The sequence below is a fragment of the Limobrevibacterium gyesilva genome, assembly GCF_025989185.1.
In the GTDB taxonomy this organism is placed as follows: domain Bacteria; phylum Pseudomonadota; class Alphaproteobacteria; order Acetobacterales; family Acetobacteraceae; genus Limobrevibacterium; species Limobrevibacterium gyesilva.
Window position 1 is genome coordinate 1 of record NZ_JAPDNT010000025.1, and the last position, 57,671, is coordinate 57,671.

At 70.0% G+C, this 57,671-nt stretch carries 49 protein-coding genes, 1 CRISPR repeat array and 1 riboswitch (1 of these 51 running past the window's edge); of the genes, 30 read left to right on the forward strand and 19 right to left on the reverse strand.

The genetic code is table 11. The features are described from left to right. The 4 genes from OL599_RS19875 to OL599_RS19890 all read right to left on the reverse strand — a co-directional run. On the reverse strand, positions 1–1,036 hold a 1,036-nt coding region (locus OL599_RS19875), incomplete at its 3' end, for a tetratricopeptide repeat protein (protein ID WP_264715664.1). 7 nt (positions 1,037–1,043) lie between these two features. Further along, positions 1,044–2,873 (reverse strand): tetratricopeptide repeat protein, encoded by a 1,830-nt coding sequence (locus OL599_RS19880; protein WP_264715665.1) that lies wholly within the window; start codon positions 2,871–2,873, stop codon positions 1,044–1,046. A 73-nt stretch (positions 2,874–2,946) separates the two neighbouring features. Next, a complete protein-coding gene (locus OL599_RS19885) occupies positions 2,947–4,389 on the reverse strand; it encodes an HlyD family type I secretion periplasmic adaptor subunit (RefSeq protein ID WP_264715666.1) in 1,443 nt (480 codons plus the stop codon). Positions 4,390–4,406: 17 nt separating this feature from the next. Beyond that, positions 4,407–6,554 carry a peptidase domain-containing ABC transporter gene (locus OL599_RS19890; RefSeq protein WP_264715719.1) on the reverse strand — a complete coding sequence of 716 codons (2,148 nt, stop codon included), beginning with the start codon at positions 6,552–6,554 and terminating at the stop codon, positions 4,407–4,409. A gap of 499 nt (positions 6,555–7,053) precedes the next feature. On the opposite strand from OL599_RS19890, the gene OL599_RS19895 reads away from it, so the two are divergent. Then, complete coding sequence (locus tag OL599_RS19895; RefSeq protein ID WP_264715667.1) at positions 7,054–8,259, forward strand: amidase; 1,206 nt, start codon at positions 7,054–7,056, stop codon at positions 8,257–8,259. Positions 8,260–8,274: 15 nt separating this feature from the next. Continuing rightward, positions 8,275–8,793: a GNAT family N-acetyltransferase gene (locus OL599_RS19900; protein WP_264715668.1), complete on the forward strand. Its 519-nt coding sequence runs from the start codon at positions 8,275–8,277 to the stop codon at positions 8,791–8,793. On the opposite strand, the gene OL599_RS19905 is transcribed toward OL599_RS19900, so the two are convergent. After that, complete coding sequence (locus OL599_RS19905) at positions 8,790–9,131, reverse strand: hypothetical protein (protein ID WP_264715669.1); 342 nt, start codon at positions 9,129–9,131, stop codon at positions 8,790–8,792. The genes OL599_RS19900 and OL599_RS19905 overlap by 4 nt on opposite strands. Positions 9,132–9,170: 39 nt before the next feature. On the opposite strand from OL599_RS19905, the gene OL599_RS19910 reads away from it, so the two are divergent. From OL599_RS19910 to OL599_RS19950, 9 genes are all read left to right on the forward strand, one after another. Next, complete coding sequence (locus OL599_RS19910) at positions 9,171–10,142, forward strand: ArsR/SmtB family transcription factor (protein ID WP_264715670.1); 972 nt, start codon at positions 9,171–9,173, stop codon at positions 10,140–10,142. Continuing rightward, positions 10,139–13,624 carry a methionine synthase gene (metH, locus tag OL599_RS19915; protein ID WP_264715671.1) on the forward strand — a complete coding sequence of 1,162 codons (3,486 nt, stop codon included), beginning with the start codon at positions 10,139–10,141 and terminating at the stop codon, positions 13,622–13,624. The genes OL599_RS19910 and metH overlap by 4 nt, the downstream gene beginning before the upstream one ends. A 95-nt stretch (positions 13,625–13,719) precedes the next feature. Continuing rightward, positions 13,720–14,655, forward strand: a complete 936-nt coding sequence (locus tag OL599_RS19920; protein WP_264715672.1) for a retroviral-like aspartic protease family protein — start codon at positions 13,720–13,722, stop codon at positions 14,653–14,655. Between the two features lie 119 nt (positions 14,656–14,774). Beyond that, positions 14,775–15,662 carry a cation diffusion facilitator family transporter gene (locus OL599_RS19925; RefSeq protein ID WP_264715673.1) on the forward strand — a complete coding sequence of 296 codons (888 nt, stop codon included), beginning with the start codon at positions 14,775–14,777 and terminating at the stop codon, positions 15,660–15,662. After that, complete coding sequence (locus OL599_RS19930) at positions 15,659–16,420, forward strand: ABC transporter substrate-binding protein (protein ID WP_264715674.1); 762 nt, start codon at positions 15,659–15,661, stop codon at positions 16,418–16,420. Before OL599_RS19925 ends, OL599_RS19930 begins: the two co-directional genes overlap by 4 nt. Beyond that, positions 16,417–17,352, forward strand: coding sequence for a FecCD family ABC transporter permease (locus OL599_RS19935; protein WP_264715675.1), 936 nt, complete (start codon positions 16,417–16,419; stop codon positions 17,350–17,352). The genes OL599_RS19930 and OL599_RS19935 overlap by 4 nt, the downstream gene beginning before the upstream one ends. Further along, positions 17,349–18,032 carry an ABC transporter ATP-binding protein gene (locus OL599_RS19940; RefSeq protein ID WP_264715676.1) on the forward strand — a complete coding sequence of 228 codons (684 nt, stop codon included), beginning with the start codon at positions 17,349–17,351 and terminating at the stop codon, positions 18,030–18,032. The genes OL599_RS19935 and OL599_RS19940 overlap by 4 nt, the downstream gene beginning before the upstream one ends. Continuing rightward, positions 18,029–18,724 (forward strand): energy transducer TonB, encoded by a 696-nt coding sequence (locus OL599_RS19945; protein ID WP_264715677.1) that lies wholly within the window; start codon positions 18,029–18,031, stop codon positions 18,722–18,724. The genes OL599_RS19940 and OL599_RS19945 overlap by 4 nt, the downstream gene beginning before the upstream one ends. 8 nt (positions 18,725–18,732) lie before the next feature. Further along, the gene (locus OL599_RS19950) at positions 18,733–19,293 is read left to right on the forward strand and encodes a cob(I)yrinic acid a,c-diamide adenosyltransferase (RefSeq protein ID WP_264715678.1); all 561 of its coding nucleotides are present in this window, start codon (positions 18,733–18,735) and stop codon (positions 19,291–19,293) included. Here OL599_RS19950 and OL599_RS19955 read toward each other — a convergent pair whose 3' ends face one another. From OL599_RS19955 to OL599_RS19965, 3 genes are all read right to left on the reverse strand, one after another. Then, a complete protein-coding gene (locus OL599_RS19955; RefSeq protein WP_283949841.1) occupies positions 19,294–21,264 on the reverse strand; it encodes a TonB-dependent receptor plug domain-containing protein in 1,971 nt (656 codons plus the stop codon). It abuts the gene before it with no gap. Between the two features lie 128 nt (positions 21,265–21,392). Beyond that, positions 21,393–21,621: riboswitch (cobalamin riboswitch) on the reverse strand. A gap of 36 nt (positions 21,622–21,657) precedes the next feature. Beyond that, positions 21,658–22,455: an enoyl-CoA hydratase gene (locus tag OL599_RS19960; protein ID WP_264715679.1), complete on the reverse strand. Its 798-nt coding sequence runs from the start codon at positions 22,453–22,455 to the stop codon at positions 21,658–21,660. Further along, complete coding sequence (locus OL599_RS19965) at positions 22,455–23,663, reverse strand: CaiB/BaiF CoA transferase family protein (protein ID WP_264715680.1); 1,209 nt, start codon at positions 23,661–23,663, stop codon at positions 22,455–22,457. Before OL599_RS19965 ends, OL599_RS19960 begins: the two co-directional genes overlap by 1 nt. Positions 23,664–23,743: 80 nt before the next feature. Between OL599_RS19965 and OL599_RS19970 the strand changes: the two genes are divergently transcribed. Beyond that, positions 23,744–24,376: a DUF1194 domain-containing protein gene (locus OL599_RS19970; protein ID WP_264715681.1), complete on the forward strand. Its 633-nt coding sequence runs from the start codon at positions 23,744–23,746 to the stop codon at positions 24,374–24,376. 22 nt (positions 24,377–24,398) lie between these two features. Here OL599_RS19970 and OL599_RS19975 read toward each other — a convergent pair whose 3' ends face one another. The 4 genes from OL599_RS19975 to OL599_RS19990 all read right to left on the reverse strand — a co-directional run bounded on the left by OL599_RS19975 (position 24,399) and on the right by OL599_RS19990 (position 29,327). Further along, the gene (locus OL599_RS19975) at positions 24,399–24,911 is read right to left on the reverse strand and encodes a GNAT family N-acetyltransferase (protein ID WP_264715722.1); all 513 of its coding nucleotides are present in this window, start codon (positions 24,909–24,911) and stop codon (positions 24,399–24,401) included. A 106-nt stretch (positions 24,912–25,017) separates the two neighbouring features. Further along, positions 25,018–26,976: an RNA polymerase sigma factor RpoD gene (rpoD, locus tag OL599_RS19980; RefSeq protein ID WP_264715682.1), complete on the reverse strand. Its 1,959-nt coding sequence runs from the start codon at positions 26,974–26,976 to the stop codon at positions 25,018–25,020. A gap of 86 nt (positions 26,977–27,062) precedes the next feature. After that, the gene (gene dnaG / locus OL599_RS19985) at positions 27,063–28,868 is read right to left on the reverse strand and encodes a DNA primase (protein ID WP_264715684.1); all 1,806 of its coding nucleotides are present in this window, start codon (positions 28,866–28,868) and stop codon (positions 27,063–27,065) included. Next, positions 28,869–29,327 (reverse strand): GatB/YqeY domain-containing protein, encoded by a 459-nt coding sequence (locus tag OL599_RS19990; protein ID WP_264715685.1) that lies wholly within the window; start codon positions 29,325–29,327, stop codon positions 28,869–28,871. It abuts the gene before it with no gap. A gap of 121 nt (positions 29,328–29,448) precedes the next feature. Here OL599_RS19990 and carA point away from each other — a divergent pair, with 121 nt between their 5' ends. The 15 genes from carA (at position 29,449) to OL599_RS20065 (ending at position 46,226) form a co-directional block, all read left to right on the forward strand. Next, a complete protein-coding gene (carA, locus tag OL599_RS19995; protein ID WP_264715686.1) occupies positions 29,449–30,885 on the forward strand; it encodes a glutamine-hydrolyzing carbamoyl-phosphate synthase small subunit in 1,437 nt (478 codons plus the stop codon). Beyond that, the gene (locus OL599_RS20000) at positions 30,860–31,144 is read left to right on the forward strand and encodes a hypothetical protein (protein ID WP_264715687.1); all 285 of its coding nucleotides are present in this window, start codon (positions 30,860–30,862) and stop codon (positions 31,142–31,144) included. Before carA ends, OL599_RS20000 begins: the two co-directional genes overlap by 26 nt. Before the next feature lies 1 nt (position 31,145). Then, positions 31,146–34,385: a carbamoyl-phosphate synthase large subunit gene (carB, locus tag OL599_RS20005; protein WP_264715688.1), complete on the forward strand. Its 3,240-nt coding sequence runs from the start codon at positions 31,146–31,148 to the stop codon at positions 34,383–34,385. A 147-nt stretch (positions 34,386–34,532) separates the two neighbouring features. Further along, positions 34,533–35,006: a transcription elongation factor GreA gene (gene greA, locus OL599_RS20010; RefSeq protein WP_264715723.1), complete on the forward strand. Its 474-nt coding sequence runs from the start codon at positions 34,533–34,535 to the stop codon at positions 35,004–35,006. A 5-nt stretch (positions 35,007–35,011) separates the two neighbouring features. Beyond that, the gene (locus OL599_RS20015) at positions 35,012–36,208 is read left to right on the forward strand and encodes a threonine ammonia-lyase (protein ID WP_264715724.1); all 1,197 of its coding nucleotides are present in this window, start codon (positions 35,012–35,014) and stop codon (positions 36,206–36,208) included. 47 nt (positions 36,209–36,255) lie between these two features. Further along, entirely contained in the window at positions 36,256–36,933 is a 678-nt protein-coding gene (locus OL599_RS20020) for a DUF1028 domain-containing protein (protein ID WP_264715689.1), read from the forward strand. 183 nt (positions 36,934–37,116) lie between these two features. Then, entirely contained in the window at positions 37,117–38,349 is a 1,233-nt protein-coding gene (locus tag OL599_RS20025) for an ABC transporter substrate-binding protein (RefSeq protein WP_264715690.1), read from the forward strand. 77 nt (positions 38,350–38,426) lie between these two features. After that, the gene (locus OL599_RS20030) at positions 38,427–39,302 is read left to right on the forward strand and encodes a branched-chain amino acid ABC transporter permease (protein WP_264715691.1); all 876 of its coding nucleotides are present in this window, start codon (positions 38,427–38,429) and stop codon (positions 39,300–39,302) included. Positions 39,303–39,307: 5 nt separating this feature from the next. After that, positions 39,308–40,225, forward strand: coding sequence for a branched-chain amino acid ABC transporter permease (locus OL599_RS20035; RefSeq protein WP_264715692.1), 918 nt, complete (start codon positions 39,308–39,310; stop codon positions 40,223–40,225). Further along, the gene (locus OL599_RS20040; RefSeq protein WP_264715694.1) at positions 40,222–41,685 is read left to right on the forward strand and encodes an ATP-binding cassette domain-containing protein; all 1,464 of its coding nucleotides are present in this window, start codon (positions 40,222–40,224) and stop codon (positions 41,683–41,685) included. The genes OL599_RS20035 and OL599_RS20040 overlap by 4 nt, the downstream gene beginning before the upstream one ends. Positions 41,686–41,964: 279 nt before the next feature. After that, positions 41,965–43,143, forward strand: coding sequence for an aminotransferase class V-fold PLP-dependent enzyme (locus tag OL599_RS20045; RefSeq protein WP_264715696.1), 1,179 nt, complete (start codon positions 41,965–41,967; stop codon positions 43,141–43,143). Between the two features lie 37 nt (positions 43,144–43,180). Next, positions 43,181–44,038 carry an amino acid ABC transporter substrate-binding protein gene (locus OL599_RS20050; protein WP_264715698.1) on the forward strand — a complete coding sequence of 286 codons (858 nt, stop codon included), beginning with the start codon at positions 43,181–43,183 and terminating at the stop codon, positions 44,036–44,038. A 17-nt stretch (positions 44,039–44,055) separates the two neighbouring features. Then, entirely contained in the window at positions 44,056–44,778 is a 723-nt protein-coding gene (locus OL599_RS20055; protein WP_264715699.1) for an amino acid ABC transporter permease, read from the forward strand. Continuing rightward, positions 44,775–45,431, forward strand: a complete 657-nt coding sequence (locus OL599_RS20060; RefSeq protein ID WP_264715700.1) for an amino acid ABC transporter permease — start codon at positions 44,775–44,777, stop codon at positions 45,429–45,431. The genes OL599_RS20055 and OL599_RS20060 overlap by 4 nt, the downstream gene beginning before the upstream one ends. Positions 45,432–45,497: 66 nt before the next feature. Further along, complete coding sequence (locus tag OL599_RS20065) at positions 45,498–46,226, forward strand: amino acid ABC transporter ATP-binding protein (protein ID WP_264715702.1); 729 nt, start codon at positions 45,498–45,500, stop codon at positions 46,224–46,226. A gap of 29 nt (positions 46,227–46,255) precedes the next feature. On the opposite strand, the gene OL599_RS20070 is transcribed toward OL599_RS20065, so the two are convergent. Further along, complete coding sequence (locus tag OL599_RS20070; RefSeq protein ID WP_264715704.1) at positions 46,256–46,513, reverse strand: hypothetical protein; 258 nt, start codon at positions 46,511–46,513, stop codon at positions 46,256–46,258. Between the two features lie 160 nt (positions 46,514–46,673). Between OL599_RS20070 and OL599_RS20075 the strand changes: the two genes are divergently transcribed. Together OL599_RS20075 and OL599_RS20080 are read left to right on the forward strand one after the other, a co-directional pair. After that, a complete protein-coding gene (locus OL599_RS20075; protein ID WP_264715705.1) occupies positions 46,674–47,564 on the forward strand; it encodes a TauD/TfdA dioxygenase family protein in 891 nt (296 codons plus the stop codon). 17 nt (positions 47,565–47,581) lie between these two features. Further along, positions 47,582–48,634 carry a cyclase family protein gene (locus tag OL599_RS20080; protein WP_264715706.1) on the forward strand — a complete coding sequence of 351 codons (1,053 nt, stop codon included), beginning with the start codon at positions 47,582–47,584 and terminating at the stop codon, positions 48,632–48,634. A gap of 32 nt (positions 48,635–48,666) precedes the next feature. Here OL599_RS20080 and OL599_RS20085 read toward each other — a convergent pair whose 3' ends face one another. Genes OL599_RS20085 through OL599_RS20095 form a run of 3 tightly spaced genes read right to left on the reverse strand, consistent with a single transcriptional unit; the run spans position 48,667 to position 53,711 of the window. Beyond that, positions 48,667–51,591, reverse strand: a complete 2,925-nt coding sequence (locus OL599_RS20085) for a caspase family protein (RefSeq protein WP_264715707.1) — start codon at positions 51,589–51,591, stop codon at positions 48,667–48,669. Between the two features lie 13 nt (positions 51,592–51,604). After that, a complete protein-coding gene (locus OL599_RS20090) occupies positions 51,605–52,612 on the reverse strand; it encodes an SH3 domain-containing protein (protein ID WP_264715708.1) in 1,008 nt (335 codons plus the stop codon). Between the two features lie 37 nt (positions 52,613–52,649). Continuing rightward, positions 52,650–53,711 carry a hypothetical protein gene (locus OL599_RS20095; RefSeq protein WP_264715709.1) on the reverse strand — a complete coding sequence of 354 codons (1,062 nt, stop codon included), beginning with the start codon at positions 53,709–53,711 and terminating at the stop codon, positions 52,650–52,652. 382 nt (positions 53,712–54,093) lie between these two features. On the opposite strand from OL599_RS20095, the gene OL599_RS20100 reads away from it, so the two are divergent. Continuing rightward, the gene (locus tag OL599_RS20100; RefSeq protein ID WP_264715710.1) at positions 54,094–54,402 is read left to right on the forward strand and encodes a hypothetical protein; all 309 of its coding nucleotides are present in this window, start codon (positions 54,094–54,096) and stop codon (positions 54,400–54,402) included. Between the two features lie 379 nt (positions 54,403–54,781). Further along, a CRISPR array of direct repeats spans positions 54,782–56,091; the repeat unit is 29 nt; unit sequence CGGTTCATCCCCGCAGGCGCGGGGAACAC. A gap of 60 nt (positions 56,092–56,151) precedes the next feature. Here the strand turns inward: OL599_RS20100 and cas2e are convergent. The 3 genes in view from cas2e to cas6e are tightly spaced (at most 16 nt apart) and all read right to left on the reverse strand, a layout consistent with a single transcriptional unit that may run on beyond the window. Further along, positions 56,152–56,481 (reverse strand): type I-E CRISPR-associated endoribonuclease Cas2e, encoded by a 330-nt coding sequence (gene cas2e / locus OL599_RS20105; RefSeq protein WP_264715726.1) that lies wholly within the window; start codon positions 56,479–56,481, stop codon positions 56,152–56,154. Positions 56,482–56,497: 16 nt separating this feature from the next. Further along, positions 56,498–57,460 (reverse strand): type I-E CRISPR-associated endonuclease Cas1e, encoded by a 963-nt coding sequence (gene cas1e / locus OL599_RS20110; protein WP_264715711.1) that lies wholly within the window; start codon positions 57,458–57,460, stop codon positions 56,498–56,500. Positions 57,461–57,470: 10 nt separating this feature from the next. Continuing rightward, positions 57,471–57,671: the end of a type I-E CRISPR-associated protein Cas6/Cse3/CasE gene (gene cas6e, locus OL599_RS20115; RefSeq protein ID WP_264715712.1), read on the reverse strand. Its footprint extends 483 nt past the window's final position; only the last 201 of its 684 coding nucleotides appear in the window; its start codon lies beyond the right edge, outside the window; its stop codon occupies positions 57,471–57,473.

The following is a 57,671-nucleotide window of genomic DNA, read 5'->3' on the forward strand; positions in this document are numbered from 1 at the left end:
CATCGGTCGGCGCGGCATCGCTGCCGCCGGCATGGCGGCGCCGGCCGGCGGCGGGGAACAGCGCGGCCACCGCACGCGCCGCATCCGCCGCGCGGCTCTGCTCGGCGCCGGGCGTGAGCGGGCTGCCCAGCAGATCGCGCCCGTCGCGGCCGGTGACCCGCACCGCCCCGGCAAGGCGCGCGAAGCGGGACGCCGGCACATGGAACCGGCGTGGCCGGGCCAACGGACCAGGGGCAAGCATCCGGGTATCGTCGGCGGTCAGGGTGAACAAGGCCTTTCCGGCGGCGGAGCGCACCGTCAGCACGGGATCGGCGTCGGGGTCGCCGGGATGCCACGCCCAGCCCTCCAGCCCGCCGTCGCGCACGGCCACAACGCCTTCGATGCGCCGGATCTGCGCCACCGCAAGCGGGCTGCCCAGCAATGCCCGGCCGCCCACCGTCACATCGGCCGCCGCCGCGGTGTCGGGCACGCGCGCCCCCGGCGCCAGCCGCATGCCGTCCACCGACAGTTTCGCCTTGGCGCCGTCCGGCACCATGGCAGCCACGTGTCCGTCGGCGCGCAGACCGCACCAGCCGGGCAGCCCGGCCTCGGCCGCGACCGCATCGGCCAGGGCCGCGATGCCGGCCTCATCCGGCAGCACGTGGCGGGACAGCGCCTGCGCCAGCGCGACGGCGGCCCCGGCAGGGTCGGCCAGCCCGCGCCGGACCACGGCCAGCGTCAGCCAGGCCTCGCGCAGGTCATGCCGCCCGACCACGTCGTCGAGCAGCGAGGCGGCTTCGGCGAAGGCGCCGAGGCGCAGCCGCACGGTCGCCAGCGCCAGTGCCACGGCGGCATCGCGCGGTCCGATCCGGTGCGCCCGCTCCAGCCAGCGCAATGCATCGTCCATGTCGCCGGCCGCCATGGCGGCCTGACCGCGGCGCCACGCATCCTGGGCCAGGTCCTGGAACCATTCCTGGCTGGTCTTCGGAGTGGCCGCCTGGTCCGGGACGGCATGGTTCGTGCCGGTGAGGGGTTCTGCGGCGCGCGACGGAGGCACCTGGTCGTCAGCCGGTGCCGGTTGCGGCCCGGACGGGCTTCTCCGCAGACGGCTCGGCCGAGGGGTCCGGGGGCGGCAGGGCGGCGAGATCCCCCTGCACGTCCGCGATGCCCTGCGCCTGGGCCCGCAGCAGCCAGGCGCGGGCCTCTTCGATGTCGCGGTCACCGGCGAGGCCACGGGCCAGATAGCGGCCGAGCATCATCTGGGCGTGGCCATGCCCGCGCTCGGCGGCGGCGCGGAACCAGCGTTGGGCCAGCGGACGGTCCCAGGGGATGTCGTGCCCGCCGCCATACATCGCGCCGAGGGCGAACATCGCCCCGACGTGGCCATGGTTCGCCGCCCGCTGGAACAGGGCCAGCGCCTCCGCATGGTCTTTCGGGCCGCCGCGGCCGCTCACCAGCAGTTCCGCGAGCCCGACGATGGCGTCCAGCATCCCCGCCGTGGCAGCGCGGCTGATCCAGGCGCGCCCTTCCTCCGCATTGGCCTCGACGCCGCGGCCCTCCATCAGCATGCGGCCATACCAGTATTGCGCGTTCACCACGCCTTCGGCGGCGCGGCGCAGCCAGTGGGCCGCCTGCCGGTCGTCGCGCTCCACGCCGACGCCCTGCGCCAGGCAGATGCCGTAGTTGTAGGCGCCGACCAGGTCGCCTGCCGTCGCCTCCTGCTCGAACCACTCGCGGGTGCGGGTGCTGTCCTCGGGCGTGGCGTCGCCGTGCAGCACCAGGGCGGCGAGGTCGAAGCGCGAATGGGTGTCGCCCGCCTCCGCCGAAACGCGGAACCAGTGGGCGGCTTCCGTGGGGTCGCGCGGCACGCCGGCCCCGGTCATGTGCATCAGGCCCAGCGAGCGCGCCGCCACCTTGTGGCCGGCCTCGGCGGCGCGGCGATACCACATCGCCGCTTCGGCGTGGTTGGGCGGCAGCGAACCGCCGCGGGAATACAGGTCGCCGACCAGCGCGGCCGCCTCGGGGTCGCCTTGCAGCGCCGCCCGGCGCAGCCAGGATTCGCCGTCCTGCGGGCTTTTCTCGACACCGCGCCCTTCCAGCAGCGCTAGGCCATAGCGCGCCTGCGCCGCCCGCAGGCCCTTCTCCGCGGCCTGCCGGTACAACTCGGTCGCCGCCGAAACGTCCGCCGCGACGCCATGGCCCTGCTCGGTCAGCACGCCCAGCAGGTACTGCGCCGTGGCGAGGCCCGCCGTCGCGGCGCGCACCATGTACTCCGCCGCGGCTTTCTGCTCTTCCGGCGTGCGGGCCTTGCGCAACAGCGCCAGCGCATAGCCCAGGCATCCTTGCGGGCAGTCGGCGGCGGCGGACTTGCGGTACAGCTCCTCCGCCTGGTCGAGGTCGCGCAGCGAGTCCGGGCCCGAGGTCAGGATATAGGCCAGCAGCGCCTGGCCGTCCGCCGAGCCGCCCTCTGCCGAACGCCGCGCCCATCCCACCGCGCGCTCGAAATCGGGTTTCGCCTGTTCGCCGGCGGTGAACAGGGCTGCGGCGGGGCGGCTGGCCGACAGCGCCGAGGCGTCCGCCTCGGACGTGCCGCCCGCCCCGGCGACGCCGTGCACATACAGCGCCGCCAGCATCGACTGCGCTTCGAGATAGCCGCGATTGGCCGCGCGCTCCAGCCAGCGCACGCCTTCCGCCGCACTTGGCGGCACGCCACCGCCTTCCAGATAGGCGCGGGCCACCAGGAACTCGGCCTGGGGGTTCCCGGTCCGGGCGACGGCGGCGAGCAGCGGGAACGCCTCGGCGCGGCGGCCTTCCTCGATCAGCCGCTGCGCGCGCCGCAATCTGGCACTCGGCGACGAGGCCCAGCCCGTCACCTTTTCGATCAGGCCTGCCATGGCGGTCAGGCCGGCCCGCTGCGGCGCGATGCCAGCGTGGCGGCGCGGCTGGACGGGCGGCAGGGTCGTCTGGTCATGGTTCGCGCATGCCTTCCATGGTCGGCGGGATGACGCGCGACATCAGGTACTGCAGGAACGTCCGCCTGCCGACCTTGATGTCGCCGGTGACAGGCATGCCGGGCGTCACGCGGAAGCCGGGCGGCAGGTCATGCAGCTTCATCTGGTCGATCGAGATCCGGGTCCGGTAGAAGGGCGTGCCGGCCTCCTGCTCGGGACGCGACTTGGTGACCTTGTCGCGCTCCGCCATGGGGTGGCTGAAGCTGTCGGGACTGACCACCCGGACGGTGCCCCGCGCCACGCCATAGGTGAAATAGGGGAAGGTTTCGAACTTGATGGTGACCGGGTCGCCCACCCGCACGAAACCGGAATCGCGCCCGTCCACCAGCGTCTCGATCTCCAGCGGCGAGTCGATCGGAACCAGGGTGATCAACTGGTCGCCCGACTGCATCACCGACCCGACGCTGACCGGCGCCACGTTCAGCACGATCGAGTCCCGGTCGGCGCGAAGCTGCACCAGTGCCCGGCGCAACCGCGCCTTGCTGAGGTTCTCGCGCGCCTCGGCCAGCTTGCGGCCCTGCTCGGTCAGCTGCTGCGAGGTGTCGCTGCGATATTGCTGCACGTAGCCGTCGCGCTCGGCGATCATCGCGTCGAGGTCGCGCTGGGACCCGGCCAGGCTCGCCCGGGCCGTCTCCAGCCCACGCCCGATCTCGACGCGGTTGTCGATCGCGGCCAGCGTATTGAGCTGGCTGCCCACCTGCAGCCGCTCCAGCTCCTTGCGCTTCTGCTCCACCGTCTTCGCCACGGCGAGGCGTTCGGAGTACGAGTCGATGTCGGACTGCGCCTGCACCACCTTCACGCGCAGCGAGTCGATCTTCTGGGCGTAGTTCTCCAGCCGGAACGCACGTTCGGCGTGGCGCTGGGTGAAGATCACCGCCTGCAGCTGGCTGGGCGGACTGCCGTCGGTCAGATAGGTCCGGCCGTCCTGCTCGGCCGACAGACGATCCACTTCCGCCTGCAGGCTGGCCACCGAGGATTCCAGCGCGCCGGCATCGGCGCCGGCGAAGGTCGGGTCGAGCCGCGCCAGCAGGTCGCCGGCATGGACGAGTTGCCCTTCCTTCACGTCGATGGAACGCACGATCGAGACTTCGAGCGGCTGCACCACCACGTTCGGGGCGCTGGAGATGACCTTGCCGGACGTCGTCACCACGCGGTCGATCGGGTAGGCCCAGGCCAGCCCCACCGCCACACAGACCATGGATGCGATGATCCAGGTCACGAAGCGCGAACGCAGCGGCACGGGGCGCGCCAGCAGGGCCGCCGTCGGGGATTCGAACTCCAGCAGAATCGGCGCGGCCGGGTCCGATGCGTCGGCGCCGGCGCCGGCAGTGGCGATGCCGTTGCCGGTGGTCCTGGCCGGGGCCTTGGCGGCCAGGCGAAGGGACGGGAGTTGGGCCATGGCTCAGTCTCCTCCCCTCAATCGCCTTGCGCCAGCACCGGCTTCGGGCCGGCAGGCTTGTGCGTGTCGAGGTGGCGGTTCTGCTGCAGCCAAAGCTGGCGATACACCTGGCAGCGTTCCAGCAGCTCGAGATGAGGGCCGATATCCATCACCTTGCCCTGGTCGAGCACCAGGATCTGGTCGCATTCGGTCAGCGAGGACAGGCGGTGCGACACGATCACCATGGTCCGCCCCTGGGCGATCCGCGCGATGTTCGCGTTCACCAGCGCCTCGCTCTCGGGATCGAGGGCGCTGGTCGCCTCGTCCAGGATCAGGATGCGCGGATCGTGGATCAGCGCGCGCGCGATCGCCAGCCGCTGCCGCTGCCCGCCCGACAGGTTCGGCGAGCCTTCCTCCACCACCGTCTCATAGCCTTGCGGCATCCGCTCGATGAACTCCTCGGCGCCGGCCAGCCGGGCCGCCCGCACCGCGTCGGTCAAGGTCAGGCCCGGACGACCGGCGATGATGTTCTCGCGGACGCTGCCGCGGAACAGGAAGTTGTCCTGCAGCACGACGCCGAAGCTGCGGCGCAGATGCGCGAGGTTGATCTCGCGCAGGTCCGCGCCGTCGATCTTGATCTGCCCCTCGTATTCGCGGTTGATGCCCTGCAGCAGGCGGGTGATCGTGGACTTGCCCGAGCCGCTGCGGCCCACCAGGCCGAGCATGGTGCCCGGCGGCACGTCGAACGAGACGCCGTCCAGCGCGCGCTGGCGCGAGCCGGGATAGCTGAACTCCACCTTGCGGAAGCTGACCCCGCCCTCGAAGCGCGGCCGCAGGCCGGCGCCGGGGCTGGTGGTCTCGGGCCGGTTGTTCAGCACGTTCGCGGCCAGGCTGACGGCGGCCCGCACTTCCTCGAGATCCTCGATCAGCCGGGCGATGCCGACCAGCGGCGAGCTGACGCGGCCGCTCAACATCATGAACGCGATCAGGGCGCCGGCGCCGACCATGCCTTCGGTGGTCAGCGCCATGTAGGCGCCGACCAGCAGCACGCCGCGCTGCAGGAACACCTCGAGCGGTGTGACCAGCGTCTGCGGCCAGTTGCTGATGTCGCCCAGTGCCTTGCGCCAGGCGGCGGCGTCCGCGGTGCGCCGGTCCCAGGCCTCGCGCTGCTGCGGCTCCAGCGCCAGGGACTTCACCGTGCGGATGCCGTGCACAGTCTCGACCAGCACCGTGCTCTTGGCGATCTCGGCGTTCATCCAATGTCTGTAGACGCGCCGGATCGGCCGCAGGTAGATGGCGATGATCAGCGCGATCAGCCCGGCGCAGCCAATGACCATCCAGGTCAGCGGCACGCTGATCCAGAACAGCACCGGCAGCAGCACGCACAGCGTCACCATGTCGAGCATCGTCGACAGCAGCTTGCCGGTGATGAAGTCGCGGATCTTGGTGATCTGGCCGAGCTGGTACATCACGGCGCCGGTCTGGGTGCGTTCGAAGTAATCGATCGGCAGGCCCAGCAGGCGCTTGAAGACGTGCAGGTTCAGCTTCGCGTCCAGGCGCGTCGCCACGATCAGGATCAGCTCGCGGCGGATATAGCCCAGATAGGTCTCGTAGATCGCGGCGGCGCCCAGCAGCATCGCCACCATCAGCAGCGTGTTGAGACTCTGATGGGTCACGACCTTGTCGATCACCACCATGACCAGCAACGGCGGCAGGATGGCCAGGATGCTGAGCACGAACGACCCGATGCCGATGTCGCGCAGCGTCTTCTTCTCGAGCCAGACCATCCGGGCCAGCCAGCCGAAGCTGAACGGCTCGGCGTCCATCGAGCCGCCACGCTCGGGCCGGACCAGGATCGCCTCGCCGGACCAGACCTGCGACAGGCGCAGCTCGTCCACCGCGACCCCGTCCTCGTCGGTGGTCGCCGCCGGGTTGCGGAGCCAGACGAAATTGCGCGCCGCGTCGGCCCGCACCATCAGCGCCGCGCTGCCGTCGTTCAACAGCAGCACGACCGTGCCCGAGGTCTGCAGCCGCATCAGGTGGCGCCAGCTCAGCCGGGTGCCACGGGCCCACAGCCCGGCATTTCGCACCCATTCCACCAGCGCCGCCGGCGCGGGCGTGGTGCCCGGGGCGATGCGCAGGTCGTCGCGGTCGAGATCCGTGCCGTGATACCGGGCGGCCGCCATCAGGGCCAGCAGCCGCACTTCCGTCGGGCTGATGCCGGCAGCCCTGCTGCCAGCGTGCCCGCCACCGGCCGCGCCGCGGTCTGTGCCATGATCCGCGGCGTGTTCGGAAGACTGTCCGCCACCTGGCCCGATTGGGTGCGATCCGGCCGCGGCGGCGGTGGCCTTGCTGTCGTCAGAATCCAAAACTGCTACCCCTCTTCGAGGACGCTCCGGCGGGTCGAAGCCTCGACAAACCGCCAAAGGGGACGGTCTGCCGGTCGTGGCCCGCCGTCCCGGCCTCTGCTGTCAGCCATGGGCATGCCTGCGCACCGCCCCGGCAAGCCGCTTATACAGACCACCCCACCCAGCCCCAAGCGACCATTCCGCGGTGCGATGTAGCATAAGCGTGCGGCGATAATGGTGAAAATCATGCTAGCAGCGCGCCGCCGGCCGGAATCCTCGCTCTTTCCAAGCCGGACGCCTGGCTTCACGTTGCCGTCAACTGCCATGGAGGACAGGGATGCAGCCACCTTCGGACCCGCTCGGCGAGGATCGCGTCGGCGCCTTCGTGCCCGGGCCGCGCGCGACAATGGCCGCCACCGGCACGGGTCCGCTGGATGGCCTGACGCTGGCCGTGAAGGACCTGTTCGACGTCGCCGGCGCGCTCACCACCTTCGGCAACCCCGATTGGGCGCGCACCCATCCGCCGGCCCCCGCCACCGCCCCGGTCGTCGCCGCGCTGCTGGAGGCCGGGGCCCGGCTGGTCGGCAAGACCAAGACGGTGGAGCTGGCCTATGGGCTGACCGGCGAGAACATCTGGCACGGCACGCCGCTCAACCCGCGCGCGCCCGACCGCTTCCCCGGCGGGTCGAGCTGCGGATCGGCGGCCGCGGTCGCGGCCGGGCTGGTGGACCTGGCGCTGGGCTCGGACACCGGCGGCTCGGTACGCATTCCCGCCAGCTATTGCGGGCTGTTCGGCATCCGCCCCAGCCATGGCGCGATCAGCCTCGCCGGCGCCTGCCCGCTGGCGCCCAGCCTGGACACTCCCGGCTGGTTCACGCGCAGCGCCGCCTTGCTGGCCACGGTGGGCGAGGTGGTGCTGCCGCCCGCCACCGGCGGCGTCGGCGGCCCGCTGTTGCGCGTCGGCGAGGCCTGGGTGAACGCCGCCCCGGCCGTGGCCGCGGCGCTGACGCCGGCGCTGGAGCGGCTGCAGGGCGAATTCGGGCCGGCGCTGCAGGTGCAACTGGCGCCGGAGGGCATACCCACGCTGCACGCCCATTTCCGTGCCGTGCAGGCGCAGGAGGCATGGGCCGCCCTGGGCGGCTGGATCGCCGCCACCGGCCCGCGATTCGGCCCCGGCGTCGCCGAGCGCTTCGCCGCCGCGCGCGACATCGCGCCGCAGACCGCCGCCGCCGGCCGTGCCTTCCGCCGCACGCTGCAGGCCCGCATCGGCCCGCTGCTGGCCGGCGGCGCCATGCTGGTCTATCCCACCAGCCCCTGCCCGGCCCCCCGGCGCGATGCCCAGGCCGGCGAGCAGGAGGCGGTTCGTCAGGCCACGCTGAGCGTCACCGCCATCGCCGGCCTTTGCGGCCTGCCGGAGGTCACGCTGCCGGTGGCGAGCGTCGACGGCGCGCCGGTCGGGCTGTCGCTGGTGGCCGGCCCCGGGCGTGATCGTGCCCTGCTGGCGGTCGCGCGCCACGTCGCCGGCCTGCTCGGGCTGGACTGAAACGAGGAGCGCCGCATGCACATCCACCCTGCCACCGAAGCCGACATCGCGGAGGTTCAGGCGATCTATGCCCACCACGTGCTGCACGGCACCGGCACCTTCGAGGAACGCCCGCCTTCGGTGGAGGAGATGGCCGCGCGGTTGCGCCGGATCAGCGGCCAGGGCTGGCCATGGCTGGTGGCGACCGACGCGACCGGCGTCATCGGCTACGGCTATGCCGCGCAATGGCGCGAGCGCTCCGCCTACCGCTTCACCGCCGAGGACAGTGTCTATGTCCGTGAGGACGTCCGCGGCCAGGGCGTTGGCAAGGTGCTGGTCGGCCGCCTGCTGACGGAAGCGGCCCGGCTCGGTTTCCGCCAGATGATCGCCGTGATCGGCGACTCCGAGAATGTCGGCTCGATCGGCGTGCACGCCAGCCTGGGCTTCCACCATGTCGGCACCCTGCGGGCCGTGGGGTTGAAATTCGGGCGCTGGCTGGATGTGGTAACCATGCAGCGTCCGCTGGGGGCGGGCGCCGGCAACGTGCCGGGCTAGTCTTTCTCCGCCAGACGGAACCGCCCGGCGGCCAGCGGGTCGTCGGCCAGCGCCGCGCGCACCGCGTCGGTATCGGCGGCCACCGCGACCACGCGGCGGAAGAACGGCACCTCGCCGCGGGCCCGCGCCAGGAACAAGGCCCCCAGGGCCGCCCCGGCCGCACTGCGCGGCAGGCAGCACAGGCAGCCCGCCACGTGCAGCGCGGTCGCGGCGAAGCGCGCCGCCGTGCGGCCCGCCGGCGCCGGCGCATCGCCTTCGATCAGCAGCGCATCCCCCGCCCCGGCATCGCCGACCGCGCCGAAGACCACGGGCACGCGTGCATCCACGGACCAGTTCATAGGCTGGACATAAGGATATCTTTATGCGATGACAATCCCGTGGAAAACCTTCTGACCGGGCTGCGCGCCAGTGCCGAGCCGACCCGACTGCGCATCCTCGCGCTGGCCGCGCGGGGCTCGTTCTGCGTCATGGAGTTCACCGAAATCCTCGGCCAGTCGCAACCGCGCCTGTCGCGGCATTTGCGCCTGCTCTGCGAGGCCGGGCTGCTCGACCGGGTGCGCGAGGGCGCCAATGTCTGGTTCACCCTGCCCGACGGCGGCTCGCCCGGCGGGTCGCTCGCCCGCGCCGTGGTGGAGCGGCTGCCGGAGGACGACCCGATGCTGGCCGCGGATCGCCGCCAGGCTGCGCGCGTGCTGGCCGAACGCGCCCGCATCGCCTCGGAGAGCTTCCGCCGCACCGGGGCCGACTGGGACGAGATGCGCGCGCTGGACCTGCCGGCCTCGGCGGTCGAACAGGCTTTGCTGGATCTGCTGCCGGCCGGCGAGATCGGCCGGCTGCTGGACATCGGCACCGGCACCGGGCGGCTCCTGGAGCTGCTGGCGCCGCGCGTGACCGCCGCGCTGGGCATCGACGCCAGCCGCGCCATGCTAGCCCTGGCCCGCGCCCGCCTGTCCCGCCCCGGCCTGCTGCATTGCGCCGTCCGGCTTGCCGACATGTACCGGCTGCCGCTGCCCGATGGCGGCTTCGACGCCGTGGTGCTGCAGATGGTGCTGCACTACGCCGAGGACCCGGCCGGCGCCCTGGCCGAGGCGGCCCGGGTGCTGCGGCCCGGCGGCGGGCGGCTTGTCGTGGTCGATCTCGCCCCGCATGGCCGCGCCGATTGCATCGACCGGCTGGCGCATCGCTGGCCCGGATTTTCCGATGAAGCCATGCACGACCTGTTCACCCGCGCCGGCCTGATTCCTGGCGGCGTTGTCGCCGTACCCGGCCCGATGGACATGCGGCTCTGGTCCGCCAGCCGCGCCGCCGAAGCCGTCCCTGCCGATCTGTTTCTGGAAGCCACACGATGACACGACCCCATCTGCTCGATGCCTTGCGCGACCAGGTCCTGCTCTGCGACGGCGGCATGGGCAGCCGGGTGCAGGCGCTGACCCTCGATGTCGAGGCGGATTACTGGGGCCGCGAGAACTGCACGGAAGTGCTGAACCTGTCGCGTCCCGACCTCGTGCGCGACATCCATCGCGGCTATTTCGCGGCCGGCGCCGACATGGTGGAAACCAACAGCTTCGGCGGCTCGCCGGTGACGCTGGGCGAGTTCAACCTGCAGGACCGCGCCTTCGAGATCAACAAGGTCGCCGGCGAGCTGGCGCGCGAGGCGGCCGAGGGCTTCGCCGACGGGCGGCATCGCTGGGTGGTCGGCAGCGTCGGGCCGGGCACCAAGCTGCCCTCGCTCGGCAACATCGCCTATGACCCGCTGGAGGCCGCCCTGGCCGAGCAGTGCCGCGGCCTGATCGCCGGCGGCGTGGATGCCATCCTGATCGAGACCTGCCAGGACACGCTGCAGATCAAGGCCGCCGTCAACGGCGCCAAGATCGCCCGCGCCGCGGCCGGGACCAGCACGCCGATCTTCGTGCAGGTGACGGTGGAGACCACCGGCACGCTGCTGGTCGGCCCCGACATCGCCGCCGCCGCGACTGTGGTGCGGGCGCTGGACGTGCCGCTGCTCGGGCTGAACTGCGCGACCGGGCCGCAGGAAATGGCCGAGCATGTGCGCTGGCTCGCCGCCAACTGGCCCGGCCTGCTGTCGGTGCAGCCGAATGCCGGCCTGCCCGAGCTGGTCGACGGCAAGACGCATTATCCGCTGGGCGCGGCCGAAATGGCGAGCTGGGTGGAGCGCTTCGTCGCCGAGGACGGCATGAATCTGGTCGGCGGCTGCTGCGGCACCTCGATCGAGCATATCGAGGCGCTGGACGCCATGCTGCGCAAGCGCGGCGGCTCCCGGCCGGCGCCGGTGCAGCGGACGGTCGTGTGGATGCCCTCGGTCGCGAGCCTGTACCAGCAGGTGCCGCTGCGCCAGGAGAACAGCTATTTCTCCATCGGCGAACGCTGCAACGCCAACGGCTCGAAGAAGTGGCGCGAGCGGCAGGAGAAGGGCGACTGGGACGGCTGCGTGGCGATGGGCCGCGAGCAGATCGCCGAGGGCTCCAACAGCCTCGACGTCTGCACCGCCTTCGTCGGCCGCGACGAGCGCCGCGAGATGGACGAGGTGATCCGCCGCTTCACCGGTTCGGTCAATGCGCCACTGGTGATCGACAGCACCGAGACGCCGGTGCTCGAAAGCGCGCTGAAACTGCATGGCGGCAAGCCGATCATCAACTCGATCAACTTCGAGGACGGCGAGAAGGCGGCGCATGACCGCCTGATCCTGGCCCGACGCTTCGGCGCCGCGGTAATCGCGCTGACCATCGACGAGCAGGGCATGGCGAAGACGCCCGAACGCAAGCTGGAGGTGGCGACCCGCCTGGTGGAGTTCGCCTGCACCCGCCACGGGCTCGAGCAGTCCGACTTGCTGATCGACCCGCTGACCTTCACCATCGCCACCGGCAACGAGGACGACCGCAAGCTCGGCCAGTGGACGCTGGAAGGCATCCGCATGATCCGCGAGCGCTTCCCGGACATCCAGATCATTCTCGGGCTGTCCAATATCAGCTTCGGCCTGAACCCGGCCGCGCGCGCGGTGCTGAACAGCGTGTTCCTCGACCATGCCGTGAAAGCGGGCATGAGCGGGGCCATCGTGCATGTCTCCAAGATCCGCCCGCTGCACCTGATCGCGGCGGAGGAAGTGCAGGTCTGCGAAGACCTGATCTTCGACCGCCGCCGCGACGGCTACGACCCGCTGCAGCGCGTGCTGGAGATCTTCGCCGACCGCAAGCTGGCCGACGCGGTGAAGAAGACCCGTGCCGAGACCGTCGAGGGCCGGCTGAAGGACCGCATCGTCGACGGCGACCGCAAGGGCCTGGGCGATGAGCTGGACCAGGCGATGCAGGTCCACAAGCCGCTCGACATCATCAACAACATCCTGCTCGACGGCATGAAGGTGGTGGGCGAGCTGTTCGGCGCCGGCAAGATGCAGCTTCCCTTCGTGCTGCAGAGTGCCGAGACCATGAAGGCGGCGGTCGCGCATCTGGAGCCGCACATGGAACGCGTGGACGGCCAGGAGAAGGGTACGATCGTGCTGGCGACGGTGAAGGGCGACGTGCACGACATCGGCAAGAACCTGGTCGACATCATCCTCACCAACAACGGCTATCGCGTGGTCAACCTCGGCATCAAGGTGCCGCTGGCCGACATGGTTGCGGCGGCCAAGGAGCATCGCGCCCATGCCATCGGCATGTCCGGCCTGCTGGTGAAGTCGACCGTGGTGATGCGCGAGAATCTCGAGGAGATGTCGCGCCAGGGGCTGGAGATTCCGGTGATGCTCGGCGGCGCCGCGCTGACCCGCAACTATGTCGAGGACGTGTGCGTGGGTGCCTATGCCTGCGGCCGCGTGGCCTACGCGCGCGATGCGTTCGACGGGCTGCATTTGATGGACCGCGTGACCGGCAACGCGTTCGAGGACTATCTGACGGCGGTCCAGGCCAAGCGGGCCGGCAAGGCCCGCAACACCGCGCGCACGCTGGGCCAGGCCGACGCGCGGGCGTTCCAGCCGGTGGACGTGCTGACCGTGCAGAAGCGCCGCCGCCGCCTGACCGCCGATGTGCCGCCGTTCGAGCCGCCGTTCTGGGGTGCCCGCACGATCGAGGCCTCGCCCAGGGCGATCGTGCCGTTCATCAACGAGCGCAGCCTGTACCAGCTGCAATGGGGCTTCCGCAAACAGGGCCGTGGTCTTGACGACTTCCTGGGCTGGGCGAAGCAGGAGCTGCGCCCGGTGATGAAGCGCATGCTTGGAATCTGCGAAGACGAGGGCATTCTCAAGCCGCAATCGATCTACGGCTACTGGAAGGCGGCCGGCCAGGGCAACGACCTGATCATCTTCGACCAGGACGGCGCCACCGAGTTGTGCCGGTTCACCTTGCCCCGCCAGCCCAAGGAGGACGGCGAATGCATCGCCGATTTCTTCCGCGACGTCGATGACGCCGAGCGCGACGTGATCGGCCTGCAGGTGGTCACCGTCGGCCAGCAGGCCAGCGACACCGCGCGGCTGTGGTTCGAGGACAACCGCTACCAGGACTATCTGTACCTGCACGGCCTGTCGGTGGAGATGGCCGAGGCGATGGCGGAGTACACGCATAAGCGCATCCGCGCGGAATGCGGCTTCGCCGGCGAGGACGACCGCGACCTGGAGAAGATGCTGCAGCAGGGCTATCACGGCAGCCGCTACTCGTTCGGCTATCCGGCCTGCCCGAAGCTCGAGGACCAGGAGCCGTTGCTGAAGCTGCTGGAGTCCGAGCGCATCGGCGTGTCGCTGTCCGACGAGTGGCAGTTGCACCCCGAACAGTCCACCAGCGCGATCGTGGTGCTGAACCCGCACGCGAAATACTTCTCGGTGTAACATTCGCGGGCGCCGGGCCGGCGGCACGGCAACGTCATCGAGGCAACGGTCTTTTTCCGGTCCTCCGCGGCCGGATAATGCTCTAGGCTTGGCGCATGCGATTCCTCGCGCCGCTCCGCCTGCTGCCGCTGCTGCTCGCCCTTGCCGCCTGCGTGACGGCGCCCCGGGATGATTTCGATTACGACACGTGTGGGCTGCGTCCGCGCGCCGCGATCGCGGTGGAGATGCGCGGCAACGTTCCGCTGGTGAAAGCCTCGATCAAGGGCAAGCCGACGACGTTCATCCTCGATACCGGGGCGGACAGCGTCGTGCTCACCGAAACCGCGCTGCGACGGCTCGACCTCGAGACCGATGCCGGCAACATCCTGGCCGGCCGCGGCGCCGGCGGGGAGTCGCGCTTCTTCGCCGGCAAGCTGCGCGATTTCGAGATTGCCGGCATCCCGGTGCCGGACCACCCCGTGCGGGTGCTGCCGCGCAATTCGCCGATCGGCGGGCAGGAGATGATCGACGGGCTGTTCGGCGCGTCCGTGCTGTCCGCATTCGAAATCGATCTCGATTTGCCGCGCCGCCGCGTCACGCTGTACGCGGGGCGGATGTGTCCGGACACGACGGTGCCGCCCTGGACGGGCCCTTACACCACCATCGATGCCAGCGCCTCCAACCGCGGGCGTTTCATGATTCCGGTCGTGCTCGACGGCCGGCCGCTCATGGCGCTGCTCGACACCGGCGCCGCCGCATCGCTGGTGGCAAGGGACGTCGCGGCGGCGCTCGGGGTGACGCCGGAGATGCTGGCGCGCGATCCCAGCACCAGGCTGGTGGGCACCGGGCCGTCGACGCCAACGGCGCATTTCCATCGCTTCCGCGAGATCAAGGTCGGCGACGAAACCTTCCCCGCTCCGGCGATGCTGGTGACCGACCGGCCGGAGCCAGGGATCGATATGATCATCGGCTCGGATTATCTGGGGGGGCGCCGCATCTGGCTGTCCTATGCCCGCAAACGCGTGTTCATCGACCGGTCGGGGGCGCCGTAGCGCCCTGCCCGGCGTATGGCGCTGGTGACGCCCCCCCGGGGTTTTGCTAGACGCGCACCCAGGCTGGCCTGTGACCGGCTCATCATGAGGACGCGGCGCATCATGACGGCGGGTGGCAGGTGAAACAGGCTCAGCGGATTGCAGCCGGCAGCATTGTCGTGGGCCTGGTCGTGCTGGGCCTCAAGATGGCCGCCTGGGCGATCACCGGCAGCGCGGCGCTGTTCTCCGATGCGGCCGAGTCGGTCGTGAACGTGGCCGCGGGAATCGTTGCCCTGCTGGCCCTGCGCCTGGCGGCCGTGCCGGCCGACGCCAACCACCCCTATGGCCACGACAAGGCGGAATTCTTCTCCGCCGTGATCGAGGGCGTGCTGATCGTGGTGGCCGCGATCGCCATCCTGCAGCACGCCTGGCACGCCTACACCAACCCGCAACCGATCGAGGCCCCGCTTCTGGGCATGGCGCTGAATGCCGTGTCGACCGTGCTGAACCTGGCCTGGGCGATGGTGCTGATCCGCCGCGGCCGAAGGCTGCGCTCGCCGGCGCTGGTCGCGGACGGGCATCACCTGATGTCCGATGTCGTGACATCGGCGGGTGTCCTCATCGGCGTGGGGCTGGTGGTCGTGACCGGCCTGCAATGGCTCGACCCGTTGCTGGCGGCGATGACCGCCGTCTACATCCTGGCCTCCGGCGCCCTCGTCATCCGCGACTCCGTCGGCGGGCTGATGGACGCAGCCCCCGCGGCCGAGATCGTGGAGCGCATCCGCACGCTGGTCGGCCAGCACGCCGAGGGCGCGATCGAGGCGCACGACCTGCGCACCCGCCATGCCGGCCGCCTGACCTTCCTGGAATTCCACCTCGTGGTGCCCGGGGCCATGAGCGTGTCAGACGCGCACGCGATCTGCGACCGCATCGAGGCGGCCCTGAAGGCGGAGATGGAAGGCCTGATGATCACCATCCATGTCGAGCCCGAAGGCAAGGCGAAGCACCGGGGCATCCTCGTGCTGTGACCCGCTGGCCGCTCCGTCTGCTCGCGCTGCTGGCGCTGCTGGCCGCCTCGCCGGCGCAGGCCGGGGGAGTGGTTTCGCTCAATCTGTGCACGGACGAATTCCTGGTGCTGCTGGCGCCGCAGCGCATCGCCGCCCTCAGCCCGCTGGCCCGCGACCCCGCGCTGTCGGTGGTGGCGGAGGCGGCGCGGAACTTCCCCTGGGTGCGCCCGGACGCCGAGGCGGTGCTGGCGCTGCATCCCGACCTCGTGCTGGCCGGGCCGTACGGGGCACAGACGACGCTGGCGGCGCTGGAGCGGCGCGGCGTGCCGGTCGAGCGCACCCGGCTGCCGCAGGATTTCGCCGCGATCCGCGCCGAGACGCGCCGGCTGGCCGAACTGCTGGGCGCGCCCGCGCGGGGCCTCGCCTTGCTGGTGGAGATGGATTCGCGCCTGGCCGCCGTGCCTCGCCGCCCGCCGTTGCGGGCGCTGCCGCTGCAGGCCCGCGGCTACACCGCCCCGCCGCGCTCGCTGGAAGATGCGGTGCTCCACGCGGCCGGCCTGATCAACGCCGGCACCGGCGCCCGGCTCGGGCTGGAAGCGGTGGTGGCGGATCCGCCGGCGCTGCTGGTGGTGGCGCAGGCGCCCGACTACCCCTCGCTTGCCACCGATCTGCTGCAGCACCCCGCGCTCGCCGGCATCCCCCGCCGCAGCATCCCGCCGGCTTTGCTGGCGTGCGGCGGCCCCTGGACGGTGCGCGCCGTCGAGCTGCTGGCGCGATGATCCGGGCACTCGTCGCCGCCGTCCTGGTGCTGTCCGGGCTGGGGCTGCTGGTCGGCGCGGCGGGGCTCGGCGTGCCCGACCCGCTGATCCTCGTGCAGATCCGGCTGCCGCGCAGCGCCCTGGCGCTGCTGGTCGGCGGCAGCCTCGGGCTGTCTGGCGCGGTGCTGCAGGGCGCATTGCGCAATCCGCTGGCCGATCCCGGGCTGCTGGGCATCGGCGGCTGCGCCGGGCTCGGCGCCGTCATCGCCTTCTACTGGGGTCTGTCCGCCGTCTTCGCCCCCGCCCTGCCGCTGGCCGGCCTCGCCGGCGCGGCGCTGGGCTGCGTGTTGCTGCTGCGCTTCGCCGGTGCGGCGACCGGCCCGTCCCTGATCCTGGCCGGCGTGGCCCTGTCGGCCATCGCCGCTGCCTTGCTGGCGCTGGCGCTGACCCTGGCGCCCAATCCGTACGCGCTGGCCGAGATCACCTTCTGGCTGATGGGCGGGCTGGAGGATCGCAGCCTGCTGCATCTGGCGCTGGCGGCGCCGCCAATTCTGCTGGGCTGCGCCGTGCTGCTGCGCCTGGGTCCCGGACTCGACGCGCTGGCGCTGGGCGAGGACGTGGCCGCCAGCCTGGGCGTGCCGGTGGCGCGCACGCTGCGCGTGGCGGCGTTCGGCGTGGCGCTGGCGGTAGGCGCGGGGGCCGCGGTCGCCGGCGGCATCGGCTTCGTCGGGCTGGTGGTGCCGCATCTGCTGCGCCCGACGCTGGGCGAGCGACCCGGCGGGCTGCTGCTCGCCTCGATGCTGGCCGGGGCCGCCCTGCTGCTGGCCGCCGACCTGCTGGCACGCATTGCCCCGCTGCTGCTGCCGCTGGCGCAGGAGCCGCGGCTGGGCGTGCTGACCGCGTTGCTCGGCGCGCCCTATCTGGTGCGCATCGCCCGGCGCGTGGCGCCGTGATCGCGCTGGAGGCCGCCTCGGTGAGCCTGGGCGGCCGGGCCGTGCTGCACGACATTCATGTCTGCGCCGCGCCCGGCGCGCTGGTAGCGCTGTGCGGCCCGAACGGCGCCGGCAAGTCGACGCTGCTGCGCGCCCTCGCCGGCCTGCTGCCGGGCCTGCCGGCGCGCGACCCGCGGTGCGTCGCCTACCTGCCGCAGGGCGCGCGCTGCGCCTGGGGGCTGACGGTGGCGGAGGTGGCCGCACTCGGCCGCATCCCGCATCGCGACTCGGCCGCAGCCCCGGTAACCCGGGCTTTACAGGCCTGTGGCCTGATCGGGCTGCAGGCGGCGCGCATCGACCGGATTTCCGGCGGCCAGGCGCGCCGCGCCATGCTGGCCCGTGCCTTCGCCACGGAACCGGAGGTCTTCCTGCTGGACGAGCCGACATCCGACCTGGACCCCGCCGCGGCGCACGAGGTGATGGCGCTGCTGCAGGCCACCGCGCGAACCGGGCGCGCCGTCGTGGTGGTGCTGCACGCGCTGGATCTGGCGCTGCGCTATGCCGACCGGATGCTGGTGCTGGACCATGGCCGCGTGATCGCCGACGCGCCGCCCGCCGAGGCGCTGCCGGCCGCCGCTTCCGCCTTCGGCCTGCCCTGGGGCCCCGATCCCACGCCGCGGTTGCTGCCGCCGGTGGCATGAAGCGAGGGCTGCTCATCGCCACCGCCGGCCACGTGCTGGTCATCGCGGCCCTGATGCTGGCAAGCGCCAATTTCGACCGCCCGGCCCCGCCGCCCGACCAGGCAGCGGAGGTCGAGGTGATCGAGGGCGCCGGCGCTCCCGGTGGACCGGTGGCGCAGGACGGCCGCGACACCCCCTCCCCGCCAGCCGTCCCGGGCCCGCCCGCCCCGGCCGTGGCGGCGCCGGACCAGGTGAACATGCCGCCGCGGCCGGCCGTGCCCCCGCCCCCCGACGTGCCGCCCGACGGCGACATCGCCGCCACCCCACCCAATGCCGTCGCGCCGTCCATGCCGGCCGCACCCGCAGCACCGCCCTCGGTCCGGCTGGGCGCCAACGACGCCAATCCGCAGGCCAGGATCCTGGAACGCGACCCGCATCTGCGCCCCGCCCAGGCCGCCGGCGGCAATCCGCCGCCGCCTTACCCGCTGGAGGCGGCGCGGCGCGGCGAGCAGGGCACGGTGACGTTGCGCATCCATGTCGGCGCCAGCGGCTTGGCCACGCTGGTGGAGGTGGTGAAATCCTCGGGCTCGCCGCGCCTCGACCGCGCCGCCCGCGACACCATCGCGTCGCGCTGGCGGTTCAAGCCGGCGATGAGGGATGGGCAGGCGGTGGCGGATGTGTTCGATATGAACGTGAATTTCGAAATGGATTAGGATTTGCCATGGTCAGGATCAATCGCGTCATCACCCGCGGCGGCGACGGCGGGGAGACCTCGCTGGGCGACGGCACACGGGTGCCGAAAGACGCCTTGCGGGTCGAGGCCGTTGGTTGCGTCGACGAGGCCAATGCCACGATCGGCCTGCTGCGCCTGCACACCAGTGGCGATGCCGAGACCGACGCCATGCTCGCGCGCATCCAGAACGACCTGTTCGACGCCGGCGCCGACCTGTGCGTTCCCGGTGCCGCCGGCGATCGCATGCGCCTGACCGATACACCGTCGCTGCGCCTGGAAGCCGAGGTCGCGGCCATGAACGCGAGCCTGCCGCCGCTCACCAGCTTCATCCTGCCCGGCGGCACACCCGGCGCGGCCCACGCCCACCTGGCCCGCACCGTGGTCCGCCGCGCCGAGCGCCGGGTGGTGGCGCTGGCGCGCGCGGACGGCGTGAACCAGGCGCTGATCCGCTATCTCAACCGGCTGTCCGACCACCTGTTCGTGCTCGGACGCCGGCTGAACGGCGGCGGCGTTGCCGACGTGCTGTGGGTGCCCGGCGCCAACCGGTAGCTAGAATCTTGCCCGCACGCCGGCCAGCAGCGACCGGCCCGGCGTCTGGAAGCCGCTTGCCGGTTCGAAGCGCGAGCTGCCGAGATTGCGGCCGTTCGCGAACAAGGCCAGTTGCGGGGTCAGCGCATAGGTGACGGTCAGGTTCACGATCGCGCCCGGCTTGGCGCGCCCGGTGCCGATGGGGAAGCCGTTGTCGTCGATCAGGAAATCCTGGAAGGCGCCGGTGTAGATCAGCTCCGGAACCACCGTCAGCCCGGGCAGCGGGGTCGCGCGCAGGCTGGCGCTGATCGCGTCGACCGGGCGGCGCAGCAGCCGCGCGTTGGTTGCGGCGTCGCGCGCGTCGGTCCAGGTATAGGTCAGCACCGTCTCCAGCCAGCTTGCCGGGCGCAGCGTCAGGCTGCTCTCGACGCCCTGGATATTGGCCCGGTTGACGTTCTCCGTGGTCGACGACATGAAGTTGGGCGCGAAGATGACCTGGATCAGGTCGCGGATGCGGGTGTTGAAATAGGTCACTTCCAGCGTGGCCGCGTCGCGGCGCCCGAGTGCGGGCACGTCGATCGCCCAGCCAAGCTCGTAGCCGGTGCTGCGCTCCGGCCGCAGGTTCGGATTTCCCATGTAGCCGGTGGTGTCCACGCCGAACAGGTCGTACAGCGACGGCGCGCGGAACGAAGTGCCGTACGACGCCTTGAAGCGCGACAGCACCTCCGGCACCGCCAGCACGCCGCCGGCGCGCCAGGTGAACGCCGAGCCGCCATAGCGGGCATCCTCTTCGCGCATGTCCGCGGTCAGCGTCAGGCGCTGCCAGAGCAGGGTCTGCAGGCCGGCATGGCCGGCGTTGGAGGTGGCGCTGGCGCGGATGTTCGACTGGAACGGGAACCCCGCGAAATTCGCGGCCAGAACCGAATGCGACGAGTCCAGGGTGTGCGAATAGCCGAAGATCAGCGCGGTATCGCTCGACGGCCCGTAATCCGGCAGGTGGACGGTGTTGTTCCACTGCAGCTCGGTCCGCCGCCCGTGATAGCGCGTGTCGCTCTGCGTCTGGTTCGGGTCGGCGGCTTCCAGCGGCTCGATGTAATGCCGGTCCGTCTGGCCCCGCGCGATGAACATCGCGGTTTCCCACACGCCGCCGAACAGCTTGCTGTTGACGCCGAGCCGGCCGTAGACCGCGTCGTCATGGGCCTCGTACAGGCTCGCGTCATAGGCCGGGAAGCCCTGCTCATCGAGGTTGAACGTGGAGGTCCGGCCGCGCAGATAGGCCCCGATGCGCGTGCCCTCGATCGGCGTGTAGCCGAGATTGATCGTTCCGGCCGTGGTTTTGAACTTGTTGCGCACGCCGTTGTAGACGCTCTCGCGCTGCGGCGTGGTGTCGAAGCCGCGGTCGGCCCGGCTCTCGGCGTTCAGGCTGTAGTCGAACTTGCCGGTGACGCCGGAGAGCCCCGCCGCGCCCTGCGCCGCGCGCGGCACGCCGAATGCCATCTCGGCGGTGGCGTGCGGCGCGCCCGTGCCCTTGCGCGTGATCAGGTTGATCACGCCGCCGATCGCACCCGATCCGTACAGGCTCGACATCGGCCCGCGCACCACTTCGATCCGCTCGATATCCGCCAGGGTGTCGACGCCGAAATTGTACAGGCCGCCCGGGTCGGACGGATCGTTCACGGGCACGCCGTCGCGCAGCACCAGCACGTGGTTGGAGTTGGTGCCGCGGACGAACACGCTGCCGTTGCCGCCGGGGCCGCCGGACTGCACCACCCGCAGGCCCGGCACGGTGCTGAGTGCCTCGACCAGCGTGGTGTAGCCGTGGGTCTCAATGGCGGCGCGGCTGATCACCGTGACGCCCGCGGGAATCCGGTCGATCAGCGTGGGAATGCGCGTGGCCGTCACCACCAGGTCGGGCAGCGGGACGGCATAGTCTTGCGCAAAGGCGGAGGCGGCGACGGACGAGAACAAGGTGGCCAGAAGCATGCGGCGCATGCGGGTCTCCAGGCAGGCAAGGTGCCTTGGCGCCGGGGCATGGCCCGGGCGCGTGGGCGCCGTTCGAAGGGCGATTGCCGCCTGCGGGTCTCTCTCCCGTTGCGCCGGTGCACCTCGCCCGTCGCGCGCGCGCAGTCTCGATGTCGGCCGGTCTCCTGGCTCGCGGTGCGCGGGGGCCATCGCGTCGATGGCACCCGGTGCATTCGCCCGCCTTCTCGCCCCCGTTGCGGGGGCAATGGCACGCCGGGCGAAGGCTCACCGCCTACAGTTGCGAGGGCAGCCGCGGATACGCCGGTTCCCCGGCTTCGCACGTTCCCGTTTCAGCCCTTTCGGGCCACCGTCATCTGCATCACTCTTAAGCGATTGCGCGCCGCCACGGAAGCGGCGGCGGCCTCAGCGCCCCAGGAAACGCGGCGGTCGCTTCTCCATGAACGCGGTGCGGCCCTCGCGGTAGTCGGTGCTGTCGAAGCAGGCCGTCACCGCCGCGTGCACCGCGGCCGCATCGCGCTCGCTCTCGCTCTTGACCGCCTCGTTCACGGCGAGCTTCGCCGCGCGCAGCGACAGCGGGGCGTTGTCGGCAATGGTGCGCGCCATGTCGAACACCACGTCCGACAGGTCGGCATCCGGCACCACCTTGTTCACCAGGCCGATCCGCTGCGCCTCGGCCGAGTCGATGCGCTCGCCGGTGAACAGCAACGTGCGCGCATGCGCCGGCCCGACCAGCGAGACCAGCTTGCGCACCATGTCGAACCCATAGGCGATGCCCAGCCGCGCCGCGGGGATGCCGAACTGCGAATCCTCGGCGGCGATGCGCAGGTCGGCCTGCATGGCGATGCCCAGGCCGCCGCCCAGGCAGTAGCCGCGGATGCGTGCGATGACGGGCTTCGGGAAGGCGGCCAGCTTGGCGCGGCCGGCGCTGGTCAGCCGGTCGTATTCGAGCTGCGCATTGGCGTTCGCCCGCTGCTGCTCGAACTGGCTGATATCGGCGCCGGACACGAACGCCTTGTGGCCGGCGCCGGTCAGCACCACCGCGCGGATGCCGCCGTCGGCCGCGAACGCGTCGAGGATCTCGCCCAGGCCCAGCCACATGTTCACCGACATGGCGTTGCGTTTCTCGGGCTGGTTGAAGGTGATCAGGCCGACGCCGTCCTCGACTTCCGCCAGCATCTTGCCGTCAGCGTATTCCTTCATCAGATGATGCCCTTGCTGCGCATGTCGTTGATCTCGCTGTCGCTATAGCCCACTTCGCGCAACACGTCGTCGGTATCCGCGCCGGCGTCGTGGGTGGCCGAGCGGATGTCCTTCGGAACGCCGGAGAGGTTGATGGGCGAGCCCACCAGTGGCGTGACGCCCAGCCGCGGGTGCCGCACCGGCTTCGCCAGCCCCAGATGCTGCACCTGCGGATCGGCGAAGACCTTGTCGATGGTGTTGATCGGGCCGCAGGGAATCCCGGCTTCCTCGAACAGCTCGATCCAGTGGGCGGCAGGCTCGTGCCGGGTCACTTCGCCGATCGCGGCATTGATGGCCTTGCGGTCGTCGCTGCGGCCCTGCTGCGTCTGCCACGCGGGATTGGCGTTCCACTCCGGATGGCCGATGGCATCGCAGAACCGCCCCCACAACCGGCTGGAGCTAGCGGCGATGTTGATGTGCCCGTCGCTGGTGGGGAACACGCCGGTGGGGATGCCGGTGGGATGATCGTTGCCGGCCTGTTGCGCCACCTCGCCGTCCATCAGCCAGCGCGCGGCCTGGAAGTCCAGCATGAACACCTGCGCCTCCAGCAGGCTCGTGGTCACCCAGCGGCCGACGCCGGTCGCCTCGCGGTCGAACAGCGCGGTCATGATGCCGAGCGCCAGCAGATTGCCGGCGGTGAGGTCGGCGATGGGGATGCCGACGCGCACGGGGCCCTGCCCGGGCAGGCCGGTGATCGACATCAGCCCGCCCATGCCCTGGGCGATCTGGTCCACACCGGCGCGCTTGCCGTAGGGGCCGTCCTGCCCGAAGCCGCTGATGCTGCCGTAGACGATGCGCGGATTGACGGCGCGCACGTCGTCGTAGCTCACCTTCAGCCGGTGCTTCACGGCCGCGCGCATGTTCTCCACGATCACATCGGCGGTCGCCGCCAGGCGCATGAACGCCGCATGCCCCTCCGGCGATTTCAGGTCGAGGCGGATGGCACGCTTGTTGCGGTGCAGGTTCTGGAAGTCGAACCCGTCGCGCTTGCCGGTCACCTCCTCGGCGCCCGCGCCCGGCGGCTCGATGCGGATGACGTTGGCGCCCCAGTCCGCCAAATGGCGCACGCAGGTGGGGCCGGCGCGCGCCAGCGTCAGGTCCAGCACGGTGATGCGCGACAGCGGCAGGCGCGTCTGCGCCGTCGTCACGGCCTGTTCGGTGTCTCGCATCGGCGCCCTCCCCGCAATTTCATGGATGATCGGCCGGATGCCGCTTCCGCTCAAGCCCGCCCGGCCTTACTTCCGTCGGCATGGACAATGTCGATCTGGCCCTGGTGCTCGCTTTCGACTGCTCGGCGAGCGTGACGTACGATGAATTCGGCTTGATGGCCGGCGGTTGCGCCGCTGCCTTGCGCCACGACGAGGTGGCCGCCGGGCTGACCACCGGCCCGCAGGGCGGCAGCTTGTGCAGCGTGTTGCTGTGGTCCGGGCGCGCCGACCAGGAAGTGCTGGTGGACTGGATGCGGATCGGCACCCAGACCGAGCTCGAGGATTTCGCCAAACAGGTGGAGAACGTGCCGCGCATCGTCCGCGCCGGTTCCACCGCCATCGGCGAGGCGCTGCTGGCCTGCGAGAAGCTGCTGCAGATCGCGCCCGCCGCCGCGCGCCGCCGGGTGATCGACATGGTCGGCGATGGCCGCTCCAACGACGGCACGCCGCCCGGCCCGGTGCGCGACCGCCTGGCCGAGGCCGGCGTCACCATCAATGGCCTGTGCGTCCTGCACGAGGAGCCGGACCTGCTGACCAGCTACACCCGCGAGGTCGTCGGCGGCCCCGGCGCCTTCGTGCTGCAATGCCAGGATTTCAATGGATTTGCCGCCGCGATGCGCCAGAAGCTGCAGCGGGAGATCGCCCGGATCCATACGCCCGGCCAGCCCGCCTGACCTGCGGCGGAGGCCGCGGCCGTTACAGCCGCAAGGCGTCTGGGATCTGCAGGCCCAGCCGCCTGGGCACGTTCCACTCTTCGCGCACCTGGCGCACCACGTGGAACCCGGCGCGCCGATAGGTCGGCAAGGCGCGCGGATGGTCGGCGGTGCAGGTGTTCACGGTCATCGCCCGCGCCCCGCCGCGCCACACCGCATCCACGGCATGCCGCAGGAACGCATAGCCCATGCGCATCCCCACGACATGCGGCATCAGGCCGAAATAGCTGAGGTTCACCACCGGCCACGTCGTGCTGTCCAGCTCATAGAAGCCGGCCGGCTCGTCGTTCATGTACAGCACGTGGATCGACACCCGCTGATCGCGCAGCAGCCCGGCCAACTGGTGGTCCGGCATCGTCCGGCGCAGCCACCACACATAAGGCGCGCCGACGGTGTCATAGAGCATGCGGTAGAACGGCACCGAACAGTCCCGGATCAGCCGTACCTCGGCCCCCTCGGGCAAGGGCGGCGCGGGATCGCGGGGCGGCTCGTCCATCCGCAGGAACGTCACCACCACCCCGACGCGATCAACTGGCTCCACGGTTCGGCTCCCGTCTGCGCAGAAAGGCCGGGGGCTTTCGCCCCCGGTCATCCTGGTGATCCTAGTCGTCGAGGAAGCTGCGCAGTTTGCGGCTGCGGCTGGGGTGCTTCAGCTTGCGCAACGCCTTGGCCTCGATCTGGCGGATGCGTTCGCGCGTCACGTTGAACTGCTGGCCCACTTCCTCCAGCGTGTGGTCGGTGTTCATGCCGATGCCGAAGCGCATGCGCAGCACGCGCTCCTCGCGCGGCGTCAGGCTGGACAGCACCCGCGTGGTCGCTTCGCGCAGATTGGCCTGGATCGCGGCATCCAGCGGGATGACCGCGTTCTTGTCCTCGATGAAATCGCCGAGATGGCTGTCTTCCTCGTCGCCGATCGGGGTTTCCAGGCTGATCGGCTCCTTGGCGATCTTCAGGACCTTGCGGACCTTCTCCAGCGGCATGCCGAGCTTCTCGGCCAGTTCCTCCGGGGCCGGCTCGCGGCCGATCTCGTGCAGCATCTGGCGGCTGGTGCGCACCAGCTTGTTGATCGTCTCGATCATGTGCACGGGGATGCGGATGGTGCGCGCCTGGTCGGCGATGCTGCGGGTGATCGCCTGGCGGATCCACCAGGTGGCGTAGGTGCTGAACTTGTAGCCGCGCCGGTACTCGAACTTATCGACCGCCTTCATCAGGCCGATATTGCCCTCCTGGATCAGGTCCAGGAACTGCAGGCCGCGATTGGTGTATTTCTTGGCGATCGAGATCACGAGACGCAGGTTCGCCTCGATCATCTCCTTCTTCGCCCGTGCGCTGTCGCGCTCGCCGCGGCTGACGGTCATGTAGACGCGGCGGAACTCGCTGATCGGCAGGCTGGCGTCGGTGGCCACCGCGGCGATCTGCGCGCGCACCTTGGTGATGTCCTCGGGGTGCCTGGTGGCGAAGGTCTTCCACGCCTTGCCCGGCAGCTTGCCGATCCGCTCCACCCAGTTCGGGTCCAGCTCGTGGCTGCGATACTGGTTGAGGAAGTCGTCGCGCTGCACCTTGCAGCTTTCGGCCATGCGCAGCAGCTGGCCTTCCAGCCCGGTCAGGCGCTGGTTGAGCTGCTTCAGCTGGGTGACCAGTTCCTCGATGCGGTTGTTGTGCAACTGCACCTGCTCGACCTTGGCGACGAGCTCGTCGCGCAGCTTGTCGTAGCTCTTCTCGCTGCGGGCGTTGACCTCCTCGCCCGCGGTCATGCTCTCCAGGCGCTTGACCTGCATCTTGTGCAGCTTCTTGTACAGCGCCTCGATGTCCTCGAAATTGGCGAGGACTTCCGGCTTCAGCTTCTCTTCCAGGGCCGACAGCGACAGGCCGGCGCCCTCGCCTTCCTCGGCCTCGTCGTCGTCCTGGGCGGCGGCGGCGGGGAACTCCTCCGGCTCGGCTTCGGCCTCGCCGTCGCCGCCTTCGGCCGCCGCGGCCGGGGCGGGGCCGCCCTGGGTCGCTTCCAGGTCGATGATGTCGCGCAGCAGCATGCGCCCGGCCTTCAGCGCCTCGTGCCAGGCGATGATGGCGCGGAAGGTCAGCGGGCTCTCGCACAGCCCGCCGATCATCATGTCGCGGCCGGCCTCGATGCGCTTGGCGATGGCGATCTCGCCCTCGCGCGACAGCAACTCGACGCTGCCCATCTCGCGCAGGTACATGCGCACCGGGTCGTCGGTGCGGCCGAGGCTCTCCTCGTCGACGTTGCCGCTCTGCTCCTCGGCCTCGCCTTCCCCCTCGGCCTTCTCGGCCTTGGCGACCGGCGCCTCGCCTTCCTCGGACTCCTCGCCCTCGACGACCTGGATGCCCATTTCGGACAGGCCGGCCATCACGTCCTCGATCTGCTCGGAACTGTTCTGGTCGGGCGGCAGGACCGCGTTCAACTCATCGAAGGTGATGTAGCCGCGCTCCTTGCCCTTCGCGATCAGCCGCTTCACCGCCGCCGACTGGCTGTCGAGCAACGTGGTGTCGGCATCCTGGTCGGCGGATACGGCGTCGGTGGTCACGCTCGGCTTGGTTGCCATCGATCAGAGCACTCCGCAAATACGGTGGTCGCCACGCCCGACGTGATCGGGCATGGCCGGAAAATCATTCAACGCATGGGGCCGGGTCATGGCTCGGACTCCATTCCCTGCTCTCCCTGGCGCAAGGCGTTGCGCGCCGTACATAGGGCTATCAGCCGACGCTGGGTCGCCTCGTCGGCATGTTCGGCCATGTCGCGCATGGCCGCTGCCACTTCCTCTTCCAGACGGCCGCGATGCATCAGTCCGAAGATATGCCACCAGCCCGCCTCGGCCTCCGCCGGCATGGCCTCAGGCGCAGCGCAGGCCGGCAGCGGGTAGGGAACCGCCGAAAGGGCCTGCGCCGCGTCCGCAGCCAAACCAGTTTCGCTGAGGTGGGTCATCAGGGCAGCCGAGTCAAGCGCTTGTGCCGCGTCTCCCCAATGCAGAATCGCATCCCGCAGCGCGGCGAGGCCGGGCGGCAGGTCGATCGTGCCGAACGCCTCCTCGACATCGTGCAGCAGCGCGGGATGGTTCAGCAGGATCGCCACCAGGTTGCGGGCGCGCTCGGCGGCAGCGTTCCCGACTCCAAGGGCGGGGCGATGGAAGGCCGGCGGCGGCTTCGGCTGGCCGGGGGCGCCGCCGCGGCGGGCGGGCGCGGGGCGGCGCGCGTAGAAGCGCTCCATCAGGGCGCGGCGGTACTCGCTGGCCAGGGACTTGTCGCGGATCTGGCCGGCGGCGGCCTCCAGCCGGGTGCGCAGGGCGGCGCGCTGCTCCGGCGTGGCGTCGCCGGCGCCCTCGCGCAGCAGGCCGAACAGCGCCTCGGCGAGCGGGCGGGCGGCATCCAGCACCGCCTGGAAGGCGGCGGGGCCCTGGCGGCGCACCAGCGTGTCGGGGTCCTCCGCCGACGGCAGGGTCGCCAGTTTCAGGCTGCGCTCGGCGGTCAGCAGCGGCAGGGCCAGCTCCGCGGCCCGGGCGGCGGCACGCCCGCCCGCGGCGTCGCCGTCGAAGCACAGCACGGGCATGGGCGACAGCCGCCACAGCTCCTCAAGCTGCTCCTCGGTGAGCGCCGTGCCCAGCGGCGCCACCGCGCCTGCGAAGCCGGCCTGGTGCAACGCGATCACGTCCATGTAGCCCTCGACCGCGACCACGGCGCCGCCGGCGCGGGCGGCCTCGCGCGCCAGGTCGAGCGCGAACAGGGTGCGCCGCTTGGAGAACAGCGCGGTCTCTGGCCCGTTCACGTATTTCGGCTGGCCGTCGCCGAGGATGCGGCCGCCGAAGCTGATCGTCCGGCCGCGGCGGTCGCGAATCGGGAACATCACCCGGTTGAAGAACAGGTCATAGGCCGGGCGGCCGTCCTCGGGCGGCTTCATCAATCCGGCCTCGATCAGCATCGCCGGCGCGATGCCTTCGCGCGCCAGGTCGGCGGCGAGCGCGCCGCGGCCTTCGCCGGACCAGCCGAGGCCGAAGCGCTGGATGGTCTGCTCGGCGAGGCCCCGGCCACGCAGGTAGTCGAGCGCGCGCGCGCCCTCGGGCAGGCGCAGCCGGCGCTGGAAGGCTTGGCTCGCCGCCTCCAGCACGCCATGCAGGTCGAGCCGCCGGCGCTCCGCTTCCGCGGCGCCGGGGCTGGGCTTGGGTACGTCCATCCCGGCCTCGCCGGCCAACTGCTCCACCGCCTCGGGGAACGAGGTGCCCTGGCTCTGCATGACGAAGCTGATGGCGTCGCCATGCGCGCCGCAGCCGAAGCAGTGGAAATGGTCGTCATAGACGTAGAAGCTCGGCGTCTTCTCGCCGTGGAACGGGCAGCAGCCCTTCCAGTTCCGGCCGGAGCGGGCGAGCCTCACCCGCCGCCCGATCACCCCGGCCAGCGGCGTGCGGGCGCGCAGCTCGTCCAGGAAGCCGGCCGGAAGCGCCATTCAGCCGCCCAGCCGGGCTTTGACGATCGGGCCGACCCTGGACATGTCGAGGGCGGCGGCATGCTTCGCCTTCAGCGCCGCCATCACCTTGCCCATGTCCTTGATGCTGGCCGCCCCGGTCTCGGCGATCGCCGCCGCCACCGCCGCTTCGGTGGCCACCGCGTCCATCTGCCGGGGCAGGAAGGATTCGATGACGGCGATCTCCGCCTCCTCCTTGGCCACCAGTTCCGGGCGGTTGCCCTGGCGGTACAGCTCCACGCTCTCGCGGCGCGACTTCACCATGCTGCGCAGCATGGTGATGATCTCCTCGTCCGGGACCTTGTCGATGCCCTTGGGGCGGGCGGCGATGTCGGTGTCCTTGAGCTTCGCGGTGATCATGCGCAGCGCGGAGACGCGCGGGGCGTCTTTCGCCAGCATGGCGGTCTTCAGTTCGGACGTGAACGCGTCGCGCAATGTCATACGGCCCTCCTGCATACGCCCTCATATATTATGTCGGAACGCCGTTGTGGACCGGGAAGAAATTTCCCACGCATAGCGGGGTCGCGTTGATCTGGGAAAAAATTTCCCATATCCTGGCGTCATGAGCATCGACGACATCATCGAGCGCCTGGGCGGCGCCGAGGCCGCCGCGCGCCGCCTGGGCGTGGGCACCGAAGCCGTCCGCAAATGGCGCCAGGCCCGCAGCATGCCGGCCCGCCACTGGCCCGCAATCATCGCCGCCACCGGCCTGTCGCTGGCCGATCTGGCCGGCCCCCTCCCTTCCGACAAGAGCCAAGCCATGCCCGACTCGCCCATCGCCCCGGCGCCTGTCCCGGGCGCGCCGCCCGCCGGCGCCACCGCCGCCCTGGTGCTGGCCGACGGCAGCGTGTTCTGGGGACGCGGCTTCGGCGCCCATACCGCCGGCGCGCCGGTCGGCGAGGTGTGCTTCAACACCGGCCTGACCGGCTACCAGGAAACCCTGACCGACCCGTCCTATGCCGGGCAGATCATCACCTTCACCTTTCCGCATATCGGCAATGTGGGCGTCAACCACGAGGATATCGAGGCGACCAACATCGCCGCCCGCGGCCTGGTGGTGAAGCAGGACATCACCGCGCCCAGCAACTGGCGGGCGCACCAGCCGCTGGATGCCTGGCTGCAGGCGCAGGGCGTGACCGGCCTCGCCGGGGTGGACACCCGCGCGCTGACCATTCGCATCCGCGACGGCGGGGCGCCGTCCGGCGTGCTGGCCTTCCCCGCCGACGGGCAGTTCGACCTCCCCGCACTGACGGCGCAGGCGCGCGACTGGCCGGGGCTGGTGGGCATGGATCTGGCGCAGGAAGTCTCCTGCACCCAGTCCTATGACTGGGACGAGACGGAATGGGCCTGGCCCGATGGCCATGGCCGCCAGACCGATCCGAAATACCATGTCGTGGCCGTCGATTACGGCGCCAAGCGCAACATCCTGCGCTGCCTCGCCGCCGCCGGCTGCCGGGTGACCGTGGTGCCCGCCACCGCCACCGCCGAGGACATCCTGCGCCATGAGCCGGACGGGGTGTTCCTCTCCAACGGGCCCGGCGATCCCGCGGCCACCGCGGCGTACGCGGTGCCGGCAATCCAGGGCGTGCTGGCATCCGGCAAGCCGCTGTTCGGTATCTGCCTCGGCCATCAGTTGCTGGCCATCGCGCTGGGGGCGAAGACCTTCAAGCTCGACCGCGGCCATCGTGGCGCCAACCAGCCGGTGAAGGAACTGGCCACCGGCAAGGTGGAGATCACCAGCCAGAACCACGGCTTCGCCATCGACGAGAAGACGCTGCCGGCCGGCGTGCGAGTGACGCATACCAGCCTGTTCGACGGCACCAACGAAGGCATCGCCTGCAACGATCGCCCGGCCTTCAGCGTGCAGTACCACCCTGAAGCCAGCCCCGGTCCGACCGACAGCCATTATCTGTTCAACCGCTTCGTCGCGGTGATCGAGGCACACAAGGCCAAGCCCCAGGAGGCGTCATCCCATGCAGCCAGAGACCGATCCCGATGATCATGTCCGTATCCTGCTGCTGGTCGGCTTGCGGCATTTCCTGACCGCCGACAACGCCGAGGCCGCCTTCGAGAAAGTCCAGGAAACGGCTGGCCGCCCGCTCGATCCCGCCCGGTTCCACGCGGCCGTCGCCGCCTGCATCGCCGAGGGGATGATCAGGGAGCCGATCCGCCTGGAGTCGAACAGCCTGCACTGCCACTGGCGCCTCGAACTCACGCCCAAGGGCGTCGAGACCGCGCGCACCCTTACCGGAACCTGAGATGCCCAAGCGCACCGACATCCACTCCATCATGATCATCGGCGCCGGCCCGATCGTGATCGGCCAGGCCTGCGAGTTCGACTATTCCGGCGCCCAGGCCTGCAAGGCGCTGCGGGCGGAGGGGTACCGGACCATCCTGGTGAACTCCAACCCCGCCACCATCATGACCGATCCCGGTCTGGCCGATGCCACCTATATCGAGCCGATCACGCTGGAGATGGTCGAGCGCATCATCGCCAGGGAGCGGCCGGACGCGCTGCTGCCGACGATGGGCGGGCAGACCGCGCTGAACACGGCGATGCAGCTGGCGGCGGCGGGCGTGCTGGAGAAATACGGCGTGGAGCTGATCGGCGCCAAGGCCGAGGTGATCGACCGCGCCGAGGACCGGCTGAAGTTCCGCGACGCCATGGCCGAGATCGGCATCGAGAGCCCGCGCAGCGCCATCGCCCACAGCATGGCCGAGGCCCGCGCGGCGCTGGCCCTGGTCGGCCTGCCGGCGGTGATCCGGCCCAGCTTCACCCTCGGCGGCACCGGCGGCGGCATCGCCTACAACAAGGAAGAATTCGAGCAGATCGTCGGCAGCGGCCTGGACGCCTCGCCCACCAGCGAGGTGCTGGTGGAAGAAAGCGTGCTGGGCTGGAAGGAATTCGAGATGGAGGTGGTCCGCGACAGCGCGGACAACTGCATCATCATCTGCTCCATCGAGAACGTCGATCCGATGGGTGTGCATACCGGCGATTCCGTGACCGTGGCGCCGGCGTTGACGCTGACCGACAAGGAATACCAGCGCATGCGCGATGCCTCCATCGCCTGCCTGCGCAAGATCGGCGTGGACACCGGCGGATCGAACGTGCAGTTCGCCGTCAATCCCGCCGACGGGCGCATGGTGGTGATCGAGATGAACCCGCGGGTGTCGCGTTCCTCGGCGCTGGCGTCCAAGGCCACCGGCTTCCCGATCGCCAAGATCGCCGCCAAGCTTGCTGTCGGCTACACGCTCGACGAGCTTGCCAACGACATCACCCGCGTCACGCCGGCGAGCTTCGAGCCCGCGATCGACTACGTCGTGGTGAAGATCCCGCGCTTCACCTTCGAGAAGTTCCCGGGCACGCCGGCGATGCTGACCACGAGCATGAAGTCGGTGGGCGAGGCCATGTCGATCGGCCGCAGCTTCGCCGAGGCGTTGCAGAAGGGCCTGCGCAGCATGGAGACGGGGTTCTCCGGCCTCGATACGATCGAGGCGCCAGGCGACGGCGGCCCCGACGCATTCCGCGCGGCACTGTCGCAGCCCAAGCCCGACCGGCTGCTGATGGCCGCCCAGGCGCTGCGTGCCGGATTGTCGGTGGACGAGATCCACGACGCCTGCAAGTTCGACCCATGGTTCCTGCGCGAGCTGGAGCGCATCGTCGCCGCCGAGCGCGAGATCGCCGGTGGCCTGCCGCAGGACGCGACGGCGCTGCGCCGGCTGAAGGCGCTGGGCTTCTCCGACCGGCAGCTGGCGCAACTGTCCGGGGTCGCCGAGACCGACGTTGCGGCCCTGCGGGCGAAGCTGGGCGTGCATCCCGTGTACAAGCGCATCGACACCTGCGCGGCCGAGTTCGCCTCGGCAACGCCTTATATGTATTCCACCTACGAAGGCGGCTTCGGCGAGCCTGCGTGCGAGTCCGACCCGACCGACCGCCGGAAGATCATCATCCTCGGCGGCGGGCCGAACCGGATCGGCCAGGGCATCGAGTTCGACTATTGCTGCGTGCACGCGGCCTACGCGCTGAAGGAAGCCGGCTTCGAGACCATCATGGTCAATTGCAACCCGGAGACGGTGAGCACCGACTACGACACCTCCGACCGGCTGTATTTCGAGCCGCTGACCGCCGAGGACGTGATCGCGCTGGTGCGGCGCGAGCAGTCCAACGGCACCGTGCTGGGCTGCATCGTGCAGTACGGCGGGCAGACGCCGCTGAAGCTGTCGCAGTCCTTGTCGAAGGCCGGCATTCCCGTCCTCGGCACCTCGGCCGACGCCATCGACGCCGCCGAGGATCGCGAGCGGTTCCAGCAATTGCTGCACCGGCTCGGCCTGCGCCAGCCCGAGAACGGCATCGCGCGGTCGGCCGAGGAGGCCGAGGCCATCACCGCGCGGATCGGCTATCCCGTGGTGATCCGCCCCAGCTACGTGCTGGGCGGGCGGGCCATGGAGATCGTCTATGACTCGCGCGGGCTGCATCGCTACATGCGCGAGGCCGTGCAGGTTTCCGGCGACAATCCCGTGCTGATCGACCGTTACCTCAACGACGCGATCGAGGTCGATGTCGATTGCATCGCCGACGGCCACAGCGTCTACGTCGCCGGCGTGATGGAGCATATCGAGGAGGCCGGCATCCACTCCGGCGATTCCGCCTGCGCCCTGCCCCCCTACACGCTGTCGCCCGCGACCGTCACCGAGCTGAAGGCGCAGACCGAGGCGATGGCGAAGGCGTTGGGCGTGGTGGGCCTGATGAACGTGCAATACGCCATCAAGGACAATGACGTTTACGTGCTGGAAGTGAACCCCCGCGCCTCGCGCACCGTGCCGTTCGTTGCCAAGGCGACGGGCGTGCCGGTGGCGAAGATCGGCGCGCGGGTCATGGCCGGCGCGAAGCTGTCCGAGTTCCGGCTCGACGACCAGGCGATCGCGCCGCATGTGGCGGTGAAGGAAGCGGTGTTCCCGTTCGCCCGCTTCCCGGATGTGGACACGATCCTGGGCCCGGAAATGAAATCGACCGGCGAGGTGATGGGCCTCGATTCCAGCTTCGAGCGCGCCTTCGCGAAAAGCCAGCTCGGCGCGGGCGTCAGGCTGCCCGGGTCCGGGCAGGTGTTCCTGTCGGTGCGCGATTCCGACAAGGCCGCGGCGATCGGGGTGGCGCGCCGGTTGCTGGAGATGGGCTTCTCCATCATCGCCACGCGCGGCACCGCCGCCCGCCTGCGCGAGGCCGGGCTGCCGGTGGGCGTGGTGAACAAGGTGCTGGAGGGCCGGCCGCATTGCGTGGACGCCATCCGCTCGGGTGAGGTGCAACTGGTCATCAATACCGCGGCGGGCTCCCAGGCGGTGACGGACAGCTTCGATATCCGCCGCAGCGCGCTGACGCATGGCGTGCCGCACTACACCACCATCGCCGGCGCCCGGGCCGCGGCGCATGCGATCGCCGCGCTGAAGGCGGGCACCCTTGAAGTCGCGCCGCTGCAAGCCTATTTTCGCGGATCGTTCTGACGTTCCGTCGCGGCCAGGTCACAGGCACCTGGCCGCGGCGGTCGTGTTTCAGGGCTATGTCCCGGATTCAGGGCCATGCCCCGGATTCGCGTGACCAGCCGCGCCTGCCCACTCTACAACGTTACCCTTGTTCCCGAGGTTTGCGCCGTGCAGAAGTTCCCGATGACCGCCCCCGGCCTTTTGCGGTTGGAGGAAGAGCTCCGAACCCTCAGGACCATCGAGCGTCCGGCGGTCATTCGCGCCATCGCCGAGGCGCGCAGCCACGGCGACCTGTCGGAGAATGCCGAGTATCACGCGGCGCGTGAGCGGCAATCCTTCATCGAAGGCCGCATCCTGGAACTCGAGGAGATCGTTTCCGCGGCCGAGGTGATCGACCCGTCGAGCCTGTCGGGCGACCATGTGCGATTCGGCGCCCATGTCCAGCTGGTCGACGAGGAGACCGAGAAAGAGGCGACCTATCAGATCGTCGGCGTGCACGAGGCCGACATCAAGCTGGCGCGCCTGTCGATTTCGAGCCCGCTGGCCAAGGCGCTGATCGGCCGGAAAGTGGGCGACACCATTTCGGTGCCCGCGCCGGGTGGCGACCGGACCTACGAAATCCTCTCCGTCAAGTTCGTCTGATGCCGATGCTGTCGCTGGCCGAGATTCGCGCCGCATCGGCGCGGATCGCCGGCCGCGTGTTGCGCACGCCCGCCCTGCGCAGCGACGCGATCTCGCAGGCGACCGGCGCCGATGTCACGCTGAAGCTCGAGAACCTGCAGGCGACCGGCGCGTTCAAGGAGCGCGGCGCCGCCAACCGGCTGGCGCTGCTGACCGAGGCGGAACGCCGCGCGGGCGTGATCGCGATGTCGGCCGGGAACCACGCGCAGGCCGTGGCACGGCATGCGCATCTGCTGGGCATCGACGCGGTGATCGTGATGCCCAGGCACACGCCGCTGACCAAGGTGTCGCGCACCGCCGCCTGGGGCGCGCGCGTGGTGCTGCATGGCGATACGCTGGCGGAGTCGGCCGAGCATGCATGCGTGCTGGCGCAGCAGGAAGGGCTGATCTTCATCCACCCCTATGACGACCGGGGCGTGATGGCCGGCCAGGGCACGCTCGCGCTCGAGCTGCTGGAGGACGCGCCCGACCTCGATACGCTGGTGATCCCGGTGGGCGGCGGCGGCCTGATCGCCGGCTGCGCGGTGGCGGCAACCGGAGTGAAGCCGGGCATCGAGGTGATCGGCGTCGAGGTCGCGGCCTATGCCGCGCTGGCGCAGCGCCTGGCGGGCCAGCCCGTGCATGTCGGCGGCGCCACCATTGCCGAGGGCATCGCGGTGCGCGACATCGGCGAGGCGGCCTTTGGCGTCATCCGCGCGCATGTGGCCGACGTGCTGGTGGTGCCCGAGCGCGCGGTGGAAGAAGCCATCGCCCTGCTGGCAGAGGGCGCGAAGCTGGTCGCCGAGGGCGCGGGTGCCGCCGGCGTCGCGGCACTGCTGGCGTTCCCCGATCGTTTCGCCGGGCGGCGCGTCGGCATTCCCGTCTGCGGCGGCAACATCGACGCGCGCATCCTCGCCAACGTGCTGCTGCGCAACCTGCTGCGCGACGGGCGGCTGTTGCGGCTGGTCATGGAGATCCCCGACCGGCCCGGCGTGCTGGCCGACATTGCCGGCAAGATCGGCGGCGCCGGCGGCAACATCATCGAGGTGTCGCATCAGCGGCTGTTCGCCTCGCCCAGCGTGCAGGCGGCCCAGCTGGAAGTGATGTTCGAAGCGCGGGACGCCGCGCATGGCGCCGACATCGTGCGCGCGCTGGAAGAAACCTATACCGTCCGACGGATCTGACACCGCGATCCGGCGCATCCGGATTCGCCTGACGGGACCCGGATGACATGACCTATTCGCTGCTGGGCCGTTGCGCCCGAACCGGCCAGCTTGGCGCCGTCGTGACCACCTCGGCGATGGGCGTCGGGGCGCGCTGCCCGTTTGCACGCGCCGGCGTCGGCGCGGCGCTGACGCAGCATCGCACCGATCCGCGGCTTGGGCCGCTTCTCATCGCATTGCTGGCGCGCGGCTTCACCGCGCAGCAGGCGCTGGACGGCGCGGTGGCGGCGACACCGCATCGCGACTGGCGGCAACTCGCGGTGATCGATGCGGCTGGCCGCACCGCGAGCTTTACCGGCGCACATGTGCGCGCCGAGCGCGGCGAGGCACACGGGCCGGATTGCGTGGCCATCGCCAATATCGTGCGCAGCGCCGAGCTGCCCGCCGCGATGGCCCGCGCCTTCGCCGCCGACCCGGCGCTGCCGCTGGCGGCGCGCCTCGTGCAGGCGATCCAGGCCGGCGAGGCCGCCGGCGGCGAGTTCGCGGCCGTGCGCTCCGCGGCCCTGCTGGTGGTGGACCGCGAAAGCTTCCCCTATGTGGACCTGCGCGTCGACGACCACGCGACGCCGCTGGCCGAGCTCGCCCGGCTGTGGGCGGCCTATGCGCGCGATGCCGATGACTACGTCATCCGCGCGATCGACCCGGACCAGGCCGCGACCTACGTGCCCCCGCCGCCGAAGCCCTGACCCCCGCGCGGGGGAGCGTTGCAACAAATCGAGATGCATGTGACACTTCGTAAAGAGGTGATCGGACCGCTGTCTCATCGCTGCAGGTGAGTGGCGCAAGACCACCCATTGCACGGCCCGGCATAGCGAGGCGTCGGCCGAAGCGGATCGCAACGAAGTACTGGGAGAGGGACGGCATCAACAATGAAGCACGCGTACCTGTACAGTCTCTTTGGCGCTGCGCTTGGCGCGGCCCTGTGCCTGCCGGCGACGGCACGCGCCGCGGAGCCGATCAAGATCGGCGTCATTGCCGAGGCCGCGGCCCTTGGCGGCAGCGCCATCCCGAACGCCGCCAAGCTCGCCGCCGAAGAGATCAACGCCGCCGGCGGCGTGAACGGCCGCATGATCGAGATCGTCGAATATGACGACCACAGCTCCGCCTCCGACGCCGTGCGCGCCTTCCAGCGCGCCGCCAACCAGGACAAGGTGCACGCGGTCATCGCCAGCTATATCAGCGAGGTGGTGCTGGCGCTGGAACCATGGGCGGGGCGGCTGAAGCTGCCGTTGATCACGCCCGGTGCGGCGAGCGACCTGATCACCAAGCGTGTCCATGACGACTACAACAACCTGAAATACGTCTTCCATGGCTACCTCGCCTCCACCCAGATCTCCGATGCGGTGTGCGAGAGCGGCAAGGACCTGCTGATCGGCCAGATGAAGGCGAAGACCGCGGTGGTGGTCAGCGAGGACGCGGCCTGGACCATCCCGCTCGACGAAGAATACCTGAAATGCCTGCCGAAGATCGGCGTCAAGGTGCTGGACCATATCCGGCTGTCGCCTGATACCACCGACTTCACCCCGATCTTCAACAAGATCGAAGGCATCAAGCCGGACGTCATGGTCACCGGCATCAGCCATGTCGGCGCGCAGCCCACGGTGCAGTGGCAGCAGCAGCAAGTGCCGATCCCCATGTTCGGCGTGTCGAGCCAGGCCACCACCAGCACGTTCTGGAAGGACACCAATGGCGCGGCGGAAGGCGTGGTGTTCAACATGTTCTCCGCGCCCGACGTGGCAGTCACGCCGAAAACGATCCCGTTCGCCCGCGCCTACGAGAAGAAATACGGCGTGACCCCCGCCTATTCCGGCTACACCGCCTATGACGACGTCTACATGTTCGCCGATGCGATCAAGCGCGGCGGCAGCAGCGAGCCGGACAAGCTCGTGGACGCCATGGAGAAGACCGACTGGGTCGGCACCATCGGCCGCATCCAGTTCCTCGGCAAGGACGATCAGTTCACCCACGGCATGAAGATCGGGCCCGGCTTCATCACCGGCCTGATGGTGCAGTGGCAAAGCGGCAAGCAGGTCACGGTGTGGCCGGCCGAGGCCGCCAGCGGGCAGATGAAGTTCCCCTCCTTCATCAAGACCGTGAACTGACCGTTCCGGCGCGGGCAGCCCCCCTGCCCGCGCCGCCTGCCTGAACCGGACGAACGCGGCGGGGTTTCGGGACAGCCATGGTCGGACTGCAAATTCTCATCGACGGGTTTGCGATCAGCAGCCTGTACGCCCTCGGCGCAATCGGTTTCACGCTGATCTTCGGCGTCTCCGGCGTGTTGAACCTGTCGCACGGCTCCATCATGGTGGCGGCCGCCATCACCGCCTGGCTGGCGGCCGGCGATTACGGCGCCGGGTCGCTCGGCGGCGCGCTGGCCGGCGTGGCCGCGAGCGTGGTGCTGTCGTTCGCGACCTACCTCCTGGTGGTGCGGCCGATCCAGTCCTCGCGCGCCATCCCCGGCGAGGAGAAGGAGATCTTCGTTCTCACCGGCACGCTGCTGTGGGGGATCATGCTGCAGGAGGCGATGGCCTATTTCTTCACCAACTCGCCGAAGACGGTGCGGCCGCTGATCGCCGGCGTGGTGAATATCATGGGCGTGCGCACCCCCGCCAACGAGATCGTCACCGCCGTGCTGTCCTGGGTGGCGATCGGGCTGCTGTGGCTGCTGGTCAATCGCACCCGGGCGGGCAAGGCGCTGCTGGCCGCCTCGATCAACCCGCGCGGGCTCACGCTGCTGGGCTTCGAGCTTGCCAACATCCACCTGCTGGTCTGGGCCATCTACGGCGTGCTGGCGGGAATCGCCGGCGTGCTGCTGGGGTCGTTTCTTGGCGTCAGCTCCGACAATGTCGGCACGCTGACCGCCAGCGCCTTCTCCATCGTCGTGCTCGGCGGCCTGGGCAGCGTGTCCGGCTCGCTGCTGGCCGCCTATGTCGTGGGCTATCTGGAGACGATGACGGCGTATCTGGTCTCACCGTCGATCCGCACGGTGCCCGTGCTGCTGCTGCTGGTGCTGGTGATCTATCTGCGGCCGCAGGGCCTGCTGGGACGGCGGTGAAATCGATGCGCACGGCACGCCTGCTTCCTGTTGCCCTGGTCGTCCTGCTGGTAATGGCGCTGCTGCCGTTCGGCGTCGGCGGCTATGTGCTGGGCCTGCTGACGCTGGCCTATTATTATGGCGTGTTCGCCATGGCGTGGGACCTGCTGTTCGGTTTCGCCGGCGAAGTGAATTTCGGCCCGAGCTTCCTGGTGGGCCTCGGCGCCTACGCCGCCGCCCTGCTGAATCATTATTATTCCTGGCCGATCTGGGCCTGCCTGGTGGCCGGGTCCGCCGCCGCGGTGGTGGGCGGCGTGGTTCTGGCGGTGCCGGCGCTGCGCCTGCACGGTCCGTATTTCGGCCTGGTGACGCTGGTGGCCGTGCTGCTGCTGCAGAACGTGATCGTGCTGTTCGCGGGCGTGACCGGCGGCGAGATCGGGCTCGACATCCCCGACGTACTGTCGATCAGCGACCGGGTGAACTACTGGTATGCGCTCGGCTTCATGGTCATCAGCGGCGCCGTGCTGTTCGGGCTCGCGCGCTCGCCGGTGGGCCTGATCCTGCAGGCGAGCGGCCAGGACGCGGTCGAAGCCTCGGCACTCGGCTTCAATGTCGCCAAGCACAAGCTGGCGGCATTCTGCATCAGCGCGTTCTTCTCCGGGCTCGCCGGCGCCATGCTGATCTTCTATCTCGGCACCGCATCGGTGGGGACAGTGGTGGATATCGGCGTCGGGGTGCAGGTGATCATTGCGGCCGTGCTGGGCGGCCGGCGCACCATCCTGGGCGGCGCCATCGGTGCCATCTTCCTGATCGTGGCGGGCGAGATGCTGCGCGACCTCGGCCAGCTCTCCACCTTCGTCGTCTCCGCCATCGCCCTGGTGGTGATCCTGTTCTTCCCCGGCGGCCTTCTCGGCAGCCTGCTGCGCACGGAGGGCCGGCAATGAGCGCGTTGCTGGAAGTCGAAGGGCTCACCAAGCGGTTCGGCGGCCTGGTGGCGGTGAAGGACATCAGCCTGTCGATCAACGCCGGCGAAATCCTGGGCCTGATCGGCCCGAACGGATCGGGCAAGTCCACCGTGATGAAATGCATCATGGGCATCGAGAAGCCCAATGCCGGCGCGGTGAAGCTGGGCGGGATCGACGTCGCCGGCTGGCCCACGCACCGCATCGCGCGACAAGGCGTGGGCATCGTGTTCCAGCACGCGCGGCCGCTGCACCGGCAGACCGTGCTGGAGCACATCATCCTGGCGCTGCTGCCCGACAGCCTGCTGATGCTCGCCGCCGACCGCCATGTGCGTGCGCGCGCCGAAGCGATCGCCGCGCGCGTCGGGCTCGACCGGGTGATGCACCGCCTGCCGCGCACGCTGCCGTTCGCCGACCTGCGCCGGCTGGAACTGGCCAAGGCGATCGCGCGCAACCCCAAGGTGGTGCTGGTGGACGAACCCTTCGCGGGTTTGACCAAGGCCGAGGTGGACGATTTCTCGGCGCTGATCGGCAGTTTTCGTGCCGAGGGGCATGCCGTGCTGCTGGTGGACCACAACGTGAAGGGCGTGGCCGCGCTGGTGGACCGGGTGCTGGCGATGTACCTGGGCGAGCATGTGGCCGAGGGCACCGCCGAGGAGGTGATGCGCAACGAGACGGTGCGGCGCGTGTATCTGGGCGGCAAGATCGAAGCCGCCGCGCGGCCGGAGCGCGAGGGCAAGGGCCGCACGCCGCTGCTGAGCGTGGAAGGCGCGAGCGTTCTGTACGGCAAGGCGCAGGCGCTGGAGGACATTTCCATCCATGTCGGCGAGGGCGAGTTCGTCTCCGTGGTCGGGCTGAACGGGGCCGGCAAGACCACGCTGTTCAATGCCATTTCCGGCCTGGTGGCGGCATCCGGCACGATCCGCTGGCGCGGCGAGACCCTGGGCGGCAAGAGCCCGGCGCAGATCGCCCGCGCGGGGATCGTCCAGTGCCCGGAGAGCCGCGAGCTGTTCGGCGACATGAGCGTGCGCGAGAACCTGGACCTCGGCGGCCAGCACGGCACCCGCGCGGAATCGGCCCAGCAGATCGCCTGGCTGTTCGAGCTGTTCCCGATCCTGCAGGAACGCCAGGGTCAGGCAGCGCGCACATTGTCGGGCGGCGAGCAGCAGATGCTGGCGATCGCGCGGGCGCTGATGATGCGCCCGAAGCTGCTGATCCTCGACGAACCCACGCTGGGGCTGGCGCCGGTGATTCTGGAATTGCTGTCGAAGGCACTGGAGAAATTGCGCCAGACCACCGACATCACCGTGCTGCTGGGCGAACAGAACGTGACCTTCGCCCTGCCCCACGCCGACCGCGTCTACGTGCTGGAGCACGCGCGCATCGTCTGGGAAGGCGACCCGGCACGCTTCGCCGAAGAGGCCGGCACCGGGTATCTTTGAGGCGCGCGGTTGCTGCGGGGCGCCCCGCGCGCGCCGGCTGAACCGGGATTCCCCGCGAAGTCTTGACCCTGCTGTTACTGTCCAGTCACATTCCAATACGTCATTACCGGCCGGTTCAGCAGTCTCCGTCAGATCGATTCCGACGAGTCCGGCTTCGTAGCGGCCCGCTTCCACGCTATCGGCATCATTTATGCTGGTGCACCCCGCGAAAAGAGCGTTGACCGCGAACACGGCCTGTATAGGCTCCTCCGCTCGGCGCACCCCCGGGGGGAAACGGGCATGGAAGAGACGCAGGCTGCAACGCCACTTCTGGGTGCGGCGATCCGCCACGAGTGGGCGCTGGATTGGAACTACCTCACCGTCAATCACGGATCGTTCGGCGCCACGCCGAAAGTGGTGCTGGCCGCGCAGGACGAATGGCGCCGTCAGCTGGAGGCGCAGCCCAGCCGCTTCATGCGCCGCATCCTGCCGGACGCCTTGCGCGACGCCGCGGCCCGGCTGGGGCGCTTCGTCGGCGCCGAAGGTACGGATCTCGCCTTCGTGGAGAACGCGACGGTCGGCTGCAATGCGGTGTTACGCTCCCTGCGCCTGGCGCCGGGAGACGAGATCGTGGTGCTCACGCATGTCTACGGCGCCGTTCGCAACACCGTACGCTATGTTACGGAACGGGCCGGCGCGCGCATGGTGGAAGTCGCGATCCCCTTCCCCCGCCCTGATTCCGACGCGATCGTCGCCAACCTTGCCAGCGCGCTCACGTCATGCACGCGCATCGCGGTGCTGGATCACATCACGTCCTCCAGTGCCCTGGTGCTGCCGATCGCGCGCATGATCGAGGCGTGCCACGCCGCCGGCGTGCCGACACTCGTTGACGGCGCGCACGGGCCCGGCCAGGTGACCCTGGACGTCACGGCCCTGGGCGTCGACTGGTACGTCGGCAATTGCCACAAATGGCTCATGGCGCCGAAAGGCTGCGCCTTCCTGTACGCGCGGCCCGACCGTCGTGAAGACCTGCACCCCGTTACGATTTCCCATGGTTACGGCAAGGGATTCCTGGCCGAGTTCGACTGGACCGGCACCTGGGACCCCAGCGCCTATCTGGCTGTCACGGCGGCGATCGACTTCCACCATCGCCTCGGCGGCGCCGCCCTTCGCGCGCGCAACGCCGCCCTGGCGGCCGAAGGCGCGGCCCTGGTCGCGGGACGGCTGGGCACCGAGACAGGCTCGGGCAACGAACTCGCGGGGGCGATGGGCCTGGTGCGCCTGCCGCTCACCGGTGCCGCCACCGCCGAACGTGCGCTGGCCCTGCGCGGGCACATGCTGGACGCAAACACGGATGTGCCGCTGCACGTGCAGGAAGGCGCGGTGTGGCTGCGCCTGTCCGCGCAGGCCTACAACGAAGTCGGCGACTACGAAAAGCTGGCAGGAATCGTCGCCGACGTACTCGCGACACACGGCTGAACCGAAGAAACGGGGGGAACAAACGATGCGCAGAATAATGGTCCTGGCCGCGGCCGCACTGTTCGCGGCCTTGTCAGGACAGGTGGCAGCCGCCGACGAACTGTACGGCACGCTGAAGAAGATCAAGGACAGCGGCCGCATCGTCATCGGCCGCAGCGAGAACTCGATCCCGTTCAGCTTCACCGATGCCTCCGGCAAGCCCGTCGGCTATTCCATCGACCTTTGCAGCCGCATCGTGGAAGCGGTGAAGGCCGAGCTGAAGATGGACAAGCTGGAGGTGCAGTACGTCACCATCATGGGCACGACGCTGATCCCGCTGCTGGTGAACGGCACGGTCGACATGTCCTGCTCCACCACCACCAACAACCTCACGCGCCAGAAACAGGTCGATTTCCTCTACACCATGTACGTCACCGGGAATCAGCTTCTGGTGCGCAAGGGTTCCGGCATCCGCGAAGTGGAGGACCTGAAGGGCAAGCGCGTCGCGGTGAACCAGGGCACCACCAACGAGAAGATCATCAAGGCGCTCGACAAGCAGCTGAATCTGGGCATCCGTTTCCTGGACACCGAAGACCAGCCGCGCGGCTGGCTTGCGTTCGAAAGCGGCCGCGTCGATTGCTATGTGACGGACGCCATCGTGGAACACGGCCTGATCGCCAAATCGGCCACGCCCGAGAAATACGAGGTGGTCGGCCGGCTGCTGTCATTCGACCCCTACGCCATCGTGGTGCGGCGCGACGATTCCGCTTTCCGCCTGATCGGCAACCGCGTTCTGGCCGACCTGTTCCGGTCCGGCGAGATCGAGCAGATCTACGACAAATGGCTGAAGCCGATCGCGGGCCCGCTGAGCGAACCGCTGCGCACCGTGTTCGCGACGCAGGCAATGCCTTATTGAACTGAAACGGAACCCGGATGCGCTATAGCTGGCACTGGTCGGTCCTGACGATCGAGCCGCATTTCGGCTGGATCGTCTCGGGGGTCCAATGGACTATTCTGGTTTCGCTGGCGTCGTGGAGCATCGCCTTCACGCTGGGTTCCGTCCTCGGCGTCGCGCGCACGGTGCGCAGTCCCGCCGTGCGCGCGTTTGCCGGCGCGTATGTGGAAGTGTTCCGCAACGTGCCGCTGCTGGTGCAGATGTTCCTGTGGTATTTCGTCCTGCCGGAATTATTGCCGGAACGCTGGGGCACCTGGCTGAAGCGCGAGCTGCCTGACGCGGAGTTCTGGACGGCCGTGGTGTGCCTCGGCCTGTATACCGCCTGCAGGGTGTGCGAGACGGTCCGTTCAGGCATCGGCTCCATCTCCCGCGGCCAGGCCTATGCCGGGCTGGCAACCGGGCTGACGCCGTTTCAGGTCTACCGGCACATCCTGCTGCCGGTCGGCTACCGCATCATCCTGCCGGCGCTGACCACGGAATTCCTGAGCATCTTCAAGAATTCCTCGCTCGCGCTGACCATCGGCGTGCTGGAGCTCACCGGGCAGACACGGCGCATCGCCGAATACACGTTCCAGCCCATCGAGATGTTCCTGACGGCCACCGTGCTGTACGGGCTGATGACGCTGACGGTGACCGGGTTGATGCGCATCGTGGAGAGCCGGACGCAGTTGCCGGGCATGATCACGGTGGCCGCGCGGTGACGCATTTCGATCTCGCCTACGTCGTCTCCACCCTGCCGCTGCTGTGGGACGGCATGCAGACGACGGCGCTGCTGACGGTGATCTCGCTGGCGGGTGGCCTGGCGCTGGGCATGATGCTGGCGGTGTTGCGGCTGTCACGCCTCAGGCTGGTTGCCCTGGCCGCCGCCACTTACGTGAACCTGATTCGCGCTTTGCCGCTGCTGCTGCTGATCTTCTGGTTCTACTTCCTGGTGCCGCTTCTGGTCGGGCGGCCGGTTGGCGGCTACACCGCGGCGCTGATCGGCTTCGTGTTGTTCGAAGGCGCCTATTTCTGCGAGATCATACGCTCAGGCATCCAGAGCGTGCGGCGCGGGCAGATCATGGCGGGGCTGGCGAGCGGCCTGACCTATGGGCAGACCATGCGCAGCATCGTGCTGCCCCAGGCGCTGCGCAACATGCTGCCCATGCTGTTGACCGAAAGCATCAACCTCTTCAAAGGCACGGCCCTGGTCTATGTGGTGGGCGTGCGCGATTTCCTGACCGCGGCCAGCGTCACGGGCACGCGCGACAACACGCTCGTGGAAATGTACATCCTGGTCGCACTGGTGTATTTCCTGCTGTGCTTGGCAGCCTCGCTTTCCGTCAGCCGGCTGCAGCGCCGCTACGCCGTCTAGTGCGGCCATGTCACCCCGTGTTCCGTGACATTCGTTTTCTGATCTCATGACCGCTGGGGCCGAACCATGATCACCGTCGAGAACGTCAGCAAATCCTACGGCGCCACGCGGGTTCTGACCGACTGCTCCACCGCGGTCGCGCGCGGCGAGATCGTCGTCGTCTGCGGCCCTTCGGGCTCGGGCAAGAGCACACTGATCAAGTGCATCAACGGCCTGGAGCCGATCGATGCCGGCCGCATCGTGGTGGACGGCACCAGCGTCGCCGACCGCGAGACCAACCTGCCGAAGCTGCGCGCGCGCATCGGCATGGTGTTCCAGACCTTCGAGCTCTATCCGCACATGACCGTCACCGAGAACATCACGCTCGCGCCCATCAAGGCGCTGAAGCGCACGCGGGCGGAAGCGGTGAAGCGCGCGAACACGCTGCTGGAGCGCGTGGGAATGCATGACTACGCGGACCGCTATCCCGCGAATCTCTCCGGTGGCCAACAGCAGCGCGTCGCGATTGCGCGCGCGCTCGCCATGGACCCGATCGCGATGCTGTTCGACGAGCCGACATCCGCACTCGATCCGGAAATGATCAACGAAGTGCTGGATGTGATGACGGCATTGGCACAGGACGGCATGACCATGATCGTGGTGACGCATGAAATGGGCTTCGCCCGCCGCGTCGCCGACCGGGTCGTGTTCATGGACCAGGGCCGCATCGTCGAGGATTCACCCACGCAGAACTTCTTCGAGCAGCCGGCGAGCGACCGGGCGCGGCTGTTCCTCTCGAAGATCCTGCATCACTGACAAATCCCGACCGGCAACGAGCCGGCGGATTACGGGCGGCCGGCGGTGGTGCGGGCGGTCGGATGCCGCCCACGCTCCTTCAGTTCCAGCGTGTATTCCCGATAGGTCATGCCGAGTTCCTCGGCCAGCGCCAGGCGCCGCAGCGCGATCTCCCGCGGCGGGGTCTTCCAGGCCCGGCGATGCGCCTTCTTCCAGCAGAACAGGCGCCACGCCTCGTTCTCATCCGGCAGGTCCGCATCCAGCGGCGGGCCGCCATTGTCGCCGATGGTGGGGATACGGTCGGTCATGCTGCCTGCGCCGTGGTTGTTTCGGCAGCATAGGATGGCCGGCATCGGCACGCCAAGCCGGTCGGCGGTGACAGCATGACAGCGCCCCTCTGGCCGGATATCGTCAGCGCCTGAGCAACGACCGCCCCCGGACGGCCGTCAGGGAAAGGGAGAGCGCAGCATGGCCAACACCATCCGTCCGGCCGATCCGGCCGCCCAGCCCGGCTTCTTCGGCGTCGTCTCCGGCGTCGATCTCCGCCGTCCGCTCACGCCGGACGAGGTCGCCGCGATCGAGGCGGGCATGGACCGGTTCGCGGTGCTGCTGTTCCGCGACCAGCCGCTCGACGACGAGCTGCAACTGGCGTTCACCCGCAATTTCGGCGAACTGGAGCTGGCCACCGGCGACCTCGCGCAAGGCGAGGAACGGCGGCTCAGGATGGAAATCAACGACATCTCCAACCTCGACCGCAACAACAACCTCATGGCGCGCGACGACCGCAAGCGGCTGTTCGGGCTGGGCAACATGCTTTGGCACTCCGACAGCTCGTTCAAGCCGACGCCGGCGAAATATTCGCTGCTCTCCGCCCGGGTGCTCCCGGCCACCGGCGGCAACACCGAATTCGCCGACATGCGCGCGGCCTGGGATGCGCTGGATGGCGAAACCCAGGCGCAGGTCCGCGACCTCGTGTGCGACCACAGCCAGCTGTTCTCACGCGGCGTGCTCGGCTTCACCGATTTCACCGAGGCCGAGCGGGCGAAATGGGCGCCGGTGCCGCAGCGCCTGGTGCGCCGGCATCCCGTCACGGGGCGGCTGTCGCTGTATCTGTCGTCGCATGCCGGGACCATCCATGGCTGGCCGGTGCCGGAGGCGCGGATGCTGCTGCGCGACCTCGCGGAGCACGCGACACAGCGGCGCTTCGTCCACGTCCATGAATGGCGCCAGAACGACCTGGTGATGTGGGACAACCGGGTGACCATGCATCGGGCCCGCCGCTACCCCGCCGATCAGCTGCGCGAGCTGCACCGCACCACCGTCGCCGACGCGGCGCCGACGCTCCAGCAAGCCGCCTGACGAAACCGGAGACGACGATGTCGCAGTCACCGCGCTGGACGCGCCGCCCGCCCGGCTCGACCTGGGGGGATTTCGGCCCGGACGACGAGCTGGGCCGGCTGAACCTGCTGACAAAGGAGAAAGTGCTGCAGGGCATCGCGGAAGTGAAGGAAGGCAGGACCTTCTGCCTCAGCCTGCCGCTCGACTATCCCGGCGGCGCCGTGCTGAACCCGCGCCGGCACCCGCCGGAGCTGCGGCCGACGCTGCGCCACGGCAAGCCCAACATGACCTACCCGCTGCGCTGCGACGACCCGACGGCGCTGGACGTGATCTGCGACGACCAGGTACTGCTGACGCTGCAATATTCCACGCAATGGGACAGCCTGGCGCATGTCGGCCAGATGTTCGACGTGGACGGCGACGGCAAGCCGGAGGACGTGTTCTACAACGGCTTCCGCGCCGGCTCGGACATCGTGGGGCCGGTGGTGTACGGCGCCCAGGGGCAGCAGACCCCCACCACCGGGCCGCAGGGCGCGCGGCGCCTGGGGGTGGAGAACATGGCGGCGTCCTGCATCCAGGGCCGCGCGGTGATGATCGACCTGGAAGCGCATTACGGCCGTTCGGGGACGATCATTGGTTATAGTGAACTGATGGCGGTGCTGGAAAAGGACCGCGTGGTAGTGGAACAGGGCGACCTGGTGTGCCTGCGCACCGGCTTCGCGCAATTACTGCTGGACATGAACAGGCAGCCGGACGTGGAGCGGCTGTTCAAGACCACCAGCGCGCTGGACGGCCGCGACGCGCGGCTGCAGCAATGGATCACGGATACCGGCCTGGTGGCGCTGATCGCCGACAACTACGCGGTGGAATGCCACCCGGCACGTCCCTGCACGGAGGATTTCTGCGCCACGTTGCCGCTGCACGCGCATTGCCTGTTCCGGCTGGGCGTCTATCTCGGCGAGATGTGGTACCTCACCGAGCTGGCCGACTGGCTGCGAACGCATGGCCGCAGCCGATTCCTGCTGACCGCGCCACCGCTGCGGCTGCCGGGTGCGGTCGGCTCGCCGGCGACGCCCGTCGCGACGGTGTAGCAGCGTCGCATTCCCGGGCGCGCGCACGCCCGTCAGCGGTCCACATGCGCAACCGGGAACGACCGCAGGTCGCGCTGGGCGGTACGGAACACCGCGTCCTGCTCATGGCCTTTCTGGCGCGCGAGCTGCCCGACCCGCCGCGAGACGTATTCGCCCAGTGTCAGCGCGCCCACATTGCCGTCGGCGTCCTCGCCCGCCCGCCCGGCCAGCGCCTCGCGCACGGCATACACGAACACGCCGTTGCGGTTGTCGTAGCTGTCCAGCGCCTCCTGCACCGAGCCGCTGGCGGCCAGCAGATAGCGGCCGGTCTCGTGGCCCACATTGGCGAGGTTGTCGGCAGTGACCTGCCCGGAATGGCAGGTGTCCAGCAGCAGCAGCGCGTCGCGCGCCTCGATGCGCGCCAGGGCGCCCACCAGCGTGCCCTCGTCGATCGCCTGACGGGCCATCGCCTGCCAGGACGAGACGTCGGACAGGTCCTGCGGGATCAGCAGGAAGCGGTCGGTCTCCTCGTCGCGCACGCCGTGGGTGGCGACATAGAACAGGAACGTGTCGCGCGGGCGAACCTGCTTCGACAGCCGCTCGAACGCCGCCAGGATGCCGGCCTTGGTGGCCTGGTCGTCCAGTAGCTGCGTCACCTCGACCGAGCTGTACAGCGGGGCGGCGGCGCGGCGGATGCCTTCGGTGAAGGCGCGGGCATCGGCGACCGCGTATTGCAGCGTCAGCGAGTCGTTGGCGAAATGGTCCACGCCGACCGACAGCACGAACAGCCGCCCGCGCCCGGTGGTGTCCGTCACCCCCTCGCGGGTCAGCAGCAAGGGCGCGGCCTGGGTGAAGATGGCGCTGCCGCCGTCGTACACGCGCAACTGCACCGTGTTGGCGCCGGGGTCCAGCGGCGCGTCCAGGATCACCGGCCCGCCGGCGGCCGGCGCGAGGCTGCGGCCGGTGTTGCGGTCGTTGACGAACATGTCGATCGGCCCGACGCCCAGGCCGCGCTCGGTCACCACCGCCGTCAGCCGCACGGTGGCTGTGTCCGCCGGCAGGGTCAGGGCCACGCCGGGTTTGATCGCCAGCGGCCGGCAGGACAGGTCGGGCTGCGGCAGGCAGGCATCCTTCACTTCCACCAGCGGCTGGCGCGCGAGGCGGTTGCGGATGTCGCCGAGCTCGGCCAGACGCGCCTGCGCCGGCGCCGGCTGGCCCAGCAGCCGGGCGCGCACCACGGCGGGTGCGTACAGCACGCGGTAGGCCTGGCTGAAGCTGACCCATTCCGGCTGCTGGTTGCGGCCGCGATTGAGGTGCACGCCCACCAGTTCGTTGCCGCCGCGATCGGCATGGTCGAAGAAGCCCTCGGGCGTGAACAGCACCCAGCGCGCGCCGTCGGCATGGGCGAACAGGGCGGCCCGCTCCTGCACGCCGCCGGCGGGCAGTGCCGGATCGAGCCCATACCAGCGCAGCGAGCCGTCAAGCAATGCGGCCACGGCGATCCGGCCGCCGGCGGCCACGGTCACCGCCCAGGCGGCAGCCGGCGTGTCCACCGCGGCGATTTCGCGCCCGTCGCGCGCATACAGGCGCAGATGCGTGTCGGTGCCCAGCAACACACCGGACCCATCCGCCAGCACGGCCGCGCTGCGGGCGATCTCGTCGCGCTCCAGGGCCAGCCTGCGGCCATTGAGCGTGGGCGCGCTGCTGTCGCGCCAGCCGGCCAGCGCCAGCCCCGGCGCCTCGGTGCGCGCCGGCGCCAGAGCGGCATCCGGCGTGCCGGCGGAACCAAGCGCGCGCTCCTTCACGGCGAAGCGCTGCAGGCCGTCGGCGGTGGTGAATTCGATCACGGCACCATCGGGCGACACCGCCAGCCGGCGCTCGCGCGCAGGCCGCAGATCGGCCAGCGGCGGCATCGGCCGGCGCAGCAGGCGCCCGTCGGAGCCGATGCGGCCCCAGCCCGGGTCCTCCGCCGCGAACACCGCGCCGCCGCCGGGCAGCGGCAGGATGTGGCGGATGGTGTCGTGCGCCGCCGCAAGGTCGGTGTAGCCGCCCAGGCCGAAATCGCCCCAGCGGCGGATCACGTAGCCGCCGGCGTCGTGAGCATAACCGCCAGCCAGCAACTGCACGCCCCCCTTGGCGTCAGCCGCCCACGCCGCCGCCAGCAGCCCCTCGCCCTTGAGGCCCGTGGTATCCGGACTGAACACCGGGGCCAGCACGCGTGCCGAGACGACGTCGATGCGCAGCCGCCCCGCCTTGTCCGCGGTCTCGCTGGTGGCGGCGAGCAGCGCCCCGTCCGGCGACAGCGCCAGCCCCCAGGGGCGCAATCCCGAAGGCAAGGCCGCCTCGGCCAGTTTGCGGCCGGAAGGATCGTAGGCGCGCAGCTTGCCGTCGGCAGCGGCGACATAGAGCCGCCCCTCGCGGTCGAGCACGATGGCGCGCACCGGGCCGGCATAGGCACGGTCCTCGTAGACCGCCTTGCCGGTGGCGGCGTCCCACACGCGCACCCCGCCCTGGGCGAGTCCGGCAGCGAACCGGGTGCCGTCGGGCGAGACCGCAAGGTCGTTCACCGGCGCGGGCAGCCCGCCCAGCAGGCCCACCAGAACGGCCCGCTCGGCGTCGAACACATAGATCGAGAAGGTGCCGTCCCATTGGCCGCCGGTGGCGCCGGCGGCGAACACGCGCCTGCCGTCGGGCGTGATCGCGACGGCGTAGATCTCGCCTTCCTGCAGCGTGCCGATGGGCGGGCGCAGCACCGCGCGCTGCGTGCCGTCGGGCAGCGACCACAGCCGCACGGTCTTGTCATAGCCGGCGCTGGCGAGCACCCGGCCGGAGGCATCGACCGCAAGCCGGGCCACGGCGCTGGTGTGGCCCCCGGCCTCGATGCGCAGGAACGGCTGCGGCGGCGGATCCCCGGCCACCGCCGGCCCGCCGGACAACACGCCCAGCAACAGGACGGCGGCGAGGAGCGCCCGGATCAACGGCCCGCCCCGGTCAGCTCGCCAGTTCGAAGCCGCTTGCGGCCGCCTGTTCGGACACCGCCACGCTCTGGGAGAAGCTGTCGCGGCGCGCGGCATTGCTGCCGGCCAGCATGCGCACATCGTTCCCGCCGCTGCCGCCCGACGACAGCAACGGGGCGCTTCCGGTTGCCCCCTGGATGGCGGAGGCAGGCGCATAGCCGCGCGCGCCGCTGGGTGTCTGCACCAGCACGTAGCCGCTGCGGCTGGGGGTGACGATCACCGGGTCGCTGGCGTTGAGCTGGCCGATATCGGCGGCAGCGGGATCGGGCTGCAGCTTCAGGGGCGCAGCACGGCGCACGGTGGCCGGCCGCGGCGCCGGCGCCTGGGTGGCGATAGCCGTCTTGGTGCCCGGCGCGAGGTTGTCCGCCGCCACCTCGAACTGCTCCGACCGGCCCTGGATCTGGCCGTTGATCTGTTTGGCCAAAGCCAGGTCATGCTGGACGTGCTGCTTCACCGTCCCCATGCGCGCCTCGGCGAGGCTGCGGTCGATGCGCCCGGCCTTGTAGTCCACGCGGATGGCCTGGGCCTGGCGGAAGCGGCAATCCATCAGCTGGTCGAAGGCCTGCTGGGTGCGATCGATATTCGTGTTCTCCCGCGCCAGGTCGCTGCTCACCTGGGTGAACATCCCGGCCTGGTCGTGTTGCTGCTGCTGCAGCGCCGACCAGTAGCCGCCGGCCGCGCCGAGCGCGCCGCCCGCGGCCGCCCCGATCAGCGCGCCTTTCCAGTCGCGCCCGATCAGCGCGCCGAGCGCCCCGCCCGCCACCGCACCGACGGCGGCACCGGTCAGGATCTGGGTGCCGAAATAGTTGCCGGTGGAATCGAGCGCGACCAGCTGGGCACGGCACGGATCGGTGCTGTCATTCGGCCCGATGCGCGCCTCTTGCGTCGAGAACGCGCCCTGGGCGCAGCCCGCCAGCAGGCCGGCGACGGCGAAAAGCGAGATGCAGAGGCGCAGCGGCTTCATCGGCTTGCGGATTGGCACGTGTCTTCTCCCGAACGGCAGCCCAGCGGGGCGCCGCCTACGACCATAGCTTCGCCCATCGGGACTGTCCCATGGCCGTGGCCGTATCGCGCCCCAGGTCACGGAATTTACCCGATATCGCCGCCAGGCGCGCGTCCCATTCGGCGTTGATCGGCTGGCCTTCGATGGTGGCGTGGAAGCGCACCGTCATCATGATGAGGAACAGCGGCTTGATGAACGCGGCGCGCAGCGGCCCGGCCAGCAGCACCGCGATCAATACGGTCATCAGCCCGCCGAGCTCGCGCGCCGATTGCGGCAGCGCCAGCGTGATCAGGCCCGCCGGAACCAGCAGCACGAACCACAGCGCCACGCTCATCGCCCGTTCCAGGATCACCGACCAGATCGCCATCTTCAGCACCGGCCTGGCGTTCTGGGTGTAATAGACGAGGCCCTCGCGGCTGCTGCGCCAGGGATCCTCATCGCTGCGGGCGAGGTTGTAGGAGAAGATGACCTTGTCGAGATACCGCGTGGCCGCCTTCAGCACCATGTTGACGAGGTGGGACAGCGAATCCAGCCCGGGGATCGGGACCAGGTCGGCGATCCAGTCCAGGGTGCGATGGAACGCCTCGACGACGCCGCGCACCAGCGCGTTCAGGCCGAACAGGACATTGGCCTGCACGAAGCGCTCGATCACCACGCGCCGGCCATACGCGAACATCGATTCGCTGCCGTTGCCGACGGCGCCCTTGGTGATCAGCTCGGTCAGCACGGCGACGTGGCCGCACTCGATGAGGTGCAGCACGTAGCGCAGGATGGCGCCCCAGACGAAGCTGGCGCCGAGCAGGCACAGCACCAGCCAGATCCAACCGAACACCGTGGCGACATGCGTGCCCAGCCAGGCGGCGCCGCCGAAGGTGACGACGATCCAGACGATCGCGGCGACGGAAGCGGCGAGCAGAACGCCGAACCGGGCCATGGCGTATGGCAGGCTGCGCAGCATCAGGCCGATGGCGGTGGCGAACGAGGCGTCGCGCACCGCCAGCGGATAGGCATGCCGCACGGCGGAAGAACCGGCGGCCGGCGTGGCCGTGCCGTCCGCCCATGCGGAACCGGGGGGCATGCGCACGGTTTCGTCGGATGATGGTTCCGGCATGGCGCGTCCTCGCGGGGCGGTCGGAACGAGGATGATCCGATCCGCGGACAAGAACAATCGGGTTGACAGTGATGTGACGCCCGGCCGCCGCCACGGCGCGCTTCACCCGAAATGTTTCGTCACGACCAATCCGTGGCCGGCCGCGGCGCCCCTAAGAACTCCTTAATCCGGCGCGTTGATGCTGCTGTCACGGTTCTGCTCGGTGGGCGGCGCCGACGCCCGGCACGAAACCATCGGCTGACCCGACCATGACCCACCGTGGAGACGCCCCATTTCAGCGCAAGTTCTGACATTCGACGATCTTCGGGGCGGCCTCACCGATCCGGACGTCGCGGCGCTGGGCCGCTTCGTGCCGACCTTGTGCGGCGGCTGGGCGTGCGAGATCCATCGCGAGGACGACGGCACCCGCCGCGCCTTCCTCATCGCCCGCGACTGGGGCGATGGCAGCGAGGCGGCGTTCGTGATCTGCCGTGAAGCCGGGCTGTTGACGCTGGCCGATCACCGGCGCACCCCCGCTTTCGGCAACGCCGAATGGTCCCTGGACCTGGCCGAGAGCGCGTTCGCGAGCCTGGACGAACTGCAAGCCCATATCGCCGCGCTGGTCGGTCGCCGCCGCACGGTGCCGGGCCCGGCCGCCGCCAGCGTCCAGCCCGGCTGACGGGCACGCGGGCGGCGGCTGCGCGCTGGCGGAGATGGCGTCTGCCATCGACGACGGACTATGGCGCGTGCGGCAACGGCCACCCGCAACCAGCGACACCAGGCCGCATCCCGCCACGCGGCCGGACGGCGTGACACGCCGTGCCGATTCGTTCGAGGTCGCGCCGGAGGCCCTTCGAAACAGCTGAGCGGCCTTCCCGGATCGGCCACCCCGGCGGCGAGAGCAGCAGTTGCACCGGCTCTAGTCGCCGGCCCGGACGCCGTGGCCCCTCGGCGACGTGCCGCCGGAGGCCGACGACGCGTCAGCGGCACCGTAATTTCCATCACGACGCCTGGCGCTGCTGGACATTTCGCCTGTTGGGAAAGGAGCGCTCGCGGCGCGGTTCATCCCCGCAGGCGCGGGGAACACCAAGAAGGCGCGGCCATGACGTGCCACGTCTACGGTTCATCCCCGCAGGCGCGGGGAACACTGCAGCCGCTCCGTGCGGACGAAGTTGAACCCCGGTTCATCCCCGCAGGCGCGGGGAACACTGCGTCTCATTGATTTTCACCGGGTCGACGCTCGGTTCATCCCCGCAGGCGCGGGGAACACTTCGGACCACAGCGGTGGCGCGCTCGCAGATGCGGTTCATCCCCGCAGGCGCGGGGAACACCTCGCCGGCGCCGCCTTCCCCGCTGCCGCCACCGGTTCATCCCCGCAAGCGCGGGGAACACGCGGCTCCGATGCGGATCGGATCGTCCCTCTGCGGTTCATCCCCGCAGGCGCGGGGAACACCGTTACGACGGGTCCAGTTATCCAACCGTGACCGGTTCATCCCCGCAGGCGCGGGGAACACGCAGCGTTCACGGAGGGGGGTTGGTGCCTGGGCGGTTCATCCCCGCAGGCGCGGGGAACACCAGCCGCCGCTCCCGCTTCTGTGGTTCGACGCCGGTTCATCCCCGCAGGCGCGGGGAACACGTCACCTTCGCATCACGAGAGAGTAGGTCGTACGGTTCATCCCCGCAGGCGCGGGGAACACCAGCGGCGCAAGCTGCTGGGGGTGATCGAGGACGGTTCATCCCCGCAGGCGCGGGGAACACGTGTTGCGGATCGGATCAGGCTCGAAGATCCCCGGTTCATCCCCGCAGGCGCGGGGAACACCTCCCGGAGCCACGGCGCCGGGTTTCTCCAGCCGGTTCATCCCCGCAGGCGCGGGGAACACGCGGTCTGGAAGAAAGGCATGCCCGTGGAAAACGGTTCATCCCCGCAGGCGCGGGGAACACATGCCCGCGCGCCTGTACAGGCACGCCTCGCACGGTTCATCCCCGCAGGCGCGGGGAACACATGGTGATGACATTCGGAATGGACAGGGAAACCGGTTCATCCCCGCAGGCGCGGGGAACACGAGCCCGAAGTGAAGTTGGGCAAGGGCCTGACCGGTTCATCCCCGCAGGCGCGGGGAACACTTCATCGACCGCGTGCGTTTCAGCCTGCGCACCGGTTCATCCCCGCAGGCGCGGGGAACACACAGCCCGCCAGCGCAACGCAATCCCTGCCCGCGGTTCATCCCCGCAGGCGCGGGGAACACTACAACGGCCTCATTCGGGCGAATTGGTCCACCGGTTCATCCCCGCAGGCGCGGGGAACACAGCATGGCACGCGTTACCGCGAAGCGGTCACGCGGTTCATCCCCGCAGGCGCGGGGAACACTCTTCCCAGAAGTGCTTGCGACATAACCCAGATCCACTCTTCAAAGAACCTACCGAAGAATTAGGGGCGCTTTCGCACCGACCGCCCCAACGTTTCCGGCGCGGTCGCCTCCACCTCCGGCATCATCGCGACGAGGCGGAAGCCATCCAGATCGACCGGGATGCGCCTGCTCTTGCCCACCGTGTCGAACGCAAACCCCGCGTCCGTCGGCGCCGCCCAGGCAATGACGGCGTTGCCATCCTCGATATAGGCACACACCTGCGTCCAGATCATCTCGCGCACCCGGCGGCCGTAATTGCCGACATACACGCCCGCCCGGACCTCCAGCAGCCAGACCGCCAGCCGGCCGCGCAGGCGCGGTGGCGCATCCTCGACGATCACCACCAGCATGCGGCCACCATTATAGCTATCCACGATGCCCGGCATCGCCGGACGGCTCTGGGTTGGGGATCGCCACAGGCTGGGCCTCTTCCGGCGCCTCCGGCACCGGCAGGCCGCCGGCGGCCAGCACGTCCTCGATTGCGGGAATCAGCTGCGACAGCAGATCGGTGCGGCGGAACGCGTCGCGGCAACGGCGACGGACGGCAGCGACCGGGTTGCCGATCCGCTCGCCATCCAGCGGCCGCCCGGCCGTCACCGCCGCGATGACCCGGAAGGCCTCGGGCACGACCGTCTCGAACTTGAACAGATCGGCCACGTCATAGACGAAGCTCTGCGGCTTGCCGGTGTGCAGGAAGCCGATGGCGGGCGCGTAGCCCGCCGCCAGGATCGCCGCCTCGCACAGGCCGTAGAGCGCCGCCGTCGCCGCCGACAGGCAGCGATTGGGAAGATCGGCCGCATCCCAGGCTTGCGGGTCGTAGCGCCGCCCCTCCCACGGCACCCCATGGCGCTGCGCCAGCAGGCGATACAACTCGCGCACCCGCGCACCCTCGATCCCGCGCAGCTGGTCGACGCTGCGGCGTGCCGGAGGCTCCTCATCGAACCGGCGCGCATACATCCGCCGCACCACCCGCAGGCGCGCGTCGTCGTCGAGCGCAAGCCTGGCCTGATAGAGCAGCCGGTCCGCCCGTGCGCCCCCTGGCTGGCCGGCGGCGTAAAGGCGCACCCCCGCCTCACCCACCCAGATCAGCAGCGTGCCGGCCCGGGCCGCCAGTGCGACGGCGGCATGCGATACCCGTGTGCCAGGCTCCAGCATCAGGCTGGCGATGCCGCCAACCGGAATGACCGTCCGCACACCCCGCGCATCGACAACGACGAAGGCCCCGTCGATGACATCGAGCTGGCCGCGCTCGATGAACAGGATCGATGACCGGTCCTTGATCGGGATCGGCCTGGGCGGCGGCAGGCCGGGGGCACCCTCGGTTGCCATGGCCGCCCGGTCAGGCCCGCCGCAGCAGCATGAGGCCGCAGCCGAACGCCCGGGCCCGCCCCAGACCACAGGTGACGGCCGCGACCAGCGCCGCCGGCTCGGTCACCGTCAGCACGCCCTCGAACGCAAGCACGCCGAACTCTGCGCACACGCTGCCGCCGCGCGGGATGCGGACCGTATCGTAGCCATCGATCCGCAACAGGTCCGTCTC

Coding starts and splice junctions, on each gene's coding strand:
- OL599_RS19880 (WP_264715665.1), bottom strand. CDS start 2,873: ATGGCAGGCCTGATCGAAAAGGTGACGGGCTGGGCCTCGTCGCCGAGT.
- OL599_RS19885 (WP_264715666.1), bottom strand. CDS start 4,389: ATGGCCCAACTCCCGTCCCTTCGCCTGGCCGCCAAGGCCCCGGCCAGG.
- OL599_RS19890 (WP_264715719.1), bottom strand. CDS start 6,554: ATGGCGGCCGCCCGGTATCACGGCACGGATCTCGACCGCGACGACCTG.
- OL599_RS19895 (WP_264715667.1), top strand. CDS start 7,054: ATGCAGCCACCTTCGGACCCGCTCGGCGAGGATCGCGTCGGCGCCTTC.
- OL599_RS19900 (WP_264715668.1), top strand. CDS start 8,275: ATGCACATCCACCCTGCCACCGAAGCCGACATCGCGGAGGTTCAGGCG.
- OL599_RS19905 (WP_264715669.1), bottom strand. CDS start 9,131: ATGAACTGGTCCGTGGATGCACGCGTGCCCGTGGTCTTCGGCGCGGTC.
- metH (WP_264715671.1), top strand. CDS start 10,139: ATGACACGACCCCATCTGCTCGATGCCTTGCGCGACCAGGTCCTGCTC.
- OL599_RS19920 (WP_264715672.1), top strand. CDS start 13,720: ATGCGATTCCTCGCGCCGCTCCGCCTGCTGCCGCTGCTGCTCGCCCTT.
- OL599_RS19935 (WP_264715675.1), top strand. CDS start 16,417: ATGATCCGGGCACTCGTCGCCGCCGTCCTGGTGCTGTCCGGGCTGGGG.
- OL599_RS19945 (WP_264715677.1), top strand. CDS start 18,029: ATGAAGCGAGGGCTGCTCATCGCCACCGCCGGCCACGTGCTGGTCATC.
- OL599_RS19950 (WP_264715678.1), top strand. CDS start 18,733: ATGGTCAGGATCAATCGCGTCATCACCCGCGGCGGCGACGGCGGGGAG.
- OL599_RS19955 (WP_283949841.1), bottom strand. CDS start 21,264: ATGCGCCGCATGCTTCTGGCCACCTTGTTCTCGTCCGTCGCCGCCTCC.
- OL599_RS19960 (WP_264715679.1), bottom strand. CDS start 22,455: ATGAAGGAATACGCTGACGGCAAGATGCTGGCGGAAGTCGAGGACGGC.
- OL599_RS19965 (WP_264715680.1), bottom strand. CDS start 23,663: ATGCGAGACACCGAACAGGCCGTGACGACGGCGCAGACGCGCCTGCCG.
- OL599_RS19970 (WP_264715681.1), top strand. CDS start 23,744: ATGGACAATGTCGATCTGGCCCTGGTGCTCGCTTTCGACTGCTCGGCG.
- OL599_RS19975 (WP_264715722.1), bottom strand. CDS start 24,911: ATGGACGAGCCGCCCCGCGATCCCGCGCCGCCCTTGCCCGAGGGGGCC.
- rpoD (WP_264715682.1), bottom strand. CDS start 26,976: ATGGCAACCAAGCCGAGCGTGACCACCGACGCCGTATCCGCCGACCAG.
- dnaG (WP_264715684.1), bottom strand. CDS start 28,868: ATGGCGCTTCCGGCCGGCTTCCTGGACGAGCTGCGCGCCCGCACGCCG.
- OL599_RS19990 (WP_264715685.1), bottom strand. CDS start 29,327: ATGACATTGCGCGACGCGTTCACGTCCGAACTGAAGACCGCCATGCTG.
- carA (WP_264715686.1), top strand. CDS start 29,449: ATGAGCATCGACGACATCATCGAGCGCCTGGGCGGCGCCGAGGCCGCC.
- OL599_RS20000 (WP_264715687.1), top strand. CDS start 30,860: ATGCAGCCAGAGACCGATCCCGATGATCATGTCCGTATCCTGCTGCTG.
- carB (WP_264715688.1), top strand. CDS start 31,146: ATGCCCAAGCGCACCGACATCCACTCCATCATGATCATCGGCGCCGGC.
- OL599_RS20015 (WP_264715724.1), top strand. CDS start 35,012: ATGCTGTCGCTGGCCGAGATTCGCGCCGCATCGGCGCGGATCGCCGGC.
- OL599_RS20020 (WP_264715689.1), top strand. CDS start 36,256: ATGACCTATTCGCTGCTGGGCCGTTGCGCCCGAACCGGCCAGCTTGGC.
- OL599_RS20025 (WP_264715690.1), top strand. CDS start 37,117: ATGAAGCACGCGTACCTGTACAGTCTCTTTGGCGCTGCGCTTGGCGCG.
- OL599_RS20030 (WP_264715691.1), top strand. CDS start 38,427: ATGGTCGGACTGCAAATTCTCATCGACGGGTTTGCGATCAGCAGCCTG.
- OL599_RS20035 (WP_264715692.1), top strand. CDS start 39,308: ATGCGCACGGCACGCCTGCTTCCTGTTGCCCTGGTCGTCCTGCTGGTA.
- OL599_RS20040 (WP_264715694.1), top strand. CDS start 40,222: ATGAGCGCGTTGCTGGAAGTCGAAGGGCTCACCAAGCGGTTCGGCGGC.
- OL599_RS20045 (WP_264715696.1), top strand. CDS start 41,965: ATGGAAGAGACGCAGGCTGCAACGCCACTTCTGGGTGCGGCGATCCGC.
- OL599_RS20050 (WP_264715698.1), top strand. CDS start 43,181: ATGGTCCTGGCCGCGGCCGCACTGTTCGCGGCCTTGTCAGGACAGGTG.
- OL599_RS20055 (WP_264715699.1), top strand. CDS start 44,056: ATGCGCTATAGCTGGCACTGGTCGGTCCTGACGATCGAGCCGCATTTC.
- OL599_RS20065 (WP_264715702.1), top strand. CDS start 45,498: ATGATCACCGTCGAGAACGTCAGCAAATCCTACGGCGCCACGCGGGTT.
- OL599_RS20070 (WP_264715704.1), bottom strand. CDS start 46,513: ATGACCGACCGTATCCCCACCATCGGCGACAATGGCGGCCCGCCGCTG.
- OL599_RS20075 (WP_264715705.1), top strand. CDS start 46,674: ATGGCCAACACCATCCGTCCGGCCGATCCGGCCGCCCAGCCCGGCTTC.
- OL599_RS20080 (WP_264715706.1), top strand. CDS start 47,582: ATGTCGCAGTCACCGCGCTGGACGCGCCGCCCGCCCGGCTCGACCTGG.
- OL599_RS20095 (WP_264715709.1), bottom strand. CDS start 53,711: ATGCCCCCCGGTTCCGCATGGGCGGACGGCACGGCCACGCCGGCCGCC.
- cas2e (WP_264715726.1), bottom strand. CDS start 56,481: ATGCTGGTGGTGATCGTCGAGGATGCGCCACCGCGCCTGCGCGGCCGG.
- cas1e (WP_264715711.1), bottom strand. CDS start 57,460: ATGGCAACCGAGGGTGCCCCCGGCCTGCCGCCGCCCAGGCCGATCCCG.